This window comes from Chryseobacterium sp. OSA05B (assembly GCF_019970065.1).
In the GTDB taxonomy this organism is placed as follows: Bacteria; Bacteroidota; Bacteroidia; order Flavobacteriales; family Weeksellaceae; genus Chryseobacterium.
This window is the reverse complement of record NZ_JAHXYH010000008.1, coordinates 1-57,671: the sequence shown is the minus strand read 5'-3', so window position 1 is coordinate 57,671 and position 57,671 is coordinate 1. Positions and strand designations below refer to the sequence as shown.

Below are 57,671 nucleotides of genomic sequence, written 5' to 3'. Positions count from 1 at the left end.
TTTATAACGTATGTAATTATAATCACGTCCTCATCAAGCCATAATTGTCAACAGTCTAAATTTGTATTAAGTATTAACAAATTGGCTGAATAATATTTTTCTAAAAAAAAGATTTACACTCGCCATCACTAGAAAAACGGATAATTACTTTTGGTTAAAATTTTATATATGATAAATTTAAAACAAGACGAGAAAGGTAAAATTAAGGAATCGGTAAAGTTTCAATTAGCAAATTTTGTGAGAAAAAAAGGCTTAACGAAAAAGAATAATCGAATCATAGATCCGGAGGGTTTATTAAAAAAGTTTCGACTGGCATCAGAGTTTGTATCTATATGCACATATTCGAATAATGATATAGATTTAAAAGAATATAAAGATTATTTTGAATTGGAGGTTAGTAAAGCAAGTGATGAAATTATTAATTTTTATCTCTAAAAGTATAGCCCCAATTAAGGGGCTGTTTTTTCTATATCTGACTTGTTTAAAAACAAAATAATATTCAGTTAAACTAAAATCCCTAAATTTATCCCCCAATCAAAAAACATCATGCACAACAAAATCATACAAATAAAACACATCACAGGAACCTACACCATTGATATAAAGGAGGGAAAACTGAATGAAATGCAAACTCAGCTGGACAAATGCCTGAACGATGAGCAGGGCGCCATTGTGGTGAAGGGAGAAAACGGAGATCAGTTTGTATATCCGGCGGATCTTCTGAAAAACAGCTTTATTTCCATTGTGGGTAGGGAAGAGGTGAAGGAGCTTTAAGCAAAACAAAAGTCCCAAGGGAGTTTTGAGACTACAGTTTTAGTTGTGGAACGTAATAATTGGGATCTGTTTTAAAGAAATGACTAAAAATAATTCCCCTGATTTTAAGCCTATTATTAAGTTTCGTTAAAATTTATCAGGGAAAAGTTTTGCAGAAATATAAAATCGTTATATATTTGCACCACTGAAAACAACGGTATAGCCGTGATTCAGGAGAGATGGCAGAGTGGTCGATTGCGATAGTCTTGAAAACTATTGACTGTAACAGGTCCGGGGGTTCGAATCCCTCTCTCTCCGCTGAAAAGTAAGAGTAAAACTCAAAAAATGCTTACAAAGCTTGTTAAAACCTGCAATTTTAATTAATTGCAGGTTTTTTGTTTTTTGGGCTATATAGCCATAATTTTCAAAAACACTCAAAAACAATGTGGCAACTTCGTGGCACTTTTAAAATCTCAGAATAATTGCCACAGAAATTGATGTAATCGATTGTTTATCAATAGGTAAAAGGCGTTAACGACTTGACTTAGGGACACTTTAATTCGACATTTACTAACATTTAAAAATTGTTGAATTATGCTGGAAAACAGTTATGGGTTAACCTTCTTTCTGAAGACCCCAAAAAGAAAATCTGATATGATCAGATATGTGTACTTGAGAGTTACTGTCAATGGAGTACCTAAAGAGACCTCGACTAAAAGAAAATGGGATGCCAAAAGATGGGATCAGAATACAGAAAGGGCTGTAGGGACAAAAGAGGATGCAAGAAGTCTTAATTTTTTTCTTGATTCATTGTTGACTAATGTCAGTAACTATAGAACTGAATTGATCAATGAAGGAAAGACAATTACGGCAATGCGCATTATTGACTTTGTGAAAGGTAATAATCCGTCGAAATCTAAAGTTCTTCAGGAATTTCAGGAGCATAACGATGAAGTGTTTGCATTGGTTCCTACTGAATATGCTCTTGGAACGCATACCCGTTTTGTGACTGCAAGGTCACATGTGCAGGAATTTATTCTTTTTAAATACAGCAGAGAGGACCTTGAGTTTCGCGAACTCAATTATGAATTTATCAAAGACTATGAAATGTATTTAAAAGTTGTTCGGAAATGTGCGAACAATACAACTTTGAAATATATTGCCAACTTCAAAAAGATTGTTCTTCGCGCTATTGCTAAGGAAATTATTCTTGCAGACCCATTTAAGCTTTTCAAGGGCAAAAAAACCAAAATCAAAAGGAAACCTCTGACTAAAGCTGAACTATATGCCCTTGAAAGTAAGCAGTTTTCAACAGAGAGGCTTTCTACCATACGGGATGTTTTTGTTTTTCAGTGTTATACAGGTCTTGCCTATATTGATGCCTATCAGTTAAAAAAAGAGGATATTAAGCAGGGTGACGATGGTAAACAGTGGATTATGAGCAGCCGCCAAAAATCTAAATCAGACACAGATATTCCTCTACTACCGAAAGCTTTAGAGATCATTGAAAGATATAAGTATCACCCTATCTGTATTTCAAGAGGATCAGTATTGCCAGTGAAATCTAATCAGAAAATGAATGAATACCTTAAAGAAATAGCAGAGCTTTGTAATATCCACAGTAAGCTCAACACGCATAAAGCAAGGCGTACCTTTGCCAGTACCATTACCCTTAACAATGGCGTGCCGATTAATGTCGTTAAAGAAATGCTGGGACACCATTCCGTAACGCAGACTGAGGATTATGCCATTACAGAGCAGGAGACTATAAGTCGGGAAATGCTTCAGCTCAGGGATAGATTGTCTGGACAACTTAAGGGGAAAGGAAATAATAGATTTTCGTCATTGTTGGAACAATTTGAAAATGATTTGGCAAATTTAAAACGAAGCCATCAATTAGGAGAAAATATTGATTTTAATGAGAAATTTGCGCAATTTGAAGAAAGATTAATTAAATTTAAGACTGATCTTAGCTAAAAATATTTTAGCATGCTATCGGAAAAAATAGAGCCTTCAAGGCAATAAAAATTCAACAGTACTACGATATCCAGGGTGATAATTAGGAGTGTATTTTATATAACCAAACTCCTGAATTTGTTTAAAATATTTGTGATAGGTAGGAAGAGTGTTGATATGCGAAAGTGACATCAATCTGCTTCTGCTTACCCTTATAATGTTGCGCTCATTTTGTAAATAGGCAAGCTGTACTAAAGCGAGAAGAAGAGCTATATGCCATACATTTAGTCTGGAATCACTTAATGCTATTTTTATGAAATTTAACCAATAGGCTGCATTATTTACTTTCATCTTCGAATAATTTAAGTAAATCGGTTTTATTGTAATAATATGAGCCCATTACTTTACTAAAACGTATTTTTCCTGTTATACGCAAATTCTGAAGAGTAGCGGGAGATATATTCATTATTCGCCTTATAGTTTTGCTACGTAGCCAATCAATATCAAATTCCTGTTTATCAGTTCCTTTCAGATTTATGATTTTTTGTATGTCACTGACTATTTCCAACCTTAGCTGTGTTAAGTGGTCTTTTGTTATTTGTTCCATTTTTTAATTGTGAATTTGAAACATTCCACATTGATATACTGATTCTGTCGGAGTCAGGAATAATATGGCTTTTGTTTTCTGAATTTTAGCATCAAAATTGAATGGGTAAAAAACCTTAGCAGTGTCAATTTTTATATTTTAATAGCCTTTTAAAAATAAACTCTGATACTCTTTTTTTTAAGAAAATTTTTCATCATCAATCGGTAAAAAGGCAGCTAAGGTACAGCGGCCAGCCATCTTCTATTGCCATCCAAAAGACTACGGCATAAACGGTTTGCTCCCTAAAGGTACCCTCCAATTATTCCGTTTCCTTTTGACCTTCCGCATTGTCTGCTTAGATTATCTGCTTTCTTTTTTCCGGTTTTTCTTTTGGAAAATATCTAAAGAAGCCTTATGAAGGCTTTAATATAAGGCAGGAAAAAAGGTGAGAAAATAAAGACATTAATTAAGTGCGGGAAATATCAGTCTCTGCCGTACTCAGAGCAAAAAAGATGAGATTTAATGTAGTTAATGAAATTAAATTAAGTTATTCCAGAGAAGGGAACTGTGAAAGACTAATAACGGACTCAAGAGATGCTGTAGGTGTATTTAGAGAACATTTTGACAGTGATGAGATCGATTATAGAGAATCATTTTACGCTCTCTATCTAAGTCAGGCTAATAAAGTTTTAGGAATAAAGAAAATTTCTGAAGCCGGAATTTCCTCAACTATTGTAGATGTTAGGATTATCATGCAGGCCGCTCTTTTATGTAATGCATCATGCATTATTATTGCGCATAACCATCCTTCAGGTAACTTAAAAGCTTCGACTGAAGATGTAAAAATGACTCAGCAAATAAAAGAAGCATCAAAATTTCTAAATATACAATTGCTTGATCATTTTATTCTAACCTCTACTGAATATCTTTCATTTTCAGATGAAGGACTATTGTAAGTGTTTTTAAGAATATAAAGAGAACGGCGATTAAAAATTGCCGTTCTCTTTGGAGAATTTTTGGGCGAAAAGATCAGACTTTCTCTTTGATCGGAAGCTTCTTTTTGCTGTAAAACAGAAAAAATATTGTTTTTGAATCTGGATTTCAATAATCAAAAAATAAAGAAGAATTTTGTTTTTCTTATGGGATTTATTGGTATAGATGTTAATATCTACTATGTTTTACTTCATTTTTAAGTCAGTCCCTTGAATAATCTTAGCTCTAATCAGATCTGTATTTTTAATTGTAATTTTCTGGTGACGCCCGCCATTTCTTTCAAATATTTCGATTTCAAGTACTTGACCATTCAGCAAGGTAAATTGGTCCAAAAGATAAATAGCCTTTGCCTCAATCTTATAATTCACCACATTAATCGGTTTATATGTGCGGAGTGGTATTAGAACTTTATCCTGAACAATAGTGCGTTTCAGTCTTTTTTTATCAGCTATTTTGAAATTGATAAAATCAACATTATAATTGACATTACTTCTGTTATTAACCTGAATGACAAAATAAAACTTTCCGTCATCTACATACAGAGAATTTAATAAAAACTGAATTTTAAAACTTTTTGTGCTGATATGTTTAATCGTACGCTTATTATTTTTATACAATGTTCTCAGCATGTCTTCGGTAAGCGACGATGAGCTTCCTAAGAGTTCTTCAAACAGTATGTCGGAAGAATATCCATTTTCAGTTATTCCTTGTAATTTCACAAGGTCATAATTAAGGGTCTGTGGATACGAACTGTACAATACATCAAAGGTGTAGAATTTGCCGTCCTGAGTAATCACTGAAAAGTTTGTTTCTTCATCAAAATCCCTTACTGAAGATTTTATTCGAAGAACATTTCCAATTTCATCAGCTTTGCTAGCAATTAGATAATTACTTCCTAAATCCACATAGCGGATCGGGGAAGGAAATAATAGATGTGTCGTTTTATTGTATGTAACTTCCATTTTATAAGGCTCCAATCTCCCATGATCAAGGGAACTTAAACCTGTTGATTCCTGAGCATTTATCTTATATAAACAAAATATAATCAAGACTGACACCAGCCATTTATTTAGTATAAATTTCATTTTTTTTAAAATTATTGATTAATTATTCTTTGAAACTAAAAAGACCTGATGCCCTGCTTTGATGGTAACTTTTGGTAATTTTACTTTTTTCTGAAAATAGCCCGATATACCCTGAACAATTCCCCGTGTAAGATCAGCGGCGACCTGTTGTCCTGCAGATTGGGTCATCATAATATTTGTTCCTGAGTTTTGGCCCATATTACTTACGATATCAGTCATGGCACTTTGTTCAGGAGAGTAGGGAATATACAGTCCTAACTGTCCATCATTATCATGAACGTTGATTTCAACAGGTTGGATAGATCCATTATATTCTATGATAGATATTTTCAGTTGTAATCTTCCACCCTGAAATTTTCCCATAGCTTTTAAAAGTGTTCCCGGGGGAATTTTAACTTTCCCAATGATTATGGGTTCTAACAGTCTTAAAGAGAGTGTGCTTTCAGCAGTCATCAATTTTGTTTCATGAACTACCGCTTGGATACTATTGCTATTTTCAAAATCGGTTGAATGTTCATTTTGAATTCCTGTAAATCTGTTCTGATGAAGTCTTTCTAAAAATAAACTGTCAGAAGGTTCACGATATAAAATGGAAACAATACTGCCTCTAACTTGCTTTACGGATGTAATATCTCCTTTGTGATGATCATGAACTTCTTCGGAGGTTTCTTTCACTCCAGCTTTTTCTTGCTGTGTAGGTATCGGAAGATATTTTGCGGCCATCTTATATGATTTTTCCATCAGTTCAAGCTGGTCGTTGATTCCAAGACTCTTCGGTAACAAATCTTTTTGAGCTGCTTCACTTTTAAGTCTGCTGATCTCCCGTTTCAGATTATCAACTTCCTGTTGATTCCGACCATAAAAGGAACTAAGTGCCTGCTGTGTGTTTTGATAGCTGTTGATTGCATTCTGAGTTGCTGCACCAATATTTTTAGAAGGGGCATTTGAATTCAAATTGAATGCTTTATCGTTCAAATTATTCGACGAACTTGAATCGTTCCAATAATCAGATAGGGTGGTCAAGGCTTTCTTTTTTTCTTCATTTTTCTGCTCCAACAACTGTTGTTCATAAGCTTTCTGTTTGTCGGACTGAAGTTGATCACCAGCTGCCTGGGGAACGACTGAATTAAAACCTGCATTATTAGTAATGGCCTGATCTTTATTTGGTTTAAAGATCAGATATAAACACCCGGCACAAACAATTGCCATTAAAAGAAAGATGAGAGGTTTTTTTAATTTTTCCCATTGTCGCTTTCTGGTATCTTCAAATTCTTCTTTACTTGGAGATCGGGAAGATCCTTCCGTGATTCTTATTTTACTCTTGATTGAATCTTTCATTGTAATGTTTTTTGGTGCGAATTGATTCCGGGATTTTTTTTGCGATCAGGCTCTGAGGGAACACTTTTAATAGATGTTCCGGGAAGAATCTTTGGAGTATTTGCCAATTTTGACCTAATCTGTAGAAATGCAAACACACTTAACAGTAGATAGGTGGCGAAAAATATCTTTGTAAACATTCGCTGTCTATCATCAGAGAAGGCTTTCCACTTTTGCTCTATCTGATCAATATAACTGTCTATGGCTTTTCTTAACTTTTTCATGATATTCGGTTTTATCGGTCAACAGTTTCAATATCCTTGTTCTCAACGACATTAAATTTTTCTATGGTAAATCCCTGGGGATTGCTGTCAGATCTTACTGAGTTGACCAGTGAACAGTGGGTAATCAGACTGCGTATGGTCAGATTGCTTGAACGTATAATGAACTGCCTGGCAAAGGTCTTCACCTCATAAGGGTAGTTGCTGAAACTGGCAATCACACTATCGACTTCAATTCTTTGCTGAATATTTCCGGAAATAATCCTGTTATAGTATCCTTTTTCCGAAAGGTCTTTATAGTAGTCAAATGCCGACTGATCAGCCAGATTAAAAGCTCTTTTGACATTGCTTTCAATTGCATTTTTATCAGGAGCAATAGTAAAGAAAAGTTCGTGAAAACGTCTGACATGCTCCCTTGCTTCTACAGGACGGTTGATCGACATATCCTGAGATAATGCTACCATGAGAGATTTTCCATTATCCAAAACATAGATCTTTTTTCTTTGCTCCTGAGCGAAGCTATAGGATTGATAGACAACCAGTCCTACAACACCAAAGCATAACAGGGCAAAAACAAAAGTAAATAGCCTGATCTGCTTAAAACTGTTTTCAATATTTCTTAAGGTTTTAAATTCCATGAGGATTTGATTTTAATTATTTAAGCAGTTTCCCGGATATATTACCTGTTGCTGCTCCTGCCGCTGCTCCTGCAATATTTCCGGATTTCTGAGCGGTCTGGTTGACATTGCGTATAAAGTTTCCTGCTCCTCCTGCCTGAATAACCCAGCTTGTGACCGTTGGAACGGTAAAATATCCGATGATTCCAATAATCATATAAATGATATATACGGTGTTGGAAGTATCAGGAATGAAATCAGGATCAGAAAGCATTTCAATATCTCTTTCCAGAATAAGAGACTGAATCTTCGCCAGTATAGCACTGAACATATCCGCAACGGGAAGCCATAGATAAACGCTGATATAACGGGTCAGCCACTGGGTGAGTGTCGTTTGAAAGCCGTCCCATACAGAAATGGCGAAAGCTATAGGTCCGAGTATAGATAGTACAATGAGAAAGAATGTTCTTATGGTATCAATCACGAGCGCTGCTGCCTGAAAAAGAATCTCCAAAAACTCACGAAAGCCATCACGTATATCTTTTTTGATAGCAAACATTTCTCGCTCCATATACATTCCCGACATCGTAACCAGATCGGAAGGTGACCAGCCAAGCTCTTCCAGTTTTTTGTCAAATTCTTCGTCAGAGATCAAATAGGCCATCTCTGGATTTCTGAGCATAGCCTCTCTTTCCAGTACATCTTTTTTTTGCTGCAGTTCATTGAGATCCAAAACCTGACCTTCAAGCATGGAATGGCTTCCCTGTACAAGAGGACTAAGGACTCCATTGATACTTCCCAGCACAATCGTTGAAAAAAACATAATGCAGATTCCAACAGCAAAAGGCCGTAACATCGGAAACAGGTCAATGGGTTCAGCACGGCTTAGTGCCTGCCATACCTTAAGAGAAACATAAAATAATGCTCCCAGTCCCGCAACACCCTTTGCCACTGCTGCCATATCAACACATAAAGGCAGCATCTCCTCATACACCGAACGGAGTACCTCGTGTAAGTTAGTGGCTTCCATACTACCAGTATTTTTGATTAGAGGTTCCGTAAAGGTCCAAAACCCTTTTGGTATTGTTCTGTTTCTTTGCTCTTAAGTAGCTAATAGAAATGTTTTTGTTGGTATAGTATCTTACCAGATTATGATAATTTTTGACCTCTTTATACACCTTGTCAATCACATCCATACGTTCTTTATCATTGAGTGAAAGTTGGGTAGAGGTTACGATTTGCTTGAGCTCTTTAAGAAGCTCGGTGCTCTCTGTTAGTAGGGTAGAGTATCCATTGGCAATGGCTGTCAGTTCCTGCGCATTGAAGTTGGGATCATTAAGCATCTTTCCGAAATTCTTCACATACATTTCTGAAACATCACCAACGAGCAAAACCGTCTGCTGAACTTTCCGGGCGTCTTTAACCAGATTATTAACTGCTTTCAGCTTGTCATAGTATTCTTTACCCTGTTCATAGACTTTTTTAACTTCATTAAAGTTCTTCACCACGTTACTTACCGTATTTGAGGTCTGCACAATTTCATTGGCTGAATTAAGGATTCCGGAGGCAAGATTGGCGGGATCTGTGACCACAAATTGTGCTTTGATTAATGCTGTTGTTGCAAGAAATGCTACTATTAGTGTTTTAATGATTGGATTTTTCATTGTCGTAAATTTTTAAATGGTTTAATTTTCTTTGTTCGCTTTAATCTTTTTAAGAGAGAGCCTCTTAATAGCCTGTTCAACATTTCCGTCGAGTTCCGAGGCCAGGTTCATGACTTCCATTTTTTCAGTTTCTTCAGTTGTATAGGCGAGATATTCTTCATTGGAAACCTCCGTAGCATACACCGCTGAATGAGTTCCTCCCAGTCCAATCCATACCTCTTTATAAAGCCTCTTCGGATCATTGTTCATATTGATCGACAGCACCTGAGATTTTTCTTTATCAGTAAGACCAAGCATGGCCTGAATATCATCGAACTTATTCATGTACTTACGCTGATCCAACAAAATCTTACAGTCAGAATTATTGATAATGCTATCCTTGACAATTGGTGATTGGATGATGTCATCGACTTCCTGAGTTACCACAATGGCTTCTCCAAAGAATTTTCGTACGGTTTTAAACAGGTATTTAATGTATTCAGCCATGCCTTCCTTAGCAATGGCCTTCCAGGCTTCCTCAATCAAAATGAGCTTCCTGATCCCTTTCAGTCTCCGCATTTTGTTGATGAAAACTTCCATGATAATGATCGTTACTATAGGAAACAGGATCTTATGATCTTTGATGGCATCTATCTCAAAAACGATAAAACGCTTGGATAAAAGGTCAAGCTGTTTATCTGAGTTGAGTAAATAGTCATATTCTCCTCCCTTGTAATAAGGTTCCAGTACATTGAGGAAATTAGCAATGTCGAAGTCTTTTTCTCTAACCTGTTTTTCGTTGAGTATCTTTCGGTAGTCATCTTTCACATATTCATAAAATCCATTGAAAGAAGGGTAGGTGTTACTTAACTTAATTCTTTCTATATAACCGCTGACTGCATTAGACAAGGCAACTTCTTCAGAACGGGCAGGAGGTTCATCATCTCTTTTCCAAAGGGTAAGGATTAATGTTTTAATGCTTTCCCTTTTCTCGATATCAAATACCCCATCATCCGTATAAAATGGATTAAAAGCAATGGGATGATCTTCAGTGTAGGTGAAGTAAACACCATCTTCGCCTTTAGTCTTTCCTTTGATCAGCTCACATAAGCCCTGATAGGAATTTCCGGTATCTATCAGAAGAACATGTGCTCCCTGTTCATAATACTGACGTACCATATGGTTGGTGAAAAATGATTTTCCGCTTCCTGATGGTCCCAGTATAAATTTGTTACGGTTGGTAATAATCCCCTGCTTCATCGGAAGATCTGAAATGTCCAAATGAATGGGTTTTCCTGTCAGTCGGTCTGCCATCTTAATGCCAAATGGGGATGGCGAATTTTGGTAGTTGGTTTCTTCGGTGAAAAAGCACAGCGCAGGTTCGATGAATGTGTAAAAGCTTTCTTCACTTGGAAAATCTCCCGCATTACCGGGAATTCCCGCCCAATATAAAGTGGCAGCGTCGGTGGTATTATGGCGAGGCTTGCATTCCATCAGTGCTAGGGCGCTTCCAGTATCATTCTTAAGCTGTTTGAGCTCAGTTGGATCATCAGACCATGACATTACATTGAAATGGGCCCGAATAGACTGCAGTCCGAATGAATGGGCTTCATTGAGATATTTCTCGATCCATTCTTTGTTGATCTGGTTGGCTCTGCTGTACCTTGCTAGTGAATGCATATTGCGGGCAGACTTTTCAAATTTACTGAGATTTTCATCGCTGTCATCAATAAACAGATATTGATTGTACATATGATTACAGCTCAATAAGAGACCAACAGGAGAAGCAAATGATAAGAGACAGTCACTTCTGTCTGTACTTAGCTTTTCATACCGGGTATGTGAAGACACTGTTCCCGGGAGGTCATCAGTATCAGATAATGTATGAATGCTGATACGGTTGTTTCCAATTCGCATTTCCTCGGCACCAAGTTGAAGATCCTGAAGTGAGGCTCCCGATTCTCTTGATAAGGTTAGGTATTGTTCCAGTAAACCCGATTGATGCTGAGTTCCTGTGATTTCATCTGCGGTCATTTTTTCCAGGTGGATATATCCGCTGTCATTGATGATTCTTTCAAACTGATCGACTGCCTCCATAAACCGGGTAATCGTTTCTTTATCCCTTATATCCCTTGGGATGAGAATACCTTTGCAAAGCGATGAAAAATTGCTTTGCATTTTCATTCTTTCCTTACTGGTTTGGGTAATAAACAGATAACAGTAGTGATTTAGAAAAGCTCTCTCATTGAAGTGTCTTTCAAAAGATTTTGAAAGAAAACTCTGGTCTTCTGCTGACAGATCAGGAGCATAATTTTCTTTGATGAACCAGTCCTGTTTGTGAACTATCGTGTAGTCAGGGAGTGTCTTGATAGCTTTAAACCAAGAAGAATGTATGGCATCATATTCTGATGAGGCTACGGTAAAGAGTTCCGGTAATCTAACTTTAAAACAAACTGTAACATCAGCATCTTTTGAAATAATACAGTGATCTTCAACGGCGAGTAAAGGGAATTTACTCTCCAGTGTTGTTGCTTTGGAAGTGTTTCTCATACGGACTGTCTTTTAGGGATTATTTTGATATACCTCAATACATTCTTACGGCTGATGATGTATCGTGGATGCTTCTTTTTAGCACCCAGCTTCATGAGTCCGTGTTCTCCATATTTTCTGTTCATTGAGAATGTCTGCCAAATCAAAAGACCGCCTAATGATCCTGCTGTAAAGAGGCAGATGTAGTGAGTGACTCCTGCCATATACATAATCATTACCAGTACAAGTAGTGCTAACAATCCTCCTGCAAAAATGAACAGGTACTGAGCTTTGAGTCCTTTGAACTCAACGGTTCTTCCGATTCCTTTATTAATGTGATAGGTATTCATAATCAATACGTTTAAAGGAAGAATGAGCGAAGAATTGTTGCCGCTACAATCAGAAAAATACAGGCGCCAAACCAGCTGGCAGCAGTCTTTGAGGTATCCGGATCGCCACTGCTGAATTTATTATACACTTTAACTCCTCCAATGAGGCCAACTACAGCGCCGATAGCATAGATGAGTTTTGTGGCGGGGTCAAAATAAGAGGTGACCATTTGGGTAGCTTCAGTGATTCCGGCAGTGCCGTTTCCCTGAGCTGATAAATGGATGGTTATCAGCAAAGACAATACTGAAATCAGAAGCTTTTTTCTTTGTTTTTTCATAATGTAAACAGATTAAATTGTTAGCATTACTCACAGTCTGCGAGCTTTGGAGACAAAGATGATTTTTAGGATGAAATGGAATTATAGTCTGTCTTTAAGAGAGTTTGTTTGGCAATAGGTGGAAGTTTATGAAGCTGGAAATTTTTAGTGTATATATTATTTTTACATGAAAATCTCTGCTAAGAGAATTTAAATAAAATAATAATGATGATGAACACTGAGCGGCTTGACTTAAGACCTTTTATCATTGAACTTAAATATTCAGATACTGAAGGAGCATATATTAATGATAGTAATGACGTAATTTGTTTTGACCCAAATACAAATACAACGACATCTACAATCTCATCTCTTTTAGTTCGTAAGAAAAAATTGCTAGACGCATTAGAAAAAAATGATCTGGACATAATTTGGGCATCTCTTGGGGAGAAATTACGGTAGGAGGTGATTTGGAAGTTGGATTGGTAGATTAATATTTATGATATTCTTCATCTTAATAACGACAATATTTACAACAACATTCATTCTTTAAAGAAGAAAAATAAATGTGGTCAATAAAGATCACTTCTGTAAATATTAGTTTGTATTGTCAATTAAAAATATTTCAAAAAAAAACCTAGCCGAAGCTAGGTAAAAACTAATAACCATGAAAACTCAAATTAAACATGAGAATCGCTTCTTTTTGAAGCAATAAAGGTGCCTAAAAAGTCTAAAAAAATTATAATTATAGTTATAGAATGTTAAAAATAGTTTTAAACATTAGTAATCAGGTAAAATCACCAATATCAAATCCATCAAGATTGTTATTTTGTAAAAAAGAGGAATTAGAATTATTTTTTGAAGAAAGGCTCCCATCCAATAGCTCAGCTATTTGACGGGAGGCACTTTCTATAGAACTATCCAGTAGATCGAATAATTCGGTTCCATTTATTTTCTGAACAATGGCTGCCGCTGTTTCCTTTTGAGATGGCTCCAAATGTTCTCTTTGCAGCATCGTCTCCACGGAGCTTAGTTCTTCAAAGGTAACCCCTTGGGCAAAACCGTTATCCTTACCGGATATTCTATATTTTTTCCATTCTTCTTCCTCCTCATTATAATCTGGTTTAGTACTTAAAATCGGGTCCTGTTCTTTATGTGCAAGCTGAATTCTGATACTTTCATGAATGTCATATTCTATGTCTAAATTATCAGGATTTATTTTTGGTTCGTGAATTTGGCATTTTGAGGAAACCTCTTGCTTATGTTGTCTTACTTTAGTTTTGGGTTTTCCTATAATGGCCGGAAATTCCGTATTATTTTTGCTTGATATGTGAGTTTTATCCGGTCTTGTGTTTACTGCCACCTTATCCTGCACGAGCAGGACTATAATGATCAGCAGGCAAGTGATGATAAGTATTTCCATTGTTTATAAAATTGGTTTGAAACGCTGATTGAAATAATGGGTAATATCATCCCCAAACTCTCTGAAATGATACTCCAGAATATTGTCTATATAAGAGTAAAGGGTTGTTTTTTCATCTCTTGTTAATTGAACAAGCCTAAGCAGCCTTTCGTGATATTCGGGACGTATATACACTACTTTGCCGTTACGCCCTGATGGAAATCTGTTAATTAGAAATGTTTGCTCATAATCTGCTTTTTTTGATGAATTGCTTCTGATCTTTTCTTTAGTTTTTTTGTCTTTCAGAAGATCTTGTTGGGTCTGAGAAAAAGCAGAATTAGACTCTTCACCACTGATAATATTCATCAAATATTCCTCATCTACATGGGGTTTCTCAAAATTGTTGTCTTTGTTGTCCTTAGCCATATTCAGATATTTTTAAAGATGAACAATACTTAAAAATTCCTCGACGAATTTGTCCATTCGCGTTGCTTTCATAAGATGAGGTTCAGCAGGCAGCAAACTAGATCTGAATATATAATTACCGCTGTCATCGGATTCTTTTCTGAAACGCTTACTGTCCATAATCCTTGTTTTCATAATAGGGATTTGAAGCTTATCCATGACATTTTCATAGTCATTATACAGGCCTGTTTTTTCTCTTCCATCCACCTGATTCCAAAATAACCACAGCGCTTGAGGGTGACTATTACCGCCGTTTTGCGGAAGTCCGAGAAAAGCCTTGGTGAATCCTAATGTGCTTTCTACTACAAGTCGGTCGGCGGTGATGGGCGAAAATATAAAGTCCATCGCTTTTAATGTGGTCAGAACACCTTTTGTATTGGCTGTTCCTGGAAGATCAAAAAATACAACCTCAGGGATAACTTTAGATTGTTGTATGTATTGCTGGGCTTGTTCCAATGCATTTTCAGCTTTGCATTTGATAATAGCGTAAGCTTTCTTTTTAATAGACTGGAACTGCTTCATCGCTGCTTTCTTATGATAGTCATTTTCCATGATGGTCTTTTTATCACGTTCTCTCATATTGCTTACACTGTGCTGGGGAAAATCACAGTCCATAACAAGGACATTAAACCCTAAACGGTAATGAATAATACTGGCAAGCAAGGTGGTTATGGTAGATTTTCCTACACCGCCTTTTTGAGTAGAAAAGCTGATTTTTAAAGTTATCTTTATTGTTTCCATTATTTAAAAATTTATAATTGTCTTGTTTTTATGTTGCAGAGCAGTAGAGGGGTATGTGTTTAAATTGTTCTCCCTTTATGTATTTCCGTGAATATTTGGGGTGGGTTATTTTCAAATAGATGTGCTTTTCTGTTTGCTGGGCCAGCAGTATTCTCTGGAAAGAAGCAGGTCTGGCAAGAGGTAAAATGCTTTACTGCTTTTATGCTTTTAAACCTGTATGTTTTTATGACAAACTTCCCGTATACATTTCCATTTTATTTTCTTACTCGAATACCCTTTTTATATCCTGTAATACAACTTTTGGGTAAAGAAAGATATTGATAGATAAGAGGGATGATCTCTGGTAGATCTTGACATTGAGTGGAAGTGTTTGACCCTGTTTTAAATAGCAATGATTTGTGATATAGAACTTTACTTTGTAGCTGAGTTGGCGTGGAGGTGTACAAATGTTATGTGGGAAAGATAGAGGGAAAGATACATTGAAGTGAAAAGCTTAGTGCTTTTCCTATTATATACAATCATATAATAAGAGGGATTATAGTGTTCACCAGAACACGGCAAGTTGTGTTTTGAGGCACTCAAAACAACTTGCCCCACAGGGAGCTTAAAAAACACACTCCGAAGTCGAGGTTTTATTGAGTAATTAAAAATTGATGTCTAATGGATGATAAAAAAAGTAATTACAGAAACAAAGGGGGTAGGAAGCCCAAAACCAATCCAAGTATTCACCGTCATGTATTTAGATTGAATAAGGAGGAAAATGATAAGTTAATGTCGCTTTTTGAAGCATCGGGAATGGTGAACAAAGCCAAATTTATTATCTCTTTATTATTTTCCAGGGAGATAAAGACTATTATAATTGATAAAGGATCTGTAGATTTTTACATGAGGTTAACCTCTTTTTACAGTCAGTTTCGTGCAATTGGAGTGAATTATAACCAGTTGGTTAAGTTGTTATACACTCATTTTTCGGAGAAGAACGCCGCTGTATTTCTTTATAAATTGGAAAAGCAAACTGCTGAAATGGCCGTGTTATGTCAGAAGATTATTAAGATAACTGAAGAGTTTAATAGAAATCATTTGAAAAAATAAGGAGAAAATGATTGCAAAAATTGGAAGAGGAAGTAATTTATATGGAGCATTGGCATATAATAATGTGAAAGTTGAACAGCAAAATGGGAAAATATTGCTAACCAACAGAATAATTGAAACACCTGATGGGAGGTATACTGTTTCACAATTGGCTAAATCTTTTGAACCTTATCTTGCAGCTAACCGGAATACTGATAAGCATACGTTACATATTTCCCTTAACCCTGACCCAAAGGATGATGTCAGTGATGAGCGTTTTATTCAGATAGCAGAAGATTATATGCGGGAAATGGGCTATGGTGAACAGCCTTATATAGTATTTAAACATACGGATATCAGTCGCTCCCATATCCATATTGTCTCGGTCTGCGTAGACGAAGAAGGAAAAAAAATATCTGATCAGTTTGAAAGAAAAAAGTCTATGAATATATGCAGGGATCTGGAACAAAAATATGGGCTTTTTCCTGCAGTTGGAAATATGGATCAGCAAAAGGGAATGATGTTTAATCCGATTGATTATCAGGCCGGAAATATTAAAAGCCAGATTGCTTCTGTTATAAGACATCTTCCCAAATATTATAGGTTCCGGACTTTGGGTGAATACAATGCGCTGCTTTCACTTTTTAATATAAGTGCTGAAACAGTTGAGGGCGAACTTCATGGAAAAATGGAGCGTGGTTTATTATATTTTTCGGTGAATACAGATGGAAAAAGACTTGGACATTCCTTTAAAGCCTCTTTATTTGGTAAAAGTAGCGGGCTTCCAGCTTTGGAATTATATTGTATACAGTGTAAGGAAACTTTAAAAAACAGTGAATCAAAAATGCATATCAAAGCTGTCCTTGCTGGTGCGATGCAATCTACAGATAATGAAAATGACTTTAGAAATAAGCTGATTGGGCAGGGAATCAATACCGTAATCCGAAGAAATGATACAGGACTTATGTATGGAATCACCTTTATTGATCATCATTCAAAAACAGTCTGGAACGGATCAAGCCTGGGAAAAGAATTTTCTTCCAATTTCTTTAATGAACGATGGGAAACCAAAATAAGATCGGAGAAAGAAATTCCTGTTGTTGAAAAACTAACAGGGGCAGATGAAGTAGAGTATTTTTCTTTAGAAAAACAACATTATATCTTTGATAATGGGCAAATCCCTGATCAATCTGAAGCTGGTTTAATTGATGCCTTAGGCGGATTATTCTTTTTTACCAATGGAGAAGATCAGCATGAGCAGGATTTTGCTCATCATATGAAAAAGAGAAAGAAGAAACGGACACGCTGAAAAAGAGCATAGCTGCTTTTACTCAATTCCTCTCTAGCCTTCTTTTTCCAGAATGGCTTGCACCTTGTTTTGCAGTTCTTTTTTATCAGGCAGGTAGAGCTGATATTTGGAAACAAAGATCTTATTGGAAATTCCACCGGTAGCATATTCGACCAGTACTTCGTCTTTTTCTGCAGAGAGAATAATACCAATAGGTTCATTGTCATCCTCAACGTTTTCTTCCGATTTGAAATAATTCAGATAAAGATTCATTTGCCCGATATCATAATGTTCAACCTGCTTTATTTTTAAGTCAATGAGTATAAAACATTTTAAGATGCGGTGGTAAAAAACAAGATCAATATAAAAATGTCTGTTACGGAGTGATATCTTATATTGTCTTCCCACAAAAGCAAAGCCTTTTCCTAATTCAAGAAGGAACATTTGAAGATTATCGATGATTTTCTGTTCCAAAGCTTTTTCTGTCACTCTGTGGCTTTGAGGTATTTTAAGAAAATCCAGTACGTAAGGATCTTTTATAGCTTCGGATGAATCTGTGATAATATGTCCTTTTTCTGCCAATTGTAATACTCCCTTTTTATCTTTACTCAGCGCCAGACGTTCAAATAGAGAAGAGTTAATCTGTCGCTCAAGCTCACGGTAACCCCAATTCTCTAGTACAGTCTGTTTTTCATAGAACTTTCTGGCAGTATCATCTGAAACCCCAAGTAAGGTAACAATATGAGTCCAGCTTAATTGGGCAGGCACTGCCTGCCATTTTTGATAAGCAAGATAAAAGCGTCGCATATCCAGGATATTCCGCCTGCCAAATCCTTTGCCATATCTTTGTCTTAAGTCTTTAGAAAGTGTCGATAATAAGCTGCTTCCATACTCTGCGCGTTCCTGCCCATGCTGCTCATATTCCACGATATGCCTGCCAATTTCCCAATTCGCTTTTACCAGCTCGGTATTAACAGCTTTGACGGCATTTTGCCGGGCTGTTTCAATGGTTGAACCGATAGTATCCAGAAGTTCAGTGTATTTTGCTTGTATAGGTATCATCGTACTTTTCTTAAACAAACAAATTTAAACAATCTCATCCAAGCATTGTGCATCATCAATAGTAAAATGTCCTGTTGATGTTATGCCAAATACAGCCACTGCCTGCCAATTTGCGAAGATGATTTTTGAAGGGATTTATATTCGACTCCTAACATTAAATATTATAGAGATGCAGGGAGAAGACGATTTAAGAGGTTTGGCGAAGACCGTGGCATTGATAAGAGCGGTAAGTATTCTTATCGTATTAATGCATCTGTATTGGTATTGTTATGGTTTCTTTTTAGAAAGGGGATGGACCCTGGCGGTCATTGACAAGATTTTACATAATTTCCAGAAAACAGCCAACCTGTTTTCTTATCCAATCTATACCAAAGTATTTGCTTTGGTATTACTGGCTTTAAGCTGTCTGGGAACGAAAGGGGTGAAAAGCGAGAAGATTACATGGCCGAAAATTAACCTGGCTCTATTCTTCGGGTTTGTATTGTATTTCTTAAATACACCATTACTATTGTTAGCTCCTTTAATTGGGGGTTTTTTTTATATTCTGACGTTGACTGCGGGCTATATGCTATTATTGATGTCGGGATTATGGATGCATCGGCTACTAACTCATCATCTGATGGAAGATGTTTTTAACAATGAGAATGAAAGTTTTATGCAGGAAACCACACTACTGGAAAATGAATATTCGGTCAATCTACCCACCAAGTTTTATTACAAAGGAAAATGGAACAATGGCTGGATCAATATTGTCAATCCCTTTAGGGCAACCATTGTACTGGGAACACCGGGATCAGGAAAATCATATGCCATCATCAATAATTATATCAAGCAGCAGATTGAAAAAGGCTTTTCAATGTACATCTACGATTTTAAGTTTGATGATCTCTCCATGATTGCTTATAATCATTTGCTAAAGAATCAACACAGGTATAAAGTGCCTCCCAAATTTTATGTTATCAATTTTGATGATCCGAGAAAAAGTCACCGCTGTAATCCCTTAAATCCAGATTTTATGACGGATATTTCGGATGCCTATGAAGCAGCTTATACCATTATGCTGAATCTTAATCGAAGCTGGATACAAAAGCAGGGAGATTTTTTTGTTGAATCACCCATTATCCTACTGGCAGCGATCATCTGGTTTTTGAAAATATATGATAAAGGGAAATACTGTACATTTCCCCATGCAATTGAGCTTCTCAATAAAAGATATTCAGATGTATTCACCATTTTGACTTCTTATCCGGATTTGGAAAATTATCTTTCGCCTTTCATGGATGCATGGCAGGGTGGGGCGCAGGACCAACTACAGGGTCAGATCGCATCAGCCAAGATACCTTTGTCGAGAATGATCTCTCCCCAATTATACTGGGTGATGACTGGTGATGATTTTTCTCTGGATATCAATAATCCTAAAGAGCCGAAAATTTTATGTGTAGGAAATAATCCGGACCGTCAGAATATTTATTCTGCTGCACTCGGATTATACAATTCACGTATTGTTAAGCTGATTAATAAAAAGGGACAACTCAAGAGCTCGGTCATTATCGACGAGCTTCCAACGATTTACTTTAGGGGGTTAGATAATCTTATAGCTACCGCAAGAAGTAATAAGGTAGCCGTTTGTATGGGGTTTCAGGATTTTTCGCAATTAACCAGGGATTATGGCGATAAGGAAAGTAAAGTCATACAAAATACGGTGGGGAATATTTTTAGTGGCCAGGTAGTGGGAGAGACCGCTAAAAGCCTTTCTGAACGTTTTGGTAAGATCTTACAGAAACGTCAAAGTATGACCATCAACCGAACCGATACATCAACATCCATATCTACTCAGTTAGACAGCTTAATACCGGCTTCTAAAATTTCTACTCTTACACAGGGGATTTTTGTGGGGGCTGTATCGGACAATTTTGATGAGAGAATTGAACAGAAAATTTTTCATGCTGAAATTATTGTCGATAATGATAAGGTGGCTTCCGAAAATAAAGATTACCAGAAGATACCGGAGATTTTGTCATTTTTAGAAGGTCATGGTGAGGATCTAATGAAACAGGTAATTGATGCTAATTATAGAGAGATAAAACACGATGTTGTTCAGATTATTGAAAAGGAATTGGAACGCATTAAAAACGACCCCGATTTGCAGCATTTAATACAGCAGGAATAATGGTAAAACACAAAATGAGGTGATTAACAATCAGCCTCATTTCTTTTTAATAACTAAAGGATGGTAGTTATTTTCGTTGCGGAGTTTTATTATTCTCAAATTCAAAAGTGGTTGTATAATCCTCGTTGAGTACGATATAAGCATTAAACTTAGTTCCACTTTTGCTTTTCATCCCTTTTATTAAGGATGTTTTGCCTTTATTAATAAGGGTTTTGATATCGTCTATACTGACATGCACTCCGCAAACACTGCGGAACTGAATCCAGTTACAGACCTCGTCAGGACATTTGATAATGGTATCCCGTATCATCAACTGATGGGTTTTGCATTTGGGACAAATGAGTTTTGGAAAATTAGGTTGTGCGATGGTAATTTGAAGAAATTCATTCGTAACAGATTTTGTATAGGTCTCAATTTCATGTTGAAAATCCAAGGGATTGAGCTCATTTCTTTCGATTTTTTGCATCGCCAGTTCCCATTCTACGGTCATGGCTACATCAGCAATTTTCTTGTCTTTAGTGAGCTGATAAACCTGTAATCCTTTTTCAGTGGGAATTAATGATTTATTGTTTATTTGAATATAATTTCGGGAAAATAAGGTTTCAATAATACAAGCTCTGGTAGCTGAAGTACCTATTCCAATATTTTTTAATGCTATCCTTTCCGCCTCATTTTCGATCTGCTTTCCGGCTGTTTCCATAGCTGAAAGAAGCCCAGCTTCGGTGTAAAGTACAGGCGGTTTGGTTTTCTTTTCCAGAATGCCTGCAGATTTAATTTTAATTTCGTTGCCCTCTTTGAGTTCAGGCAATTCTTGCATATGCTCGGTGTCATCAGAAAAACTGCTATGGATAGAGCGCCACCCAGCTTCCAGAATTTTACAACCTTTTATGATAAAATCGTAATGGAGAGACTGTAAAGAAATATCGGTAACTTCTTTTATGCACGGTGGTGAAACAGCTTCCAGCAGTCGAAAAGCAATTAAACCATACACTGCATTTTCTTTAGGAGGTAATGCTGAGGGAATTTTTTCTGTGGTAAGCAGTCCATGGTGATCCGTAACCCTTAGATCATTGACGATACGCTTGTTGAAATGACCCCATTTGATTTTACCTACTGCTGACTTGCAATTTTCCTTTTCCTGCAAAGCTCTTATCAGCTGGGGAATTTCTGTCCATACATCTTCAGGGATATATTGGCTTCCTGTGCGGGGATAAGTAATAAATTTCTTTTCGTACAGACTCTGAGCGATATTCAGCGTTTCTTCAGCCGATAGATTCAGCTTTTTATTGGCTTCCTTTTGTAAGCCTGTAAGGTCAAATAATAAAGGAGGCTGCTCAGTTACAGTTTTACTTGTTACAGAAGTAACTGTCGCTGTATTTCCGTTCCTTTCGATGGATCTTAACAGATCTTCTGCCTGCTTTCTGTATTTAAATTGGATTTCGGAAAGGCTCTTAAACTCTATAAAATCCTTAGTATGTGTTAATTCTATCTGCCAGTATTTCTGTACCAAGAATGCTTTGTTTTCCAGATAACGTCTGCATATTAATGCAAGTGTTGGGGTCTGAACCCTTCCCAATGAATAGACGCCATTACACGCAGCTATACTTACTGCTTGTGTAGAATTGATTCCCAGGAGCCAGTCGGCATGGCTTCTGCTCTGGGCTGCCTGGTATATTCCTTCAAAATCATCACCAGGTCTTAAGTTCTCAAATCCCTTTTTAATGGCTTTTTCCGTAAGAGAGCTTATCCATAATCTCTCAAAAGGTTTTGTACATTTCAGGTATTGATAAATGTATCTGAAAATAAGTTCTCCTTCTCTTCCTGCGTCCGTAGCGACAATAATGCTTTCACAGCGATTGAAAAGCTGTTCAATCACCTTTAGTTGTTTTAATGCCCCTTTATCAGTGGCAAATCCTTTTTCTTTTTTGATCTTTCTGACAGTCAGTAGAAATGGCTGAGGCAGTATGGGAAGAGCTTCTTTTTCAAATCCTGAAATCCCATAATCCTCAGGCATGCCTAAGCCAATCAAATGCCCAAATGTCCAGGTAACACAATAGTCTTTACCTGACAGATAGCCCTCTTTTTTCTCAGCTACACCAAGCACATGGGCTATCTCTCTTGCTACGCTTGGTTTTTCTGCTAGTATTAATTTCATGGTAACTTTTGTGGATGTTTAATATTCTATCAAATAACATGAAATAGGCTATATTTTTCGTCCTCCTGATTTAATAGGTGCTTTCTGCTGTTCCAGCTGTTTTTTATCTTTAGGTGACTGCTGTCGCGACTGGAGTGGTTGTTTGATATTCTTAGTGGCTTCATTCGTTTTACCTTCTGAGTTAATAGCGATCTGCGTCTTATGAGCTTCTGCAGGCTTTATCTGTTCTTTAAGTTTGTTTGGATTTTGGAAAGAGAAGTCTATTTTACCAGTATCCTCATTCAGTGTGATGTATCCCTGGTATTTTTGCCCTTTTTTATCGGTAAGATCATCTATGTATACTGTTTGTCCGACTTTAAATCGAGCATACTGCTCATCATCCAGTTCTTTGCCTCTAAACATTCTTGGAATATCTGATGACTGGGTTTGCTCTACACTTTGTGTTTGATGTTGGGTATTTCCTCTGTCAAAAAGGAATTCTACGTATTTCTTATCCGCATTAAACTGCACAGAAGCACTGAAGGGCTCTCCATTTTTAGAGATCATCCCTTCAATATACAGAGGTTTGCCTTCCAGTAAAGTTTGTGTTTGATGATCATCCAGTTTCACGCCTTTAATCTCATCTGGAATTTTGATATAATCAGTTTTTAAAGCAATCAGTTCATTAGTGAGCCTATCTACACTAATAATAGAGGGTATCGTTTCTCCGGATTTGGGATGGGTGAGATCGACTATTCTTCCCATATTTCCTGTAGTCAAAAGATTCTCTTTATCTTCCTTCGTAAATTCATGTCCAAAAAAAGGAAAATTGAGTTGAGGCTCTTTTCTGATTCCGTGAATAGCAACAACGATTTGTCCCTGATCGTTGGGCTGTAGTGATAGCCGTGCATCCAGTTTTGTAATGGCAGTACCAAGATTAAGGCTAATAGGAACAAGTTCATTGGTCTTATATCCCTTTAATAAAGGCACAAGTAAATTCAGTTTCTCTAGCCGATCCTTACTAAGTCCAAGATTTGATAAAGTTTCCCAATCTAATTGCTGCGGTTGGTAACGGTAGTCATTGTTTTCTGTTGTAGGTTGTGGTGTTTCCATATCGATTTTATTTTCTGGTTTAATAGTATTTTCTGGTTTTACTTCAAAGGTGTCTATCAGTACCTTTCCCTCTTCAGTAGGATGGTTAATATGTTGTTGTATTTCTTTAGCCTTTTGTATAGCCACAAGGGAAGGGACTTTGAAAAATGAAAATCGGGTAGGGTCTTTCAACTGGCTGAAAAAATTGGAAAAGAAATTGGAAAATAGATCACCGGACTTATCTACCCGCATAAACTGGTTTTGATTTTTTTTGGTTGGATCAACCGTTTTTAATTCTCCGTTCTCTCCGATACCGGTAACTGCCTGAATCTTCATCTTGACTTTATCAAGTACAAGTAAGATATCAGAAAATTGTTCTAATTTTTGTAAGGTTTCTTTAGTCTCATCCATAGTCATAGAATTTAATTGGATGATGAAATTAGTGTATGGGATTAGAATATCGTGACTATGGCTTTCATTGGCAATTATCGACACGATTTGTCAGCGGTTATCTTGAAAATAGGGACGATTATAAGGCTGATAAAGGACATGCTATACTTCCAGTAAATGGAATGATATTGAGGTTTTTCGTAGGAAGAAAACGGAATTTTAATTACGAGAATTTGAAACGAGAATAGAAAATTTTAAAAAAATAAGTCGACATTTTAAAAACAGTGGCTATGGTTTGATAAAAATGAAAAAAAAATCCGTACGAGATCAATTAAAAAACAGAAATGAATATTTTATATTAAAAGCTTTTAAGAAGAATAGAAAGATAAGATCTTTGCTTTATGGAATTAAATTAGTTTTTTATTTAGGTTAGCTGGTCAATTATAAGCTTAACCTGAAGTGGTCTTTGTTTCCTATCCACTTCTAAGCGATTATAGAATCCCGTCTTTACAATAACCATGTTTTTCTCCGGAACCATGATAATGAATTGACCTAAAAAGCCATAGAAAAAACGGCATCGTGGTTCGCTATCATCATTTGCCCATATAGCATAACAGAAGGCATCGTTGGCTTTTGTTGTAGTAAGAAGTCTCTTACAATAGTCTTGACTGATAATCTGACGGCCCTTCCAATTCCCCTGCTGAATAATAAGCTGCCCAATTTTTGCAAAATCGCGTGGAGTTGCGTGAATACAGCAAAAAGCTTTTTCCATCTCTTTGTCGTCTGTGCTCCATTTTGCGTAAAATTCCATACCCAGTGGTTTCCAAATTTTTTCCGAAAGATAGACTGCGAGCTCTTTACCCGTTATTTTTCTTAATGCAAGACCTAAAAGCTGTGCAGCAACACTCTGGTATTCATATTTCTCTCCGGGCATTTCTTTAATATCTATACCGAAAGCCTGTTGGGCAAGATCTGCTATGAAGTACTGTTTAGAATTAGGGGAAAAGGGATGATGATATTCTTCTTCCCAATCCATGCCCGCCTGCATAGTCATAAGATGACGAAAAGTGAGATATTTTCCGTAATGACTATTTTTATATTTGGGAAATACAGAAGATATAAGTTCGTCTTCAGATTGCAGAAAACCATCATCAATGGCACATCCAATTAATATGGCGAGAATACCTTTAGCCATTGAAAAAGAATTCATAAGAGAAGATGGACTGTGGTCTTTCCAATATTGTTCATGAGTAATTTTACCATTGTGTATAACAAGAATTGATGAAGTTCTGGTTTTTTCTAAATCAGTTAACAGGCATTCTGATAATTTTTTCTCATTGTATGCAATATCTTTTTCCCATGGTTCGGGATTGCTTGTATTAATACTGTGAGAAGGAAATTTTTCTTCATCATCAATAGAAGGAGTGAAAGGTCCATTTTTTATATTAAGGATAATGGCATTTAAGATATAGCCATATCCTGAAAGATATACAATAGCAGCCGCTGCTGAGGCTGCTATTACTGCAGACAATAATTTTTTCATGATCAATAATTCATAAATTGTATCCTTCAAAGGTTATGCCGTCGGTTTATTTGAGACACCGGACATTAGTTTATTGAATTTGAAATAGATTTAAAAAAGATCTTATTGCTGACGGGTAATCTCAGCTTAAAATCACTTTTTATTTATGTAACAAAAAAAATAAACTGTTTCTATAATGGTAAAAAATTTGTATGCGTCTTAACATCCTTAAAAACTTACTCTTTTAATTAAAAACTATGAATATTTCTTATTATGACTTCAAGAATTTATCAGATCATGCACAATGTGAAATTGTAATGAATCAGGGGAGTAGGGTTGAATGAAACTATTGCTAATCAGCTCAGATATGTTCTTTGTATTGTAGGCTGTTTTTCAGTCGAAATCATTTATAAAATATTGGATGATAGAATTACTGGGGAGCAATGTGTATCAAAATAAGGATGTCTTGTCAAAATAAGAATAGCAAACCGTATTATTCTACTATATCTTTTTGACAAATACTTATGGAAAAACTGAAATACATCATATGTGTGGTATTGGAATGTCAGCTTATAATGAGTAATTTTATAATGTTAATAATTAAATTTAATGGTCATTTCTGAAGATATTTTGCTTGCTCACGGAGCGAAGACAGAATTATATCAACCCAATGAATTTATCTTTAAGGAGGGAACAATAGCTAAATTTTATTTCCAAATAAGACAAGGGTTTGTTAAGATTAATAATTTCCTGGAAGACGGAAAAGAATTTGTTCATGGATTTCCCTTTGACGGGCACTGTATAGGAGAGAGTTATTTATTCACCGACCATCTCTATGCGGTTAACGCGATGACTATTTCCCAATGTGAAATTATCAAATTGGAAAAAAGCGCCTTTTTGAAATTACTGTTAAAAAATTCTGCACTTCATTTTAAAGTCAATCATTATACCGCTGACCGGTTGCATTTTAGGTACTTAATCTCTTCTTTACTTTCTATTGGAGACCCTACCATAAAACTGAAGGTACTTCTTGACCATATTAAAACATATTTTGGTTTTGATGCTCAATATAGCTTTGAAGTTCCTTATACAAGACATCAATTAGCTACTTTGACCGGTCTTCGCATAGAGACTGTTATAAGAGCGTTTAATAAAATGGAAAAACAGAAACTTATAAAGAAATATAACAAAAAGATTTATTATTAATTCATATAAATAAAACAAGTACAGTTTTTATAATTTTTTAAGACCAAAGTCAAAGCTTTAAAGATGTGTTATTCCGTTTATGTTATATTTGAAAATGTGCTTAACTCAAAATACTCCCGATAGATTACAGTAATCCTATTAGTCAGACGGGTGATATTAGGATGTAAGAGAGCTCTCTGGGAAATTACAGAATTGCTGTTTGCGCGCACTTTCAAATTGCAGATGGATTTTTACCTAGCAGATGATGTGAGTGGAGTTGTATCGAAAGTTACTTTTAGTTTAGGTCTGGTCAGCTACTTTTTCAAAAAGTCCCGGATACTTTTGTACCCAACCTTTTTCATCAATCAAAAGATCAGCTTTAAAATCATTTTCTATATTTTCATAAAAATAGTGGCAATCGTTAACTTTGGTATAACGCTGATAAGTAGTTTTAATTTGATGGTTTAATACATCAATATAGATCACACTAATTTCTTTAGGATGGTTGGTTTTTAAATGTAAATTATTGATAGGTAGGCTGTTGGTTGAAGGTGTTAGAGAAATATCAATATACTCAAATCCATTAAAATCTGATTTGATTAATCCGTTGATTTCCCATTGGTTTCCTATCTTTTTTCCTGTAATAAGATGCCTTATACTATTAACTTCGGATATAATTTTAAATTCACTTATAAGCCAATGATTATCAATAATTAATTCATATATAACTTTATAAAGATTCTCTTTATAGCTACCAATAATGGTGGATTCAACAACATATAAGTTATTTTTATGGTTTAAGTTAAAATATTCAAGAGAGTGATAATTAATGCCTCTCCATATTAATACCGGCATGAATTTTATATTAAAATTTAGAAAATAGAATGATTTTAGACGTATTACACCATTGATTTTAATAATGCAGCTTCAATAACATCAATGTACTAATCCATTGGGAATTCATCTGGCAGGATGTGCACTGTCTGATACAGCGGCATTGATATTGCCGGAACCATTACCCGTATTATTATTGCTCGTTTTTCTGCCACTAATATGGGTTTTTGTATTGATGCTGTCGCGATCCGTTAAACTGTCTTCTCGGGTCTTAGGCACAGAAGTCGACGTGTCAGAAATATTGTTTTGTGTCCTTGCTGAATCAGCAGGACTTTTGTATTGCGTTGTATCATTTTTTTTGCAGGCTAAAACCGAAATACTTATAGCAATAATTGAAAGTACTAAATTTTTCATAATAATTTTATTGATGTTTAATATACTTTGTCCTTTAATTTAATTATTTAAAAGTAAATATTAATTCACCAATAGATTATGAGTAAGATCATATACGTTATTGCTGTTTCTATTTTCAATAATTGCATTATGAGTGTGGTATATAGATGGTATCTTCAGCTATATTATGGTCTGAAAATTGATAATAATTTTAAACCATTTCTCTTTTACTAAGACTTCATTGTTTAACCATATTTAATTACTATTACTATGATAATTAATGAAACTGTCTTGCTTGAAAATGGAGCAAATTATGAAGATTTTGCAGCTAAGCAGACGATCTTTACAATGGGTAATCAACCTAATTATTATTTGCAAATTGTTAGTGGTATTGTTGAACTAAATAACTACCATGATGACGGTAAAGAATTTACGCTCAATATTCTTTCGGATGGTGAAGCAATCAATGAATCATTACTTTTCAGTGAAAACAGTGAACCAGTGAACGCAGTGGCCAGAACGGATTGTAAAGTGCTAAGACTTTCTAAACCTAATTTCATGAAAATGGTTAGAGAGAATTACGAGATTTTATATGATATGCTCCGGTGTCTTTCCAATAGAATACTTTATAAGAATTTCATGCTTTTCAATAATTCATCTGCAGATCCTACTGCTAAAATACAAGCTTTATTAGACTATCATAAAAAAATGAGCATGAAAAAAGATTCATATGGTTTTTATGTTTCTTTAACCAGGCAGCAAATTGCCAATCTTACGGGACTTCGCGTTGAAACGGTTATCAGGACAATAAAAAAAATGGAGAAAGCAAATGTTTTAAAAATTGAAAACAGAAAGGTTTTTTATTGAGTGAATGATAAGTTTAATCAGTGATTTTAACAAGAAAATCTCTTTAGAATAAAAAGCGTACACGAAAAAATCAGGAAGAGATTATGTGTTTTTAAAGTACAAGTCACTATGTTTTATGACTCAAATCATAAATTAGACATTGTATATACAATAAATTTGAATCAGAATTACACGTCATTTTTGCACCTTTACTTATCAGCTCTCCTACAATTTGGAGAGCTGTTTTATTTATAATTAATTTTTTAAAATTTCAATACCAATAGAAATCCTTCTTAAAACAAACCTCTATCATTAACAGTAGATAAAATATCTTCCGAAAGAAATAGTCAATTTACCAGGTAGTTCCGATAGACAAAAAGATAAGTTTATGACCAAAATTTTTATTCCTTGAAATGAATAGCTTTATCTATCTCTATAGGATTGTTGTATTTCCTGATCACCTGCTGCATGTTTTTTGTTTGACTATTCAGTTCGTCAACAGTATGAATCTCTGTTCCGTTAATATTAATCTTTAAGTTTGTATTTGATTTGTTGAAATTATTTCGCTCAAAAGCAAAAGGATCATTGTAAAAATCCTTAATTAGTTTAACTTTCTGTTTTTCATCGATTGGTATTGCTCTATTTCCAAAGTTAGATTCTACAAAATTATCAGTGGAATAAATGCCTGTGAGCTTTTGGCTCTTTACCAGGTGATAAATGAAATTTTCTCCGGAATCCCAAAGCTCAAAAATAAGGCCCGGAAGTCCCCGGAATTTATAGGGGCCTTCGCTAAAAAGAATATCTTTACAGAACCATGCAGTCCAATTCCTTCCTCCAAATCGGGTAGAGGCTTTCTGGAGAGTGTAATTTTCCACTTTTTTTGTTTCATCCGAAATAATCCAGGTTAGCTTGTCTGCGGTTTTAAAAGAATAATAACCTTCTTTTATTGCAATGAAATTAGTGTTGTCAAAAGTGTTTATTTTTCTTTTCACAATTTGGCCTGACATATCTGTATGACTATTGTTTGTGCCAAATCTTTTATTCAAGGAATCAGTAGCCAGTAAATTCTGTCCATAAAATTTAACTTCTCCGGGGCTAATGTCCAGTAGCATATTTAATTTTTCATAACCCGCTTCTGTAGAATCCATTTTGTACTTCAGTTGATAAGTGAATCTATAGGTCTGTGACTGAATGGATGTAAAAAAGAAGCATATTAACAGAGCAAAAATACTTTTCATAAGTGTTAATTTTTAATAGGGTAAATAGAGATGGTGATAAACGTTAAGAAACTGTTCTAAAGGTTTTTCATTTTTGAATTATTGTTTTTCATTAAAGACTAGATATAGTATAAAAATAATATAAGTGCTTAGTCTTTGGGATCTTGTATGTCGCTTCCGTCATTGTACTGTCTGATTAAACTGACGGCTTTACCGTTTTCTGTATTGATTTTAATATGAAGATATGGGAGTTCCTCAATATGGAAGGTTTTGCCGGATAGTGGAACAAGCTCATACCTGGGCTCACCGTTTCTCTGAATATATAGTTTACCTTCTTCATAGGTCAATTTTCTAATTCCGCCTGCATAACTTCCCGTATAAGATTTCAAAATTACAGGGGATATGGCAATGGGCTTTATCCGTGCCTTAACAACTTCCAATGCCCATGTTTTACTTCGGCTTTTAGCTTGATCTTTCACAACACCTTCCAGTGCTGCAATATGGGCAGTAGTTAATGCTTCTTTCTCAGATACGACAATATCCGGTATAACACCAGTCCCTTCCCAATCAGTGTTTGTAATTGGATCTATGAAGCGGGCATAAGGAATGAATAGGGTAAATCTGTCGGTAAGAATTTTATGATGGACAGGATGTGCGCCACCCCCTGTAACCTGTCCGACAAGTATAGCCCGGTTACGATTCTTCAAAAAATAGCTTAAGCTTTCTGCTGCCGAAAAAGTAGCTTGTCCGACCAGCAAATATAAAGGCTTGTCAGGCATACGTTTGCCTGGTAAATAAGGCAATGTCCAATCCTGCCTATGATGGTCATCTTCTCTTGAATAGATGTCTGCAATCATAATAGGTTCAGATTCAAAAAAGTAGCTGGCAATCAGCTGTACCATATCACCGCGCCCTCCGTCGTTTTGGCGCAGGTCGATGATAATTGATTCTGTATTGCTGAGAAAATTCATAACTGAGGTTGCCGTGTCACCGCCTAATGCCGGGGCATAAAACCTGGTAAGATTGAGATAGCCGATATTACCGGCTAGTATATCTACAGTCTTAAATCCGAAATTATCAGCAAGGGCATTGGGGAAATCCCTGCTTAGCAGCTCTAAACTATCTTTTTTACTTATTGCTTTCCTGCTTGTTTGTACCCATATGGGATCAAAGGTGATGTTGATATGGCGATCTTGTGAAATGTTTACTAAGTCTGCTGCAAGCTTGCCTGCAAACTGAGAGGGATCATCAATAATATTGTAATCGCCGCGATCATATTTGTAGGAAATCCCGTCTGCCATCTTTTTTGCTTTTTCCGGAAAGATGTATATATCTTTAAGCCTTTTGCAAATGGAGTCGATAACCAGTTTTTTCTCTGCGGGTGTTAACTTGACGATTGGCTGCTGAGCAGAAAATAACTGGCTGAAAAAAATAAAAAACATAAAGTAAGCAAATGCTGTTTTAGCGGTAGAAATCATAGGGATTGTTTTTGATACACAAAATTACCCTGAAAAACAGCTTAGATTGTTCCGCTGGATATATCCGAACAAGTTTACCGTTTCAAAATGTTTCTGGTATACTCGGTGGGTGACATTCCGGTAAATTTTTTAAAAGCTGTATTAAAGGCTGTCTTGGAATTAAACCCCGAAGCAAAAGCAATTCCAACCATATTGAGCCTTTCCGTCTTTCCGGAAGCCAGGAGTCGTTTTGACTGTTCAATTCTTTGGCTGTTGATATAATTATAAAAATTGTTGCCCGTGACTTCCCTGATCATATAAGAAGCATCGTGGACACTGATTCCAAGCCTATTTGCTAAAATGGGAAGACTTAGCTCATTATCTAAGAAAATGTTTTCTTCATGCATCAATTTGTTTAGCTCTACGGATAACTCAGATAACTCTGCTTTGTTAAGTCTTGCTTTTTTTTTAGGAGGTTCGTATGGGGATATTTCAAGGAGAGAAGGGTTCTCTATTAATTGCTTCGTATTAAATTCAAGAGTATGGTGCTGTTTAATAGAATAGCTGGCAAGAAAAAAAACAGCGCTCGTATATGCGATTGGCATTGCTTTGAGCATTAAGGTTTGGCCAATTAAGGCGTCATTTATCCAGAAAAACAGTACAAAAGTCAATACCAATAAAAAATACCCAAGCCAACTGTAGTTTGTTTCTGAGGCAGATGTTTTTAAGATACGCAGGTTTCGTTTATGGTGGATTAACACAAGATAACTTAGAATAATATATACTGCCAACTGTAAAGGTAAAAGGTCACGAAGTAGGAAATCTGTAGAACCTATGCTGAAAATTTTTATGACCATAGGGTTCGTACTGCTCGGAAATCCAAGAAGTACAATTACTAAAAAAATCAGGAATGGCAAAAAATGGAGCAAGTCTTTCCTGCCAAAAGATTTATTAGGATTTACGAAACTTACTGTACTTAGAAAAAGACTTGGTGCCATAATAAACTGAAAGGAGTTAAGACCTATTCTGATCTGAGTAAAACGTTCCGCCCATTCTCCGAAACTTATTTCTAAAAATGAGATTCCCATCAGAAAGAAAAACACCGCCAGCCATCTGTTAGCCTTTAAATTTTGTCCCCAAGGAGAGAAAAAAAGCAAAAAGCTCCAAAGGAGACAGCCACCAGCAGAAAAGCACATCAGAAAGGCATTCATGTAAAGTAATATTTAAATATTCCTGAATAAAAGTACAAAATCTTGTAAAAATAGGAAGAGAAATAGTATTTCTTTTTATATAAATATTTATTAAACAGTATATTATAGTATTGTGTTGCCGAAATTTTTTTATACCCACATAACCCAGAGAAATCGAGGTAAATATGTTCTTGTGGGTAAATACGAACAGTCAGATGTAAGTTGGATGGTAAATTTGCAGGTATATCAAAACCATTATGAAACGTAAAATTTATATCATTCTTTGGATAATTACAGGGATGATAACTGTCGTAGATTATAAGGCATGTACGATATTTATGGCCAATGACGGAAAACATGTTTGGGTCGGTAACAATGAAGATGAGATGCCCTCGCTTACCTACAGGTTATGGTATTATCCCAGGCTCAGGAATCAATATGGTTATATGATCTGGACCGAACTTTCATCTGATGAAAAGATAAATCATCTGATGTACAAGAATCCACAAGGTGGAATGAATGAATATGGACTGTTAATGGATTACACCGCAATAAATGAGATTCCGTTCACAAGGAAACGGAATAGACTGGACAGAAGCGAGGAAGTAATAACCGATGTGCTTAGAAAATGCAAAACGGTAGATGAAGCTATAGACTATATTTCAAAGTTTAATCTTGTAAAATTGACCGCGGCACAATTATTTGTCGGTGACGCCAAAGGAGATTATGCGGTTGTTCACGGGAGTTACATCATGAGGCGGACAACCAGAAATTTTGCACTTACCAATTATCCTGTTAGCAACCATTATGAGCCTTGCGTGCGTAGAGATACTGCACTCCGGTATCTGTCCGTAGAGAAGGATTATTACTTAAAAGATGTGGTTTCTTTACTGGAAAAAACTGCACAGACAGATACTCATGATATTGTATCCAACTATTCAATAGCTGCAGACTTGCGATCCACCAGAATTCACTTATACTACAAAGGTGATTTTTCCAAACCGGTTATTATCTCGTTAAAAAAAGAATTGAATAAGGGTGTACATCAACGGGACATGGCCGCTTACTTTTTGTAGCAAGTAAGCAACAGGTGGTGTTCCCATGGAGTAAGCATATTAAAATTACATTTTCCGGCTATATCCTAGCTAAGTGCATGATAGTAAACTTTTCTGAGTTAGATAAATCCCCAAATATCACATGCATGCTTTCTGTAAGATGTTGTATTAAATTTTATCTTTTATTTGAGGATAGATTTCTTTTTATGTCTTTCAACTGGGTGCCAGAACCAATTGAGATTTTATCAAGCCAGCATCAACTTATAATTACTGACATTCTCTTGGCAAAATCAAAATTTAGTGTCATGAAATTTCCTTTAGGAAGAAAATGAAAGACATTATCTTGATGTAACCATTCCGAGGAATGGTTATTTTAGTCTCTTTAATGTTACTTGGCTGATAGCACCGGAACCGGTAGCACCTGCGCTAAAAGCTTTTACCGTACAGGCAATTCCAGCAGAAGCAACTATCCTAAATGAATAGGTATGTGTAGAATTCATATCAACAGATGTTATCACTGTGTAGGTTTGTCGTCGCAAATTAGAGCCAGTAACTTCGGTTGCCGTGTAAAGATCATTACCTCGCACAACCCAATCCCCTGTTGTATCATCCCAAACTCCTATAACGGGATTTGAAGCTGCAGTTTGGGATAGTTGCATATTTAGTATAACCTGATAAACACCACTTGAAGATACAGTAAATGAGTTAGTAGTTGCTGTACTATTGTATTTACCTTCATTGTCAATAATTTCTACATTAAGATTTCCTATAGGAGTGGCTACCGCGCTAGAAATCGTAAAGTCAGCTGACAATTGGGCGGTTATCTCCTGAGCTATCAATAACTGTCCATTGACTGCGATTACAGTACCATTTGAAGTTGGTACAATTCCAGCTAAACTTTGCCAAGTGGGAGCAACACCCGGACCGTTGGAAGAAAGGAATTGTCCAGCTATACCTGCATTTCCGGCAGTTGTTGCATTCCCTCCAATGCTCAGCTCATTCGTTACCTGCAAAGTACCATTGACATGCAGGTTTTTTTGAGGAGTGATAGTTCCTAAACCTATTCTGTTATTGGCTGCATCAACTGAAAATGTAGTACCGTCAACAGAAAATCCGTTGGCAGCATTATTTCCAGTAAAAGATAAAGGAAATGTTCCTTGCGATACGGTTCTTGCACTTGTCAACACGCCATCTGTATTGTAGATATTTGCATCTGCAGCCATCGTGGTCCATGTTGGTGCTGATCCTGCGCCTCCAGAGGTAAGAACCTGTCCTGTTGTCCCTGCGCTGCCAGCAGTAGATGCATTTCCTCCAATATTGAATTCATTGGTTAACTGTAAGGTTCCGTTTACATGCATATTTCTCTGAGGTGTCGTTGTGCCTATCCCTAATCTATTATTAAGTGCATCTAAAGAAAAGGTATTTCCATCAATAGAAAATCCATTTGTGACATTCCCTCCCGTGAAAGTCAAAGTATTAGTTCCTTGGGTAACAGTTCGGTTATTTAAAAGAGTTCCGTCTGCATTGTAAATGTTATTATTAACACCTCCTGACACTGTTGTCCATGTTGGTGCTGATCCTGCGCCTCCAGAAGTAAGAACCTGTCCTGTTATGCCTGCATTTCCCAAGACAGATGGACTTCCCCCCACTTTTAAATCATTGATTAGTTGCATATCTCCATTCACTACCAACTTGCTCAACGGTGCAGTTGCACCAATTCCTATCCTACGATTAGTTTGATCTATGGACAGTATAGAGTTGATTTTATTTTCAGTACCAGAGACCGCATTAAAATGTAAGCCTTCCGCTATCGTGAAATCTGTGCTTTGAGCAGTTTCATGTCTTATATTAATACCATAATTTGAGTCTAATTCTCTAAATTCTAAAATACCACCTGCACCATATGAATTACTATTTGACTGAAGTCTTATATTAGGGTTTTGCTCTGTGGTTTTATTACCTATTTCTAGGGACGCCACAGGAGTTGTTGTTCCAATACCAACTTTATTATTAGCCGCATCCACTGACAATGTTGTTCCGTCAACAGAAAAAGAATTATTAGCCGTTCCAATAAAAGCTAAAGTATTAGAACCCTGAGTTACAATTCTGTTCCCTGTGAGTAATCCGTCCGTGTTATAAATATTACTGGGAATACCTGCAGACGTTGATAGCTTCGTCCATACAGTTCCGTTATAATAATAGTATCCTGTAGCATCAATATTCACTGCAATTCCAGTTTGAGTTCCTGTACTGATGTTATCAACATACAGAAGGGTTGAAGTAACAACCCCGCCCATAGATTGGGCACGCTGCCTATCCACTCGTGGTATGATTAAACCTTCTACATTGGTTGTTATTCCAGTAGGGTTTTTAGCAGCTATTTCCAGCGAAGCCTTTGGTGATGTGGTATTAATTCCAACTTGTGAGTAGGTGTACGTAGGAAGTAATAAAATTCCAAGTTTTAAATAGTTTTTCATAGTATGAGTGTTTGGTTATTTTAATTATATACCAGTTATAAAATTCAGCTGTTATACTAAAGCTCAACTCTTAGTTAGTAAGGTAAAATCGGGAGATTGTTAAATGGTTATATCGTGCATTATGAAAATGGAAAGCTCCTTATTTCTACTAGTCGCGTTTATCTACTATTTAAGAGTGAAAAAATTACAAGTAGTGAGTACTATTAAATAAGAAGTGGAAAATTTTAATTTTCATTGTTTCTTTGTTTTTACATTCAGTTTGAGTACAAATGAAGTGATAAAACTAAAGTTTCAATAAAAAATAGCCCCTCAATAGGCCCTCTAATATTGAAACAAATTAAGATCCATTTGATATCTTGTAATAATTAACTATACAACTTTTTAATATGAGTGTACAGAGATCAATTCAGTTTGTTTCCAAATAGAAACATAGGGAATTTTGAAAAATTTAATCTATTATCCTTTTGAATAGGCTTTTTTTTCTAGAACTAGTGGGCTTCATTAGTAAATTTATAATGTTTTGATTATCAATGTTCTTTTAAATAGAGGGCTAGTTGGGGGATTCTTTTTTTTGCTGATTTTCGATTTTTAGTTTGATTTGTAATGCATAAAATGATTAAAAAACAAACAGTTTTAATTTTAAAATATAATCGATGACAAATTTCTTTTCCCTCAATTTCAATGGTAACAAGAAAGTTATTAAGAACAAGTTTATTTTATTAACAGTACTCTTATTCGCTTTTTTTTCAAAGGCTCAACCATTCGGATGTACGAACAATAAATTATATCTTTCACAAGGTGATACATTATATGATATAGATACGTCAACTAACCCTTTCTCCTATATTCCTATTGGAACCTCATCTAATGCTTATAATTCTATTGGGATTAATCCACTTAATGGCATTATGTATGGTATGCAAAATAATACAAATACTATTTTGAGGATCAATTCCAATGGTACTTCCACAGTTCATGGAGCAGTAACAGGCTTGCCTATTGCAACTTATGTAGCCGGAGAAATAGATAATTTGGGCAATTATTATGTGAAAGACAATACTGCTAATAGCCCCATCTACAGAATAAACTTGACAACTTTAATAGCTACACCAATTCCTCTTTCTATTCCTTCTAATTTACCTGATTTTGCATACAATACCATAACAGGACTTTTATATGGTATTGAGCTTGGCGGGCCCTTAAAGTCTATTAATCCAGCTACTGGCATTGTCAATGTAATAGGTTCAGGGGCGGGCTTTAATTATGGTGCAACTTTCAGTTCTAATTCAGGGACATTTTATGCTATTAATAATGCAGGATTAGGTTTTTATCAATTTAATCTTTTAACAGGAGAGCGTGTTCGCATTTCTGATGCACCAAATGGTATGAGTCTCGATGGTGCGCATTGCGTTACTTCGCCTATTATATTCAATACTGACCTTTCTATTACCAAGACGGATGGGGTTTCAACATATATACCCGGGGGTACAACTACTTACACGATCGTGGCCCGTAATAATGGACCTTTTGGAGTGTTAAACGCGAGGGTCTTAGATAATGTCCCATCTGGAATTCCGGCTTCAAACATGAGTTATAGCGCAGTGACATCAAGTGGTTCTACCACTTCTGTTTCCGGAACGCAGACCGGCACTATCAATGATTTAGTCGGTTTACCTAACGGAGGTACCATAACCTATACGGTAGTAGTAAACGTTCCCCTTTCTTACACAGGAAATCTTCTGAATACTGTTACGATTACTGCTCCCTCTAATGTAACAGAAGTTAACAATACTAATAATACCGCTACAGATACTGACACCCAGTCAGTATGTTATAAAGCAGCAGTTACAGTAGGGACGCGTTTGACTTCTCCTATGGGGATAACCTCTCTTGGTCGAGCCGGGGCTCCTTCAGGAGGGGCCAACTGGCCAATGGTAAGAAATGGTGCTTGGACCGTTTTGGAAGCCAAAACTAAAGGCTTTGTTCCCAATAGGCTTACTTCAGTACAGATTGCAGTGATTCCCGCTGCCAATCTGGTGGAAGGAATGATGGTGTATAACATTACACTGGACTGCATTCAGATTAATACAAACGGAACTTCAGCAGGATGGGCATGCTTCAACACTCAAACCTGCCCTACTAATTAATAATAAAAATATATTTAAAAATGAAAAATATCTTCGTAATCATATTGACCTCATCCTTTGGATCTCTTTTTTCACAAGTTGCTATAGGGAAGACGTCTGTTTCTTCCGTATCTGTTTCTCTGGAATTTGGAGTAGCTAACAGAGGAATAGTATTGCCATGGGTAACATCAACGGCAGCTGTAACGGCAGCTGTTAATGGAACGATGGTTTATGATCTTAGCGATAAAAAAATTAAGATTAAGTATGCTTTAGGATGGAAAGATCTCTCGATAGATACTTCAGGTACAACCATTGATCCTTTAACAGGTTTGGATGGTGTGACTATTCAGAATATAGCAACAGAAAACCCATTTGCAAAAACATCAATTGGTACTCCAACTTCTACTCCAGGCATACTGGTCTTGGAAGATGCCACTAAAGCGATGGTACTGCCGAAAGTTACCAGTCCGCATATCAATATTATAAATCCATCTCCAGGAATGATGGTATATGATACTTTTAATAAGCAGTTAGCTGTTTTTAATGGTAGGTCATGGAGTTTCTGGAAGGAATAAAACGTAAATAATCAAAAATCAATAAAAAGTTTCTTCATATTTGAAGCAGCTTATACTATTTTGCATTTAATATATCTACGCTCCACAGCATTAAAAGTTTTTATATTGTGTCCAATGAAATCAGAGAATTCATAATTTTCTATTATTAATGAACGTGATTTTTACATATCTCAGTATTTAAGTATAATTATAACAGAATTTCAACGGCAAGAATTATTTTTTGATTGTATTAATAACATATGTTAATGACATATGTTGTAAATCTTCTCTATTTATTGAAAATAAATAAATAATTATAATTTTTTTTTGATAGCTAAATTCATAATTTAAAAAAATCATAATTTTTTTTAAATCGATTGAAAATTATAAGATTATTCTTATTATCTCTCATTAGAGATTTAATTTTGATTCTTTTTTTACCAATAAGCCACTCATAATGACATAAGTTACAATAAAATAAATCTTTCGGTTGTGATGTTTTTAATGTGAATCACTATTTATGAGATTTATAAAGTTAAAATTGGTTAAATAAATGTGTTATGTGTTTTAATTTGGTGTATATTTTATTAAATAATTAATTTTTATTATTATTTATTTATATCTTAGCAACAGTTAAATCACTAAAAATACTGGATTCTAGAAACACATTATTTTTAACAATACTACATGGGGATCATGAGGATGTAGTATTGTTTTTGTCAGGTAGTTTTTGATTGTTTGTCAGGTATATAATCTAAGTACTAAATGAATGAAGAAAAATACTTTATTATTATCTCTGATCATTTAAGGATTTGCTTTGGGTCAGGCTATAATCAATATCACTGATACTGTTGTTTTCCTGAATATTAATGTTGAAAGCAAAAAGGAAAAGCTTTTTGGGGACATTAGGTATATATGTGATATCAGGGACAGTGGAGGACGATAGTTACTTCACGAGAGAAGTATTACATTACTGCATGCTAATTTTCAAGTTAGTTCTTCTGTATTGAACTTTCTTACAAATATTCTAAAGCTTTTATTGGACAATAAAAAGCTAAAAGTAGGTCTGGAAATTTGGAAAATTGGATAGCTTTTGCTTTTAACCGGACCAATCTACTAAATTTTGTCATAAATAGGACAAGTAATTAAATGGCAAGTAAAGTAAAAGTTTCAGGGGATAGAGCTGATTGATGTAAAAACCATTGGAAGTCACTTATCATGTGAAGATCGAAGAGTAGTCCATTAAGGTATTAAAAAACAGAAGTTGACTGGTGTGGAATAAAAATAAGAAAAATGAATTTTAAAAGTACACTTCTATTAATCTGTCTATTATTCGTTTCAGTTTACAATGCACAGAATTATACGGCTTATCAAATAGACAGCTTACAGAGTGCTGGATATAAGAGATTGAGTAGTGTGGGGGATTATAAGGGGATTGTTTTACAGCAATTAAAGCTTATTGAGAGAGCAAAAGTAATTCATTATGATAAAGGTGAAATAGCAGGATATCTTAATATAGCCATAGTACTACGCGTTATAAATGACAGTAAGAACAGCTTCCGTTTTTTGGAAATTGCAGAAAAAAAATTGGAGAATTTTAAGGATAATGAATTGAAATCACGTCTTGTTTTTTTTTATGGGACGAATTATCATTCATTAGGACTAGATAGGGAGGCTATCCAGAGTTTTAACGAATCTTTGGAAATTGCTCGCAAAATTAAAGATTCAAAGGTAAGAGAAAATATGAAATATCTGATCTATGATTGGAAGCTATCCTCTTTCAGTAATTTAAATATCATTGATTCTGTATATATTTACGAGCGGAGGTGTTTGAAATTTCCAAAACCTATGTTGTTTATTACAATCGCAAAAAGGCATTTGAAAAATGGGAGTATAGATTCTGCAGATTTTTATGTTCGTAAGGCAAATGATCTTCTTTTAACCAAAAAAGTTCCGATTGAAGGAAAAGCAAATGTATTACGTGCATTTGGAGAATTATCTATTGCGAAAAAAGAATATAAAAAGGCGCTGGTATATCTCAATGAGTCCCTAGAAATTACTGAAAAGATGGGCTTTAAAAAAAGAAACCTTGAAGCCTATAAATTAATTACAGATGCATACAGATATCTTCATAATACGGAGAAAGAAAATGAATATCTGTTAAAATATTCAAAGCTGAAAGATAGTCTAACGAATTCTGAAAGAAATATTTTATATATCCCCATATCTAAGTTTCTTGCTAATCAAGATAAAGATGAACAGAAGAATATAAATAGCCTGTATTATATTATTATTTTTATATCCATAAGTATATGTATAGTAATTTTTGTTTTTTACAAAAAATCATCCATTATAAAAACACAAGCTGCAGCCAAGCTTCTTTTAGAACAAAATCAAAATAAAGGTCTTCAGCAAAAGATTAATGAATCATTTGCAGAGGTATTAAAGATGGCGAAAAATAACAGCCCTCAATTCTGGACCCGTTTTCAGGAAGTATACCCGGATTTTCTTGGCAAAATGCTTTTGGCAAATTCAAATTTGAAAGTTTCAGAACTGACCTTTTGTGCTTATATTTATCTTGGCTTTTCAACCAAGGAAATTGCTGAGTACACTTTCAAAGCTGTCAAGACTATTGAGAATAATAGATATAATCTTCGGAAAAAACTGAATCTATCCCCTGAACAGGATCTCGCCATATGGATGCGTGGTTAGTTGTTTGTTATAGTCAATTGTTTTCCAGTTTTTTATTATTGCCCTAAATAATTTGTGTTACCTATTTAGAACAAGCATTATTATTCGGTTTTAGTTTATTTTGTTTATTTAGAGTATCTGTTGAGGGCCTTGTTTTTGTTGAACTTTTAATTTTTTTACGTTATTTGTAGATAATGATGTCATTTTAAAAATTGCTTATATAGCTTTGAACTAAAAGAGTAGTGAAAAAATGCAAGAATAAATTTGGTAAAAATCTATATTTTAACTTTATAGTTCGTAGTACTGAGAAACAAAATAGACACTTGGTTTCTCATTGACTTTCAGGATTATTTTGATCATCATATTTCATTACTTTCCTTACGATTAGCGGACTGCTTACTTGTAATATAAATGATATTATTTACTGAATCTAAATCAAAAAAATAAGGATTAGTTTACAACGCTAAAAAATTCAACAAAAAATACCGTGATGATTTTAAAAAATTTGTTTTTAATAAGTTTGCATAGGAATTTTCTTTTTTTTGCTCAAATGAGCAGGGTAGGAAATAATAGAAAAAACTCTGTATGGGCCGATGTTATAAACTCTGATCATTTATTATTAATGTTATCTTTTCCATTACTTCATAATCTGTGTATTTAGTCTTCAATGTTATTACTTAACGAAACAAATGAATTTTAGAAATACACTATTCTTAGTCTCTATCTTATCTATTTCACTCCTTAAATCACAAAAATACACACATTTACAAATAGACATTTTACAAAATGAGGGTTATGAAAAATTAATTAAGAAGGGGGACTACAAAGGAATTATTTTACAGGAAATGAAGCTTGTTAAAAGAGCAAAGGCAATCCGTTATGATAGAGGTGAAATAAAAGGATATCTTAACATAGCTGCCTCATTAAGAATAATGAATGACAATAAAAATAGCTTTCGTTTTCTTGAAATTGCTGATAATAAGTTGAAAAAATTTCATGATGATGAATTGAAATCGCGCCTAGTTTTTTTATATGGAACCAATTACTATTCACTCGGTCTTCATAAAGAGGCCATTCGAAGTTTTGATGAATCTTTTCAGATTTCTTATCATATAAGAGCCCCTGAGATCAAGGAAAAGGCGATATATGATATCTATGACTGGAAACGCTCCTCTTTTGAGAATCTAAATATAATGGATTCTGTCTACTTCTATGAACGAAAGTCTCTGCGGTTTCCAAAACCTATGCTATTTATTACGATAGCAAGAAGACATTTAAGAAATGGAGATATAGACTCTGCAGATTATTACGTTCGCAAAGCAAATGACCTCCTCCTCACAAAAAAAGTTCCTATCGAAGGAAAAGCAAATGTATTGCGTGCATTTGGGGAATTATTCATAGCAAAAAAAGAATATAAAAAAGCTTTGGTATTTTTGTTTGAGTCCCTTAAAATCACTCAAAAAAGCGGATTTAAGAAAAGAAATCTAGAAACATATAAACTGATTTCTAATAGTTATCGATATCTTCATAATACAGAGAAAGAAAATGAATACTTGTTAAAATATGTGCATTTAAACGACAGTTTAACGCTTGTTGAAAGGAAAATTTTAAACATTCCCATATCTAAGTTTCTTGATGATCAGATAGAAGATGATCGGAAGAGTACGGAAAGGCTGTATTATTTCATTGTATTTTTATCATTAAGTGCTTCATTTTTTATCTTTTTCTTTTATAAAAGGTCAAATACTATAAAAAAGCATTCAGCAGCCAAACTTCTGTTAGAAAAAAGATATAACGAGGCTCTGCAGCTCAAGGTTAATAAATCATTTTCTGAAGTATTAAATATGGCAAAAAGTGGACACCCTCAATTTTGGACACACTTTCAGGAAGCCTATCCAGGATTTCTGGGTAAAATGCTTGAGGTTAATGCCAATTTGAAAGTTTCAGAACTGACTTACTGTGCATATATATATCTTGGTTTTTCAACAAAGGAAATTGCCGAGGCTACTTTTAAAGCTGTAAAAACAATTGAAAATAATAGATACAATCTTAGGAAACGACTCAATCTATCCCCCAAGCAGGATCTTGCAATATGGATACGTAGTTTTATTAATAATTAACAATGGGTATTAGCTTGTTGAAAATTAACAAACTGCTGAATATATTTTCAAAGCTTTCTATATTATTAAATAGGAAATGAAATTTTTGGAAAAAACTATTGATTCTCTGAAAAGGATTTTGCTAAATAGACATGTGGTTGGTTTTAACGCTTTGATTATCATGTTGTTTTGGTAATGGAGGGCCTGTTGAGGGGCTCTTTTTTTTGTTTTAAATCCCATTTATTACTTCATTTGTACTTCAATTCTAATAGGTATACTACTATATTTTCAAATGATTATGACATCAGGAAAATGTAAGATAGAAAAAAGATTATAACTGTTCTCTTGCTTTAACAGGTGCATTTATCTAATTTAAAATGAAGTATGTATTATGCCTCAAAGCGATCTGTGCATATAGAGCTTACTAGTATTACTTTTCATGGAGGGTAGAATAAAATTTTGTTTATCCCATAATATGCAATTTCTAAATCTGACAGTTGAAAAGTATAGCTTATTGTACATCAAAAAATTAAAAACACAATTCTATTATAAGAGTCTAAATTTAAGGTATGAATGCTCATTTTAAAGATATTAACATTGGCTTACTGATCAGGGAAAGGGTTTCTGAACATGAAATAGAACTAATTAGGATTTGTAATTTTTTTAACTGTGAAGAATCTGAGATTGAAAAAATGTTTTTAAAGAAAGATTTATCCACTGATATTTTATTAAAATGGAGCAAACTGTTGAAATATGATTTTTTCAGATTGTATTCCCAGCACCTTATTTTGTATTCGCCACCTGTGAAAGTAGGTAACAATACTCTATCTCGTCAAATTAAAAATGGAGTGAGTCTCCCGGAATTTAGAAAACACATATATACTGCTGAGATCATTGAATTCATTTTAGGACTTATCAAATCAGGGGAGAAAACAAAGAAACAGGTGATATGTGATTATGATATACCCAAAAGTACATTACACAAATGGATAAATAAGCATTATTAGAATAAACAAATGAGTTAAAATAACGTTCAAAGCTACAACCCTTATGAAACCCAATAAAAATCCAGATTACAAAAAAATTTATAGTGATATTCTGCAATTTTTACATCCTGAAAAAAATGAAGCTTGTAAATCATTCATGTCCAAAGATATTTTTTCTGTTCAGGACGTAATTAAGATTAATACAATTATTTTTGGAAAGAGGACAGATACTAATTTCTCTCAAAACCAGAAATACCGATCATATGATGAACGGGCAATTTTAGAAATTCTTGACTATCAAAAAAAACACAAATTAAACAATATGCAGTTAGCTCAACACTTTAGTCTTAGCCGAAATACAGTAACTAAATGGAGAAAAATATTTAACAATTAACGGCTTTCTTAGTTATAATAAAGGTCATCAATCATTAAACAATAAGGACAGGATCATCATCGAATACTTTTATAACTGATTTAATGCAGTTAGTTTATTGAAGTAGCTGAATTTTCCTATATTTACTTTGATGGTGCCGTAATATCGAAAGTTAACTAACTCGTTATATCCTAGTACGAAATTTTCTTAATTTATTTTCAGTGGAAAATTTAGAGAGCAAAAATATGATATTATGAAATATTTTGGAGTATCTCTAAAATATACAGCTAAGTCAACAACTTTCTACTACCAATGTACATCTTTAATTGTTTAGATATGCTATGATAGATAAAAGTCACAGCTCATAACTAAGGAATTCTCTATATTTGTTTATTAATGAGGGGCAATAATTTTAAGGCGCCTAAAAAAGCAATGGAAATGAAATCCATCATACTATCTGTATTTATTACTTTTTTTTCAGTAACACTGGCTTTTTCACAGACTTCTGAAAGAAAATTTGTATCCATTAACAAAAAGCGAATCGCATATAAAACTTTTGGCCTTGATGAAAGAAAAGCTAATGAACCCATAGTAATCTTTGAAAGTGGTCTCGGTTCGGGAGGTGGAGGTTATGGAAGTTTGTTTCCTTTTATTCAAAAGAGTTTTGCAGGGATAGTTTATGATAGGAATGGAATTGGAGATTCAGAAATAGATACTTCCATAAAGACAGATGAAGATGTTATAAAAAGGCTTCACGATTTATTGACCACTTTAAAAATAAGCCCACCCTATCTATTTGCAGGACACTCTATAGGTGGACCATTTATACGTTTGTATGCCTCAATATATCCGGATGAAACTTGCGGCCTGTTTTTCATAGATCCCACAGATTTTATGCTGACAAAAGAGGAAGACAACAAAGTGAAAATAAATACATCAAGCTCTACAGGTTATAGGGAATTATTTGTGATAAATCTTAAAAACATCATAAATGATCCATCAACATCAGATGGTTTTCGAAATGAGGCTAAGAGAGTACTAAATGAAAGTTCACCAGAATTCTTTAAAAAATACAAATCCTTACCACCTCTTAAAGACATTCCTGTAACTGTAATGATTTCATACAACAAGCATATTGAACATTATGAAACAGAAATGAACGAAAATCTGAAGCTAGGGATCAACTTAATCCCATGGTGGAAAGAGTTGGATGAATTAAGAATAAACCATTATGCAGAGATGATAAAAAATAACAGCAATAGCAGGCTCATATTGTTGCCGCGTTACAGCCATGGAATACACCAGCAAGATCCCAAAATTGTAGCAGAAGCTTTGATCGATACATACAAAAACGGTCTAACTTTCCTAAAAAGTAAGTAGTTTTTTTTTGATAAACCCTGTTAAGCCAAGATCATTTCTTAACAATTCGCTTTTATAAAGAAATGGAAAAGAAACTAATTCTTTTAATGGTATTAATGACTTTTTTTACATCTTATGGGCAGAATAATCTCTCCATAACTGACCTGAAAAGAATTAATATTGAAGAAATTACAACAAAGTTCGATATACAATGTTATTTTGATGATACGATGCTATTAAAGAAAGATGAATATGCTGTTGTTAGAAATACAAAGCTGTTTATTAAAAAAAACAAGAAGAAAATAGTATTTATTATAATTTATCTATCTGGTCTCCTAAGAGAGACACATTAGCCAATTTAGGTACAATTAATTTTGATTATATTGAAGGGCTTACAAATAAAGAGAACTCTTTTTTTGGATTGGTATTTAAAAGTACGAAGGAACTAAATGAACAAACCTATCAAGAAAGGGTGAATTATCTTAAAGGTAAATTTGGGATACCGAATTTTCAATTTAGAGAGCCCGTTTGGGATTTAGTTGGCCCCAAACTATATAGTTGGAGATTGAAAGAATTTATTTACATAGTTCATCTCGATGGGCAAAATGGATTATGCCTTCATTTAATCAACTTCGAAAAGTTTAAGGAAGTACAAAAGGTAGAATTAGGCTGGCGATTATTAGATATATGATTTCGCATGTATGTCCATCCAATTCCAAATAATCAGTCGAAACGGAAGGTTAAAAATAACTGTAAAATATAAATCTCAAAAGGCAGAAACAAATTATGGAGGAAGAAACTGCATTACTTGGTTTATTACAGAATTACCTTTTGGAGATGGTCCATATATTTTCAATGGTTTACCTGAGTTGATTGTTTCAATCCACGATTCAAACAAGGAATATTCATTTAATTTGATAAAAGTCAAAAGAGGCGGGTATTTTTTTAACGCACATACAAAAACAATAAAAATTGATTGGAAAAAATATGAAACACATGTAAAATCATATTTTTAATGATCCATATGATGTAAATTCAAAAGTAAGGAAAACAGATGCATTTACCGACCTGAATGGTAATAAGATGGATATTTCTATAAAGAGTAAAGAAATGCAAAATAATATTTTACAAGAAAATAATCTAATTCAATTAAATCACAAAATAAACTATAAATAAAACTCCTGCTTACATAGTATTGAAGAATCATTCGCTACGTTTAGTGGTTCTTGAACTAAAGTTTTTCGAAATCCAGTACTTTGCCAATACTTTTTCCGTTATAGATGAAATTAAATCTCAAAAAACGATTAATTAGATGAAAAAAATAGTAATGATCTTATTGCCGAGCCTGCTGGCAAGCTGTGATCCGGGTTATGCCATAATTATTGCAAACAGATCCGCCAATAATATATATTTGGAAACTGACCCTCCAATAGAATCTCGTTTTTCTATGATAAAAGATTCTACATATAATAGTATTATATCGAAAAAGGTTTTATCTTCAGATGTAACTAACAGATATCAATTGGAATCAGATCAGAAAATTAGATTATTTGGTAATGTAGGATTTCCATCACAAAATTTTTTCCCATATAAAAAAATTAAAATAATAAAAGGATCAGATACTCTAAAAATTGATAAAAACAATCTGATGCAGAAAATTTCGAAAGGAAAAAAAGGTTTTTATTATATAAATATAGAGTAATTCAGCTCCTTGAGATCGTAGATGCTTGCAATAGAAATTAACTATGGTTTCTACTTTGATATTGCTTGGAAGAAAATCCTTTATCAGTAACTAATATTCCGCCTTGGGGCTTCTATCCCTTAAGAATATATTCATTAACTTCTTTTTCTAAAGACTCTAGAATTGGATTTGAAATTACTTTGTAGTACATATTGATATTTTTTTTCAATATACAAATAATCCAAATACAGAAATTACGGTTTCCCTTGAATGTGTATGTGATCTTCAAAATGATTACTATGATAATTATGACCATAAAATAAGTGAATAAAATAACCCCTGTATTGGCAGAGGTTATTTTATTTTGGAAGCATAATCATTCTGTAATTAGTTCCTTCTCTTATTTATATTTTCTTTTCATCGGCCATTCTTAAGGAGAGGTTCAGGGAATGTTCAGAGGAAAGAAACTTAAGAATAGCAGATGAAGAAATTCAAGGTAGGGTGACGGCGTATGTTGATGGGCTGGTGAATAGGAACGGGAAGAAGTGTCAGAGAAATATTAGTTTTGATTAGTACATTGAGGACAAAACAAGATTGCATCACTAGCCCTTTTTCAGTAACATCTCCTTTGATTGGTTTTTATGCTCCTTTTTTCGATTAACTAATGAACTGAAGGAACATAATGAGAGTTTTGAAAGATTGATATCCCATAACATTTCATTCTGGTTATCGATAACCAGCGTTTTGTCATTCATATCAAATTTCTCCACAAAACAATAATAAAGCAAACGGGAAATCATAAGCAGAGTTCTTTTCTCCTTGCGGTTGAGCCGTATATAAAGATACTGGTTATCACCTTTGCCCATTAAATTAATAGACATTATCTGTTCTTCACCGTAAAAAATGTTATGATCAGAAGTCCAGCCACTCAATCGTTTTATTCTTCCTTTATCTGAAATCATATACCGATGTTCAAATTCTGGTAAGGGCTTCCAATGTTCCTTTGGAAGATTTTTAATTGAGAGATTCAGACATGCAGGAGGATTGTCTTTATCAATGGGAGGCCTGCCTAACTTTTCCCACAGAGAATGGTTAAGGATAGGGTCTGGATTAAGTGTTTGATTTGCTTTCTTCGATAGAAAATCTTTTTTCTGGGGCGAATAGTCTTTTAAAAACCACCGGAAGCCACCTGCAGTAAAACTTTTCTTTTGCAGGACATACAAAATATTTCTGCAACCAAGACCAAGAGCCTTATCTGCGTCATAAATACTTTCAAAAGTCTTTACCCAATCACCTTGCACCGTATACTGCTTGACCGGTTTCTGGTATTCAATATTTCGGTTTTTTACCCGGTTTCTTTCAACTGCCATAACAGATTTTTCTCTGCTTGATAGCATTTGTAAATTTTTATAATACAGATGAAGACTATTACCGTCTTTATAAGAAATAACAACTGAAGTGTTTTTTAGATTGAACTTTTCCACGAAATAATAGTAGACCAGGCGGGCTACAGACTTATTATAATGGATGCCTTTGAATGATAAACTGCATTGTACACGATAAAAAGAGTGATTAAGATATTTATTAAAATACTTTTTGAATGACGGTTTTTTAATCAGTTCATATTCTTTCCGGAAACTGCCATTGGGAAACTCTGTCCAGCGCTCAAGACTTTTCACACGTCCGAAATTGGAAATGGCATAACTGTCAAAATCCTGAATAATCTTCCATTCTTCTCCGGGAATATCTTTAAGGGAAGTATTGTAAAGAACTTCATTTAGGTAGGGGTCTTCTATGTCTGGAAGTGTCTTCATAGATTGAAAAATTTCTTTTATTGCTGTTTCTTTTCTGTAAGCTAAAGTTTTGATTGAACAAAAATAAAAATTACGTTCCGGAAAAACAGGCAATGTGGTAGTGTGGAAAGTTACGTTAATTGAGAATTTAATCGTATAACTTACTGAATGGAGTTTTTGAGACCATATTTTGGGAGTATTAAAGAGTAATCTTTTCTGATGTTTTTTTACAAACTTCTATGTCTATTGTAACATCAAAAGGAATTCTGGTTGATGGATTCTTGATGAAATAATCTTTAATACGGACATTTTTGGAATATCTCTTTAAAAATTTTAAGTTGCTATAATACGACAGGTTTTGTCGTTGTGTTGGTATACCTTTGTATTATTGGGAAAAAGCACAGAAAAACATAGGTAAGTGATAAAATTTATATTAAATCTTATACTAGAGACTTGTAAGTGTGTTAAATAATGTTAAATTTGTCGCACTATTTATAAAACTAATATTAACTTAAAACGCAAATAGATGAAGAGATTCTATTCCGGTGCATTGACCTTATGCACGGTTCTGGGGCTTTCTGCCCAGGAAGTATTGTGGCAGAAAGACATTAAATCTTCTACACAGAATTTTCTAAGCCAGGTGACCACGACTATTGATCAGCAATATCTTATTTCCGGAAGCTCTATACAGGGCAGTAAGCTTCAGGCTGAAGGCAGTAAGCAAAATAACGGTTACGATTTCCATTTAATTAAACTGAACCAACAAGGTGAACAGGTCTGGGAAAAATATTTCTCAGGACAGAATCATGACTACCTCTCAGCTTCTGTAGCTACTCAGGAGGGAGGATTTCTTTTGGCCGGAACTTCTTATTCCGGAAAAGGACTGGATAAAAAAGAAGATTCAAAAGGAGGATCTGATATCTGGCTCATCAGAATCAATGAATTCGGAGATGAGCTTTGGCAAAAAACATTGGGAAGTGCTTCTGATGAGGAAGCCAGATCAGTTATTCAAACTACGGATCTTGGATTTTTTGTCGCTGGAAATGTTCAAAACTCATCTAAAGGGTACGGATCAAAAGATGTTTGGATCTCAAGATTGGATAAAAATGGTAAAGCGCTTTCCGAAACTGTTCTGGGTGGAAAAGGTTTGGATGAAGTTGAAAAGATGATTCCTACGAGAGATGGAGGAGCATTACTGGGAATTTACTCAAGGAGTTCCGATATCCGGGTTTCGGGTTCTACAGATAAATCATCTTCGGCAACCTCGTATCCCGTATCCCGAACCTCTAAATCTACAGAAAACTTCGGTGAAGGAGACTACTGGATCGTCAAGCTCGACAAAACCGGAAAAGTAGAATGGGAAAAGAATTTCGGAGGAAAAGGCGATGATCATATCAGAACATTGGCCTTAACATCAGCGGGATATGTAATCGGTGGAGAATCCAGATCTGAAAGGTCAGGCAATAAAACGGTAGGAATTGAGGAAGGAACGGACCTATGGTTGATTTCTTTAAATGAAAGAGGTGATGAGATCTGGCAGAAATCTTTCAATTTCAAAAACAGAGATATCTTAATGGGTATGAGTGTCCTTCATTCTGCAGATGACAAATCTTCAAAAGGAATTCTTTTAGGTGGCTATACACAGGCAGAAGGAAGGATAGAAACAGATGATGAAACGTTCTGGATGCTATACCTGAACCAAGACGGAAATGAGCAGTGGAGAAAATACGTCAAAGGAGAATCCAGGAAGAAGGAGGAAAGACTTTCAGATATTAAGCTGAACAGAGACGGCTCAATTATCCTTGCAGGCACCAGTGCAGAAGAACTTGGAAAAGAGAACTGGAAAATTGTAAAGCTTGGAGACAGTCAGATCAATAAGCTGATCGAAAAACAGGACATTAAAATCTATCCGAATCCGGTATCCGATTATGCTTACGTGGAAATAGGCTTTGAGTTTAAAGAAGCGGATATTATGCTGTATGATATGGGTGGAAGGCAGCTTCAGAGCTTTAAGACGAAGAATAAGGTAACGAAGTTGGGTACTCAGAATCTGATTCAGGGGGCTTATCTGGTGACGATAAAGACGGATGGGAATAAAACAGCAAATGCGAAATTAATTAAGAAATAAACTCAGATGAAAAAATTCATATTAAGTGCTTTTTTATTGACTGCTCTTTTAGGAAATATCAGCATTTTTGCACAGGATAAAGTAGGGCTTCAGAAAAACGATTACATAACCAATGGCGATGCGAATGTATTTCAGGGAATTCCCAACATAGGCTTTCCACTATTCAATGTAGCTGTACCTACTACAGGTATTGGTATCAACTTATCTTTAAGCTATACCTCAGAAAGTGGTTCTTCTCTGCACATGACCAGCGACGTAGGAAAAGGATGGAACCTTTCCAACATTGGAAGTATAGTAAGAAACAAGACAAGGGTTGATGACGATTTTCATATTTCAACCACCCACACCAATGAAGCTTTATCTGATGTATATTACTACAGTTATCCGGGCGGCAATGGAAAATTTTATATAGGAATGGATAAAACCAGTCAGGAACTGACGGGCGTTCATACCATTCCCTCCAATGATAAAATTATAGTAACTAAAGATCCCGTAAAACCAAAGCGAGTGCAGTCATTTACCATTGTAGATACCAAAGGAAACCGCTACCTGTTTGATAAGATCAACATTGATAAAATATATTTAGGAGACGGATCGGATCTAAGCGTTGGTGGTAAAGCACTAAAAACAAAATTTATCAACAGTGGTTTTTTCCTGTCTAAGATCTTTAATGTTAAAAATGAAGAAGTTGTCAATATTGAATATCTGACCACTACACAGGCTACTACATGGCCTGCAGGTACTTTGCAAAATCAAAAGATCAAAAAAATAATGGTACACGGAGTCGGAAGTATAGAATATTTGTACGCCGACACTGGCACTCCTATCAATCTGAATTCCTCAAAAGATCAAGACTGGTACAGGCTCAACAAGGTTGTATTAAAAGATACCCGAAACCAGATTGTTAATCAGTATGCATTCACTAGGGGAGTGTATCTTAGAGAACTGATTAATCAGGATAAAAACAATAATCCGGTTCAGAAATTTTCTTTTGAATACAATAACGAAAGCAGCATCTCTGGTCCGGATATGCTTACCGATATGTATGGTTACCCTTCTTATTATCTTGCCTGTGACTTAGATGGAGGCGAACTGCGTACGCCCTATGAGATCAACCGTAATACAGTCAGCTATGGTGCATTAAAGCGTATTATCCTGCCTACCGGGGGAATCACTGAATACGAGTTTGAATCTCATTCAACGGCGGGAGATCCAATCAACTGTTCAGGACCTAATTGCCCCTTTGACAATTATGATTTTGACAAAATTTACACATTAAATTTTGATACAAAAATAGCTGATCAGTATACCATTAACTTACCTGCTGGTTATCAGAAAAAATTCTTTGTAAAATATAACTATACTCTTCATCCTGCTGCCCCGGGGCATCCTGGAATTGATTATGAAATAAAGTATAAAATTAATGATGAAACAGGAGAACAATTAGTAAATCCACTTAATGGGCAGGACTGTTCACCTAATTTAAAGCGATTTGATTACTTTTATTCTGCTACCTCACTCGATGTTAAATTTTCAGGGATAAAAAAGGGATATGGCACGGTGGAAATCTATGCACCCAAACAACAGCCAAAAGATAAAAATAGGTATGGATATGGGCTCAGGATTAAAAGTATGAAAAATTTCAATCCGGGATCTGCTACACCTACCAGTTATACTCGCTATGAGTATGATACGTTTACCGACCCACTATTATCAAGTGGAGGAAGTCTTGATTTATCTGAAAAAGTGCTGTATATAGATGAAAGTCCAAAACCAAGTTCCCCGGTAGGATATTTCAATATAAAGGTTACCAATATGATTGACGGTAGTTATTCAAAATATTATTTTGCTGCACCAAATGAACTGCTCACTTTACCATCCGCTTTCCCTAGTTTGGATGACAAGGATATGAGAAATTATCTTTTAACCACTGGGCTTTTACAAAAAAGAGAAGATTATAGCGGCACCAACCAGCTTTTGCAAAAATCTGAAACGCAATATGAATACAAAGAAGTACCCTTAAGCAATATTAATTTCTGGGGGAATACGGTGAAAAAGATGAACATATCCAAACAGTCTTCTTCCACAGAAACTTATATTGCCGGAACCTCTAAAAAACTGGTCAGCAGCTCGGAAAGTCTTTTTGATGACAGGTATAATTACATCACCGCATCAAAAGAAATCCTTTCTGATGGAACTCTTATAGAAAAAACACTGCTCTATCCTCAGGATAAAGGAGTTCAGAAGCTTCTCACGGCCAATATGGTAGATATTCCATTGGAAACCACTATAAAGAAAAACGGCAAGCTGATAGGTAAGGCAGAAACAAAATTTGAGGATCCTTCTCATGTATATCCTACATCCGTTACGAGCTACAATATGCAGACGCAGGCCCCAGTAACCAGTGCGACACTGGATATTTATGACAGCAAAGGAAACCTGGTACAGACTACGGCTAAAAATGGAATCCCAACTACAACGATTTGGGGATATTACCAAAGTAAGCCCATTGCTGTTATTCAGGGGATTTCTTATGCACAAATTGCGTCACTTTCTGCTTTAACAGCTGCTGTTGCAGCCTCTGATGCTGATTTTGATAATCCTGCCAATGAACCCGCTCTTTTACAGGCCCTTGAAAACCTGAGAAAAGATCCTGCCTTGAAAGGATATGCAGTGACGGCAACCACTTATGATCCTATGATTGGGGTGACCAATTCCATTTCTGCCAATGGAATTAAAACAATGAATGTTTACGATTCGGCGAACAGACTTATCAAAGTAACAGATGCCGCAGGAAAAACATTACAGGAGTATCAGTATAACTACAAACACTAATCATGATGAAAAAGAATAAAATAGTCAATCAATTTTCAGCATTGAAAAAGAAAAAGAAAAGAGGATATTTTTCACTTTTTGCTCTTCTCTTTTCACTCACTGTTTCTGCACAGACCACGCTCAGTACAGCTGAGAATTATGTATATACCAAGAACTGCCTGGATGCAGACTGTGTGAAAAAAGCAGAAACCGTACAATATTTTGACGGGTTGGGAAGACCTCTCCAAACTATAGCCATTAATGCTACCCCACAGGGAAAGGATATGGTAAGCCCGATAGAATACAACCCACATGGAAAGCAGGTGAAAAGTTATCTTCCCATTCCGCAGCAGACTGCCGGCGGAGCCTTTTACCAAACACCATTCGCCAATGTTTCAAATACGTACGGAAATGAGAAAATCTATTCCGAGAAAGTATATGACAACATCTATACAGACCGCATAAAGAAAGTGATCCCGGTAGGAGAAGCATGGGCACAGAAATCTGTCGAGATGGGCTATGATACCAATGCCAATGGAGAGGTAAGGAAATATATGGTAACCACAGAAAACTGGATTGAAGGAAGAACAGATTCAAAGATCACTTTATCTGGAACCTATGCTGCCAATCAGCTCATGAAGACTTCCATTACCGATGAAGACGGGAATATCACTACAGAATTTCAAAACGGAGAAGGACAGACCGTTCTCGTAAGGAAAAATGATGGTGAACACGATGTGGATACCTATTACCTCTACAACGAATTTGGCCAGCTGGCTTATGTCATTCCTCCATTAGCAGTGGCAAATACTGCGCCGGATCTTACGGTACTCAGCAACCTTTGCTACCAATACCGTTATGACGGGATGGGTAGAACGGTAGAAAAAAAGCTTCCGGGAAAAGGCTGGGAATTTATAGTGTATGATAAACAAGATCGGGTTGTTGCTGTACAAGATGCGGTGATGAGAAACAAAGGACAGTGGCTGTATACCAAATATGACCGTTTTGGACGAGTTGCATTTACCGGAATCAGTACAGGTGGCGAAAGATCTACGGAACAGGGTATTGCCGAAGCATATGGAAATAATAATGCAACCAGAACTTCAGGTGTTTTCTTTAACCGGGAGGGAATGGATGTTTATTATGATCCTAACGGAACGTATCCCGGTGTTGGTTGGGTAAAACTTTTGTCCGTTAATTACTATGACACTTATCCTTCATACAGTTTTAATCCTGCTTTTCCCGGAACAATACTGGGAGAGCCCATTATTACGGATGCACAGAATGCTTCGGTGAATACTTTGGCCATGCCTACCCTAAGTCTTGTGAAAAATATTGAGGATGACAACTGGACCAAAAGCTATCTCTATTACGATGGTAAAGGAAGAATTGTAGGCACTTATTCTATCAATCATCTGGGTGGCTATACGAAAACGGAATCACAACTGGATTTTGCAGGTGTAACAAAACAGACAAAAGTCTATCACAAAAGACAAAACATAGATACCGAAAGGGTCATCTCTCAGACATTTGAATATGATAGCCAGAACCGTCTGAAAAAACAGTGGCATCAGGTTGATGGTCGTGCATCAGAACTGATGGCAGAAAACACCTACAACGAATTATCTCAGCTCTCTAATAAAAAAGTGGGAAACAACCTTCAGAGCATCAATTACACGTATAATGTAAGAGGTTCTTTAATTAAGGTGAATGATCCTGCTAATCTCGGAACTCAATTATTTGGCTATGAAGTAAAGTATCAGAATCCTCAAAACACATCCGTTTCTGTAGGAAAATACAATGGGAATATTTCAGAAGTGATTTGGAAAACGGCTTCCGATCATATTGTAAGGCAGTATAACTACCAGTATGATGCATTAAACAGATTAAAAAAAGGAACCTATTCCGAACCGGGAGCATCAGTTCCACAAAACGGTATGTTTAATGAGACGGTAGTATATGATGTGAACAGCAATATCACTTCGCTTCAACGAAACGGGAAAAGTGTTTCATCATCTGCACAACTCATTGATAATCTTACCTATAATTACAGCGGTAACAAGCTCAACTCCATTACAGATGCGTCAGGCAATTACAACGGCTATCCTGATACATCCGGAAATACAATTTCCTACGACGACAATGGTAATATGAAAGACCATATTGACAAAGGTGTTTTAAAGATTGATTATAATATCCTTAATCTTCCTGATTATATAGAATTTGATAAGCTGTATGTTTCGAGGGAATATCCCGACCTTTTTTTTAATGTGAATACAAAACACCTGTACAGGGCAGACGGAACCAAGCTTCAAAAGACGTATACTTCCGGCTCCGGAAAAACAAACACAGAAACCGTAACGATAACTGACTACCTGGATGGTTTCCAGTATGAAAGCAGGTATACAGGAACCAGGACAGCACCTGTATTAAAATTTGTGCCTACTGCTGAAGGATATTACAATTTTGAAAATAATAAGTATATTTACAGCTATACCGACCATCTGGGAAATGTACGGTTAAGCTACTCTAAAAACACATCTGGCAGCGCAGAAGTTCTTGAAGAAAACAATTTTTACCCGTTCGGCTTAAAACACGAAGGCTATAATGCACTCACCGGGAACCCTGCCTACAATTACGAGTACAACGGAAAAGAGCTGCAAAAAGAAA

47 protein-coding genes and 1 tRNA gene are annotated in these 57,671 nt (G+C 35.2%); 23 read left to right on the top strand and 25 right to left on the bottom strand.

The genetic code is table 11. The annotated features are described in order from the left end of the window. Nucleotides 1-168: 168 nt before the first annotated feature. The 4 genes from LC419_RS22020 (at nt 169) to LC419_RS22005 (ending at nt 2,730) form a co-directional block, all read left to right on the top strand. On the top strand, nt 169-435 hold the full coding sequence (locus LC419_RS22020) for a hypothetical protein (protein ID WP_223609368.1): 267 nt from the start codon (nt 169-171) through the stop codon (nt 433-435). 111 nt (nt 436-546) lie between these two features. Continuing rightward, nucleotides 547-774, top strand: coding sequence for a glyceraldehyde-3-phosphate dehydrogenase (locus tag LC419_RS22015; protein WP_223609367.1), 228 nt, complete (start codon nt 547-549; stop codon nt 772-774). A gap of 212 nt (nt 775-986) precedes the next feature. Further along, nucleotides 987-1,071, top strand: a tRNA-Ser gene (locus LC419_RS22010). Nucleotides 1,072-1,347: 276 nt separating this feature from the next. After that, nucleotides 1,348-2,730 (top strand): site-specific integrase, encoded by a 1,383-nt coding sequence (locus LC419_RS22005; RefSeq protein WP_223609366.1) that lies wholly within the window; start codon nt 1,348-1,350, stop codon nt 2,728-2,730. A gap of 36 nt (nt 2,731-2,766) precedes the next feature. Here the strand turns inward: LC419_RS22005 and LC419_RS22000 are convergent, their stop codons facing one another. Continuing rightward, nucleotides 2,767-3,060 carry a hypothetical protein gene (locus tag LC419_RS22000; protein WP_223609365.1) on the bottom strand — a complete coding sequence of 98 codons (294 nt, stop codon included), beginning with the start codon at nt 3,058-3,060 and terminating at the stop codon, nt 2,767-2,769. Then, on the bottom strand, nt 3,047-3,316 hold the full coding sequence (locus tag LC419_RS21995; protein ID WP_223609364.1) for a helix-turn-helix domain-containing protein: 270 nt from the start codon (nt 3,314-3,316) through the stop codon (nt 3,047-3,049). Before LC419_RS21995 ends, LC419_RS22000 begins: the two co-directional genes overlap by 14 nt. Nucleotides 3,317-3,807: 491 nt before the next feature. On the opposite strand from LC419_RS21995, the gene LC419_RS21990 reads away from it, so the two are divergent. After that, nucleotides 3,808-4,251: a JAB domain-containing protein gene (locus tag LC419_RS21990; protein ID WP_223609363.1), complete on the top strand. Its 444-nt coding sequence runs from the start codon at nt 3,808-3,810 to the stop codon at nt 4,249-4,251. A gap of 222 nt (nt 4,252-4,473) precedes the next feature. Here LC419_RS21990 and traN read toward each other — a convergent pair whose 3' ends face one another. The 12 genes from traN to LC419_RS21930 all read right to left on the bottom strand — a co-directional run bounded on the left by traN (nt 4,474) and on the right by LC419_RS21930 (nt 15,014). After that, entirely contained in the window at nt 4,474-5,373 is a 900-nt protein-coding gene (traN, locus tag LC419_RS21985; RefSeq protein WP_223609362.1) for a conjugative transposon protein TraN, read from the bottom strand. Between the two features lie 18 nt (nt 5,374-5,391). Then, complete coding sequence (gene traM / locus LC419_RS21980; RefSeq protein WP_223609361.1) at nt 5,392-6,711, bottom strand: conjugative transposon protein TraM; 1,320 nt, start codon at nt 6,709-6,711, stop codon at nt 5,392-5,394. Then, nucleotides 6,708-6,974, bottom strand: a complete 267-nt coding sequence (locus LC419_RS21975) for a hypothetical protein (protein WP_223609360.1) — start codon at nt 6,972-6,974, stop codon at nt 6,708-6,710. Before LC419_RS21975 ends, traM begins: the two co-directional genes overlap by 4 nt. An 11-nt stretch (nt 6,975-6,985) precedes the next feature. Further along, nucleotides 6,986-7,609, bottom strand: a complete 624-nt coding sequence (traK, locus tag LC419_RS21970) for a conjugative transposon protein TraK (RefSeq protein ID WP_223609359.1) — start codon at nt 7,607-7,609, stop codon at nt 6,986-6,988. A gap of 16 nt (nt 7,610-7,625) precedes the next feature. Next, nucleotides 7,626-8,618, bottom strand: coding sequence for a conjugative transposon protein TraJ (traJ, locus tag LC419_RS21965; protein ID WP_223609358.1), 993 nt, complete (start codon nt 8,616-8,618; stop codon nt 7,626-7,628). 1 nt (nt 8,619) lies between these two features. Continuing rightward, nucleotides 8,620-9,252 carry a DUF4141 domain-containing protein gene (locus LC419_RS21960; protein WP_223609357.1) on the bottom strand — a complete coding sequence of 211 codons (633 nt, stop codon included), beginning with the start codon at nt 9,250-9,252 and terminating at the stop codon, nt 8,620-8,622. 21 nt (nt 9,253-9,273) lie between these two features. Further along, nucleotides 9,274-11,781, bottom strand: a complete 2,508-nt coding sequence (locus LC419_RS21955; RefSeq protein ID WP_223609356.1) for a TraG family conjugative transposon ATPase — start codon at nt 11,779-11,781, stop codon at nt 9,274-9,276. Next, a complete protein-coding gene (locus LC419_RS21950; RefSeq protein ID WP_223609355.1) occupies nt 11,778-12,110 on the bottom strand; it encodes a DUF4133 domain-containing protein in 333 nt (110 codons plus the stop codon). Before LC419_RS21950 ends, LC419_RS21955 begins: the two co-directional genes overlap by 4 nt. An 11-nt stretch (nt 12,111-12,121) precedes the next feature. Continuing rightward, a complete protein-coding gene (locus tag LC419_RS21945; RefSeq protein ID WP_223609354.1) occupies nt 12,122-12,427 on the bottom strand; it encodes a DUF4134 domain-containing protein in 306 nt (101 codons plus the stop codon). A 766-nt stretch (nt 12,428-13,193) separates the two neighbouring features. Continuing rightward, the gene (locus LC419_RS21940) at nt 13,194-13,829 is read right to left on the bottom strand and encodes a conjugal transfer protein TraD (RefSeq protein WP_223609353.1); all 636 of its coding nucleotides are present in this window, start codon (nt 13,827-13,829) and stop codon (nt 13,194-13,196) included. A gap of 3 nt (nt 13,830-13,832) precedes the next feature. Then, the gene (locus LC419_RS21935; RefSeq protein WP_223609352.1) at nt 13,833-14,234 is read right to left on the bottom strand and encodes a DUF3408 domain-containing protein; all 402 of its coding nucleotides are present in this window, start codon (nt 14,232-14,234) and stop codon (nt 13,833-13,835) included. A 12-nt stretch (nt 14,235-14,246) separates the two neighbouring features. Next, nucleotides 14,247-15,014 (bottom strand): ParA family protein, encoded by a 768-nt coding sequence (locus tag LC419_RS21930; RefSeq protein ID WP_223609351.1) that lies wholly within the window; start codon nt 15,012-15,014, stop codon nt 14,247-14,249. A 660-nt stretch (nt 15,015-15,674) separates the two neighbouring features. Between LC419_RS21930 and mobA the strand changes: the two genes are divergently transcribed. Then, complete coding sequence (mobA, locus tag LC419_RS21925; RefSeq protein WP_223609350.1) at nt 15,675-16,106, top strand: conjugal transfer protein MobA; 432 nt, start codon at nt 15,675-15,677, stop codon at nt 16,104-16,106. Nucleotides 16,107-16,113: 7 nt separating this feature from the next. After that, nucleotides 16,114-17,394, top strand: a complete 1,281-nt coding sequence (gene mobB, locus LC419_RS21920) for a conjugal transfer protein MobB (protein ID WP_223609349.1) — start codon at nt 16,114-16,116, stop codon at nt 17,392-17,394. A gap of 33 nt (nt 17,395-17,427) precedes the next feature. On the opposite strand, the gene LC419_RS21915 is transcribed toward mobB, so the two are convergent. Continuing rightward, nucleotides 17,428-18,435, bottom strand: coding sequence for a YhcG family protein (locus LC419_RS21915; RefSeq protein ID WP_223609348.1), 1,008 nt, complete (start codon nt 18,433-18,435; stop codon nt 17,428-17,430). Between the two features lie 169 nt (nt 18,436-18,604). Between LC419_RS21915 and mobC the strand changes: the two genes are divergently transcribed. Next, a complete protein-coding gene (mobC, locus tag LC419_RS21910) occupies nt 18,605-20,605 on the top strand; it encodes a conjugal transfer protein MobC (RefSeq protein WP_223609347.1) in 2,001 nt (666 codons plus the stop codon). Nucleotides 20,606-20,672: 67 nt separating this feature from the next. Here mobC and LC419_RS21905 read toward each other — a convergent pair whose 3' ends face one another. The 3 genes from LC419_RS21905 to LC419_RS21895 all read right to left on the bottom strand — a co-directional run bounded on the left by LC419_RS21905 (nt 20,673) and on the right by LC419_RS21895 (nt 25,764). Then, entirely contained in the window at nt 20,673-22,760 is a 2,088-nt protein-coding gene (locus LC419_RS21905) for a type IA DNA topoisomerase (protein WP_223609346.1), read from the bottom strand. Nucleotides 22,761-22,808: 48 nt separating this feature from the next. After that, nucleotides 22,809-24,242 (bottom strand): DUF3945 domain-containing protein, encoded by a 1,434-nt coding sequence (locus LC419_RS21900; RefSeq protein WP_223609345.1) that lies wholly within the window; start codon nt 24,240-24,242, stop codon nt 22,809-22,811. Nucleotides 24,243-24,645: 403 nt separating this feature from the next. Continuing rightward, the gene (locus LC419_RS21895; RefSeq protein WP_223609344.1) at nt 24,646-25,764 is read right to left on the bottom strand and encodes a serine hydrolase; all 1,119 of its coding nucleotides are present in this window, start codon (nt 25,762-25,764) and stop codon (nt 24,646-24,648) included. A 588-nt stretch (nt 25,765-26,352) separates the two neighbouring features. Between LC419_RS21895 and LC419_RS21890 the strand changes: the two genes are divergently transcribed. Then, nucleotides 26,353-26,949 (top strand): Crp/Fnr family transcriptional regulator, encoded by a 597-nt coding sequence (locus LC419_RS21890; protein WP_223609343.1) that lies wholly within the window; start codon nt 26,353-26,355, stop codon nt 26,947-26,949. 279 nt (nt 26,950-27,228) lie between these two features. Here LC419_RS21890 and LC419_RS21885 read toward each other — a convergent pair whose 3' ends face one another. Then, nucleotides 27,229-27,783 (bottom strand): putative glycolipid-binding domain-containing protein, encoded by a 555-nt coding sequence (locus LC419_RS21885; RefSeq protein WP_223609342.1) that lies wholly within the window; start codon nt 27,781-27,783, stop codon nt 27,229-27,231. Between the two features lie 105 nt (nt 27,784-27,888). Further along, on the bottom strand, nt 27,889-28,176 hold the full coding sequence (locus LC419_RS21880; RefSeq protein WP_223609341.1) for a hypothetical protein: 288 nt from the start codon (nt 28,174-28,176) through the stop codon (nt 27,889-27,891). A 249-nt stretch (nt 28,177-28,425) separates the two neighbouring features. Between LC419_RS21880 and LC419_RS21875 the strand changes: the two genes are divergently transcribed. Continuing rightward, entirely contained in the window at nt 28,426-29,022 is a 597-nt protein-coding gene (locus LC419_RS21875) for a Crp/Fnr family transcriptional regulator (RefSeq protein WP_223609340.1), read from the top strand. Between the two features lie 380 nt (nt 29,023-29,402). On the opposite strand, the gene LC419_RS21870 is transcribed toward LC419_RS21875, so the two are convergent. From LC419_RS21870 to LC419_RS21860, 3 genes are all read right to left on the bottom strand, one after another. Continuing rightward, the gene (locus LC419_RS21870) at nt 29,403-30,239 is read right to left on the bottom strand and encodes a GLPGLI family protein (protein ID WP_223609339.1); all 837 of its coding nucleotides are present in this window, start codon (nt 30,237-30,239) and stop codon (nt 29,403-29,405) included. Between the two features lie 128 nt (nt 30,240-30,367). Then, nucleotides 30,368-31,696 carry a S41 family peptidase gene (locus tag LC419_RS21865; RefSeq protein WP_223609338.1) on the bottom strand — a complete coding sequence of 443 codons (1,329 nt, stop codon included), beginning with the start codon at nt 31,694-31,696 and terminating at the stop codon, nt 30,368-30,370. Nucleotides 31,697-31,770: 74 nt separating this feature from the next. Beyond that, a complete protein-coding gene (locus LC419_RS21860) occupies nt 31,771-32,886 on the bottom strand; it encodes an AraC family transcriptional regulator (protein WP_223609337.1) in 1,116 nt (371 codons plus the stop codon). Nucleotides 32,887-33,122: 236 nt separating this feature from the next. Between LC419_RS21860 and LC419_RS21855 the strand changes: the two genes are divergently transcribed. Further along, entirely contained in the window at nt 33,123-33,941 is an 819-nt protein-coding gene (locus tag LC419_RS21855) for a hypothetical protein (RefSeq protein WP_223609336.1), read from the top strand. Between the two features lie 347 nt (nt 33,942-34,288). On the opposite strand, the gene LC419_RS21850 is transcribed toward LC419_RS21855, so the two are convergent. Beyond that, entirely contained in the window at nt 34,289-36,241 is a 1,953-nt protein-coding gene (locus LC419_RS21850; protein WP_223609335.1) for a hypothetical protein, read from the bottom strand. Nucleotides 36,242-37,314: 1,073 nt separating this feature from the next. Here LC419_RS21850 and LC419_RS21845 point away from each other — a divergent pair. From LC419_RS21845 to LC419_RS21805, 9 genes are all read left to right on the top strand, one after another. Next, nucleotides 37,315-38,544: a DUF11 domain-containing protein gene (locus tag LC419_RS21845; protein ID WP_223609334.1), complete on the top strand. Its 1,230-nt coding sequence runs from the start codon at nt 37,315-37,317 to the stop codon at nt 38,542-38,544. Between the two features lie 20 nt (nt 38,545-38,564). Continuing rightward, nucleotides 38,565-39,098, top strand: a complete 534-nt coding sequence (locus LC419_RS21840; protein ID WP_223609333.1) for a hypothetical protein — start codon at nt 38,565-38,567, stop codon at nt 39,096-39,098. A 1,272-nt stretch (nt 39,099-40,370) separates the two neighbouring features. Next, on the top strand, nt 40,371-41,789 hold the full coding sequence (locus LC419_RS21835) for a LuxR C-terminal-related transcriptional regulator (protein ID WP_223609332.1): 1,419 nt from the start codon (nt 40,371-40,373) through the stop codon (nt 41,787-41,789). A gap of 668 nt (nt 41,790-42,457) precedes the next feature. After that, the gene (locus tag LC419_RS21830; protein WP_223609331.1) at nt 42,458-43,888 is read left to right on the top strand and encodes a LuxR C-terminal-related transcriptional regulator; all 1,431 of its coding nucleotides are present in this window, start codon (nt 42,458-42,460) and stop codon (nt 43,886-43,888) included. 548 nt (nt 43,889-44,436) lie between these two features. Next, nucleotides 44,437-44,874 carry a transposase gene (locus LC419_RS21825; RefSeq protein WP_223609330.1) on the top strand — a complete coding sequence of 146 codons (438 nt, stop codon included), beginning with the start codon at nt 44,437-44,439 and terminating at the stop codon, nt 44,872-44,874. A gap of 43 nt (nt 44,875-44,917) precedes the next feature. Continuing rightward, nucleotides 44,918-45,247: a helix-turn-helix domain-containing protein gene (locus tag LC419_RS21820; protein WP_223609329.1), complete on the top strand. Its 330-nt coding sequence runs from the start codon at nt 44,918-44,920 to the stop codon at nt 45,245-45,247. Nucleotides 45,248-45,664: 417 nt separating this feature from the next. Further along, nucleotides 45,665-46,606: an alpha/beta fold hydrolase gene (locus LC419_RS21815; protein ID WP_223609328.1), complete on the top strand. Its 942-nt coding sequence runs from the start codon at nt 45,665-45,667 to the stop codon at nt 46,604-46,606. 680 nt (nt 46,607-47,286) lie between these two features. Continuing rightward, on the top strand, nt 47,287-47,601 hold the full coding sequence (locus LC419_RS21810) for a GLPGLI family protein (RefSeq protein ID WP_223609327.1): 315 nt from the start codon (nt 47,287-47,289) through the stop codon (nt 47,599-47,601). A 296-nt stretch (nt 47,602-47,897) separates the two neighbouring features. Beyond that, the gene (locus LC419_RS21805; RefSeq protein ID WP_223609326.1) at nt 47,898-48,287 is read left to right on the top strand and encodes a hypothetical protein; all 390 of its coding nucleotides are present in this window, start codon (nt 47,898-47,900) and stop codon (nt 48,285-48,287) included. A gap of 581 nt (nt 48,288-48,868) precedes the next feature. Here the strand turns inward: LC419_RS21805 and LC419_RS21800 are convergent. Next, nucleotides 48,869-50,080, bottom strand: a complete 1,212-nt coding sequence (locus LC419_RS21800; RefSeq protein WP_223609325.1) for an NUMOD4 domain-containing protein — start codon at nt 50,078-50,080, stop codon at nt 48,869-48,871. A 505-nt stretch (nt 50,081-50,585) separates the two neighbouring features. Between LC419_RS21800 and LC419_RS21795 the strand changes: the two genes are divergently transcribed. The 3 genes from LC419_RS21795 to LC419_RS21785 all read left to right on the top strand — a co-directional run. Continuing rightward, nucleotides 50,586-52,187 carry a T9SS type A sorting domain-containing protein gene (locus tag LC419_RS21795; protein ID WP_223609324.1) on the top strand — a complete coding sequence of 534 codons (1,602 nt, stop codon included), beginning with the start codon at nt 50,586-50,588 and terminating at the stop codon, nt 52,185-52,187. Between the two features lie 6 nt (nt 52,188-52,193). Next, the gene (locus LC419_RS21790; RefSeq protein WP_223609323.1) at nt 52,194-55,022 is read left to right on the top strand and encodes a hypothetical protein; all 2,829 of its coding nucleotides are present in this window, start codon (nt 52,194-52,196) and stop codon (nt 55,020-55,022) included. A 5-nt stretch (nt 55,023-55,027) separates the two neighbouring features. After that, a partial coding sequence (locus LC419_RS21785; RefSeq protein ID WP_223609322.1) for a DUF6443 domain-containing protein occupies nt 55,028-57,671 on the top strand: 2,644 nt, incomplete at its 3' end.

Bases quoted from the DNA above. Each gene is read 5' to 3' on its own strand.
- LC419_RS21840 (WP_223609333.1), top strand. From the start codon at position 38,565: ATGAAAAATATCTTCGTAATCATATTGACCTCATCCTTTGGATCTCTT.
- LC419_RS21935 (WP_223609352.1), bottom strand. From the start codon at position 14,234: ATGGCTAAGGACAACAAAGACAACAATTTTGAGAAACCCCATGTAGAT.
- LC419_RS21915 (WP_223609348.1), bottom strand. From the start codon at position 18,435: ATGATACCTATACAAGCAAAATACACTGAACTTCTGGATACTATCGGT.
- LC419_RS21960 (WP_223609357.1), bottom strand. From the start codon at position 9,252: ATGAAAAATCCAATCATTAAAACACTAATAGTAGCATTTCTTGCAACA.
- LC419_RS21825 (WP_223609330.1), top strand. From the start codon at position 44,437: ATGAATGCTCATTTTAAAGATATTAACATTGGCTTACTGATCAGGGAA.
- mobB (WP_223609349.1), top strand. From the start codon at position 16,114: ATGATTGCAAAAATTGGAAGAGGAAGTAATTTATATGGAGCATTGGCA.
- LC419_RS21875 (WP_223609340.1), top strand. From the start codon at position 28,426: ATGATAATTAATGAAACTGTCTTGCTTGAAAATGGAGCAAATTATGAA.
- LC419_RS21895 (WP_223609344.1), bottom strand. From the start codon at position 25,764: ATGAAAAAATTATTGTCTGCAGTAATAGCAGCCTCAGCAGCGGCTGCT.
- LC419_RS22020 (WP_223609368.1), top strand. From the start codon at position 169: ATGATAAATTTAAAACAAGACGAGAAAGGTAAAATTAAGGAATCGGTA.
- mobA (WP_223609350.1), top strand. From the start codon at position 15,675: ATGGATGATAAAAAAAGTAATTACAGAAACAAAGGGGGTAGGAAGCCC.
- LC419_RS21890 (WP_223609343.1), top strand. From the start codon at position 26,353: ATGGTCATTTCTGAAGATATTTTGCTTGCTCACGGAGCGAAGACAGAA.
- LC419_RS21995 (WP_223609364.1), bottom strand. From the start codon at position 3,316: ATGGAACAAATAACAAAAGACCACTTAACACAGCTAAGGTTGGAAATA.
- LC419_RS21820 (WP_223609329.1), top strand. From the start codon at position 44,918: ATGAAACCCAATAAAAATCCAGATTACAAAAAAATTTATAGTGATATT.
- LC419_RS21835 (WP_223609332.1), top strand. From the start codon at position 40,371: ATGAATTTTAAAAGTACACTTCTATTAATCTGTCTATTATTCGTTTCA.
- LC419_RS21790 (WP_223609323.1), top strand. From the start codon at position 52,194: ATGAAAAAATTCATATTAAGTGCTTTTTTATTGACTGCTCTTTTAGGA.
- LC419_RS22015 (WP_223609367.1), top strand. From the start codon at position 547: ATGCACAACAAAATCATACAAATAAAACACATCACAGGAACCTACACC.
- LC419_RS22000 (WP_223609365.1), bottom strand. From the start codon at position 3,060: ATGAAAGTAAATAATGCAGCCTATTGGTTAAATTTCATAAAAATAGCA.
- traK (WP_223609359.1), bottom strand. From the start codon at position 7,609: ATGGAATTTAAAACCTTAAGAAATATTGAAAACAGTTTTAAGCAGATC.
- LC419_RS21930 (WP_223609351.1), bottom strand. From the start codon at position 15,014: ATGGAAACAATAAAGATAACTTTAAAAATCAGCTTTTCTACTCAAAAA.
- LC419_RS21855 (WP_223609336.1), top strand. From the start codon at position 33,123: ATGAAACGTAAAATTTATATCATTCTTTGGATAATTACAGGGATGATA.
- LC419_RS21950 (WP_223609355.1), bottom strand. From the start codon at position 12,110: ATGAATACCTATCACATTAATAAAGGAATCGGAAGAACCGTTGAGTTC.
- LC419_RS21880 (WP_223609341.1), bottom strand. From the start codon at position 28,176: ATGAAAAATTTAGTACTTTCAATTATTGCTATAAGTATTTCGGTTTTA.
- LC419_RS21955 (WP_223609356.1), bottom strand. From the start codon at position 11,781: ATGAGAAACACTTCCAAAGCAACAACACTGGAGAGTAAATTCCCTTTA.
- LC419_RS21800 (WP_223609325.1), bottom strand. From the start codon at position 50,080: ATGAAGACACTTCCAGACATAGAAGACCCCTACCTAAATGAAGTTCTT.
- LC419_RS21940 (WP_223609353.1), bottom strand. From the start codon at position 13,829: ATGGAAATACTTATCATCACTTGCCTGCTGATCATTATAGTCCTGCTC.
- mobC (WP_223609347.1), top strand. From the start codon at position 18,605: ATGCAGGGAGAAGACGATTTAAGAGGTTTGGCGAAGACCGTGGCATTG.
- LC419_RS21805 (WP_223609326.1), top strand. From the start codon at position 47,898: ATGAAAAAAATAGTAATGATCTTATTGCCGAGCCTGCTGGCAAGCTGT.
- LC419_RS21845 (WP_223609334.1), top strand. From the start codon at position 37,315: ATGCAAAATAATACAAATACTATTTTGAGGATCAATTCCAATGGTACT.
- LC419_RS21860 (WP_223609337.1), bottom strand. From the start codon at position 32,886: ATGAATGCCTTTCTGATGTGCTTTTCTGCTGGTGGCTGTCTCCTTTGG.
- LC419_RS21975 (WP_223609360.1), bottom strand. From the start codon at position 6,974: ATGAAAAAGTTAAGAAAAGCCATAGACAGTTATATTGATCAGATAGAG.
- LC419_RS21900 (WP_223609345.1), bottom strand. From the start codon at position 24,242: ATGGATGAGACTAAAGAAACCTTACAAAAATTAGAACAATTTTCTGAT.
- traM (WP_223609361.1), bottom strand. From the start codon at position 6,711: ATGAAAGATTCAATCAAGAGTAAAATAAGAATCACGGAAGGATCTTCC.
- LC419_RS21795 (WP_223609324.1), top strand. From the start codon at position 50,586: ATGAAGAGATTCTATTCCGGTGCATTGACCTTATGCACGGTTCTGGGG.
- LC419_RS22005 (WP_223609366.1), top strand. From the start codon at position 1,348: ATGCTGGAAAACAGTTATGGGTTAACCTTCTTTCTGAAGACCCCAAAA.
- LC419_RS21815 (WP_223609328.1), top strand. From the start codon at position 45,665: ATGAAATCCATCATACTATCTGTATTTATTACTTTTTTTTCAGTAACA.
- LC419_RS21810 (WP_223609327.1), top strand. From the start codon at position 47,287: ATGTCCATCCAATTCCAAATAATCAGTCGAAACGGAAGGTTAAAAATA.
- LC419_RS21870 (WP_223609339.1), bottom strand. From the start codon at position 30,239: ATGAAAAGTATTTTTGCTCTGTTAATATGCTTCTTTTTTACATCCATT.
- traN (WP_223609362.1), bottom strand. From the start codon at position 5,373: ATGAAATTTATACTAAATAAATGGCTGGTGTCAGTCTTGATTATATTT.
- LC419_RS21945 (WP_223609354.1), bottom strand. From the start codon at position 12,427: ATGAAAAAACAAAGAAAAAAGCTTCTGATTTCAGTATTGTCTTTGCTG.
- LC419_RS21990 (WP_223609363.1), top strand. From the start codon at position 3,808: ATGAGATTTAATGTAGTTAATGAAATTAAATTAAGTTATTCCAGAGAA.
- LC419_RS21830 (WP_223609331.1), top strand. From the start codon at position 42,458: ATGAATTTTAGAAATACACTATTCTTAGTCTCTATCTTATCTATTTCA.
- LC419_RS21885 (WP_223609342.1), bottom strand. From the start codon at position 27,783: ATGCCGGTATTAATATGGAGAGGCATTAATTATCACTCTCTTGAATAT.
- LC419_RS21865 (WP_223609338.1), bottom strand. From the start codon at position 31,696: ATGATTTCTACCGCTAAAACAGCATTTGCTTACTTTATGTTTTTTATT.
- LC419_RS21905 (WP_223609346.1), bottom strand. From the start codon at position 22,760: ATGAAATTAATACTAGCAGAAAAACCAAGCGTAGCAAGAGAGATAGCC.
- traJ (WP_223609358.1), bottom strand. From the start codon at position 8,618: ATGGAAGCCACTAACTTACACGAGGTACTCCGTTCGGTGTATGAGGAG.